This window comes from Streptosporangium sp. NPDC048047 (assembly GCF_040653115.1).
GTDB lineage: Bacteria > Actinomycetota > Actinomycetes > Streptosporangiales > Streptosporangiaceae > Streptosporangium.
The window spans coordinates 57,672-100,926 of record NZ_JBEZNH010000013.1 but is presented as its reverse complement, the minus strand read 5'-3'; the positions used below and the strand labels follow the sequence as shown (position 1 = coordinate 100,926).

General features: G+C 73.5%; 35 protein-coding genes, 5 tRNA genes and 1 pseudogene (1 of these 41 running past the window's edge). 24 read left to right on the top strand and 17 right to left on the bottom strand.

The annotated features are described in order from the left end of the window. Positions 1 to 75: 75 nt before the first annotated feature. The 3 genes from AB0D67_RS14435 to AB0D67_RS14425 are packed head-to-tail and all read right to left on the bottom strand — an operon-like array spanning position 76 to position 2,865. Positions 76 to 906, bottom strand: coding sequence for an aminotransferase class IV (locus AB0D67_RS14435; protein WP_362934122.1), 831 nt, complete (start codon positions 904 to 906; stop codon positions 76 to 78). Next, a complete protein-coding gene (locus tag AB0D67_RS14430) occupies positions 906 to 1,925 on the bottom strand; it encodes a chorismate-binding protein (protein WP_362934119.1) in 1,020 nt (339 codons plus the stop codon). Before AB0D67_RS14430 ends, AB0D67_RS14435 begins: the two co-directional genes overlap by 1 nt. A gap of 4 nt (positions 1,926 to 1,929) precedes the next feature. Continuing rightward, entirely contained in the window at positions 1,930 to 2,865 is a 936-nt protein-coding gene (locus AB0D67_RS14425) for a LysR family transcriptional regulator (RefSeq protein ID WP_362934116.1), read from the bottom strand. 58 nt (positions 2,866 to 2,923) lie between these two features. On the opposite strand from AB0D67_RS14425, the gene AB0D67_RS14420 reads away from it, so the two are divergent. Then, positions 2,924 to 4,207 carry an NAD(P)-binding domain-containing protein gene (locus tag AB0D67_RS14420; RefSeq protein ID WP_362934113.1) on the top strand — a complete coding sequence of 428 codons (1,284 nt, stop codon included), beginning with the start codon at positions 2,924 to 2,926 and terminating at the stop codon, positions 4,205 to 4,207. 138 nt (positions 4,208 to 4,345) lie between these two features. On the opposite strand, the gene hutH is transcribed toward AB0D67_RS14420, so the two are convergent. Continuing rightward, positions 4,346 to 5,893: a histidine ammonia-lyase gene (gene hutH, locus AB0D67_RS14415; protein ID WP_362934110.1), complete on the bottom strand. Its 1,548-nt coding sequence runs from the start codon at positions 5,891 to 5,893 to the stop codon at positions 4,346 to 4,348. A 238-nt stretch (positions 5,894 to 6,131) separates the two neighbouring features. Here hutH and AB0D67_RS14410 point away from each other — a divergent pair. The 7 genes from AB0D67_RS14410 to AB0D67_RS14380 all read left to right on the top strand — a co-directional run bounded on the left by AB0D67_RS14410 (position 6,132) and on the right by AB0D67_RS14380 (position 9,975). Continuing rightward, a tRNA-Gly gene (locus AB0D67_RS14410) sits at positions 6,132 to 6,203 on the top strand. 26 nt (positions 6,204 to 6,229) lie between these two features. Continuing rightward, positions 6,230 to 6,300, top strand: a tRNA-Cys gene (locus tag AB0D67_RS14405). A 13-nt stretch (positions 6,301 to 6,313) separates the two neighbouring features. Continuing rightward, a tRNA-Val gene (locus tag AB0D67_RS14400) sits at positions 6,314 to 6,385 on the top strand. 235 nt (positions 6,386 to 6,620) lie between these two features. Next, positions 6,621 to 7,337, top strand: a complete 717-nt coding sequence (locus tag AB0D67_RS14395) for an ABC transporter ATP-binding protein (protein WP_362934107.1) — start codon at positions 6,621 to 6,623, stop codon at positions 7,335 to 7,337. Further along, positions 7,334 to 8,056 (top strand): ABC transporter permease, encoded by a 723-nt coding sequence (locus AB0D67_RS14390; protein WP_362934104.1) that lies wholly within the window; start codon positions 7,334 to 7,336, stop codon positions 8,054 to 8,056. Before AB0D67_RS14395 ends, AB0D67_RS14390 begins: the two co-directional genes overlap by 4 nt. Next, positions 8,050 to 9,303 carry a sensor histidine kinase gene (locus tag AB0D67_RS14385; RefSeq protein ID WP_362934101.1) on the top strand — a complete coding sequence of 418 codons (1,254 nt, stop codon included), beginning with the start codon at positions 8,050 to 8,052 and terminating at the stop codon, positions 9,301 to 9,303. Before AB0D67_RS14390 ends, AB0D67_RS14385 begins: the two co-directional genes overlap by 7 nt. A gap of 3 nt (positions 9,304 to 9,306) precedes the next feature. Further along, the gene (locus AB0D67_RS14380; RefSeq protein WP_362934098.1) at positions 9,307 to 9,975 is read left to right on the top strand and encodes a response regulator transcription factor; all 669 of its coding nucleotides are present in this window, start codon (positions 9,307 to 9,309) and stop codon (positions 9,973 to 9,975) included. Between the two features lie 34 nt (positions 9,976 to 10,009). On the opposite strand, the gene AB0D67_RS14375 is transcribed toward AB0D67_RS14380, so the two are convergent. Then, complete coding sequence (locus AB0D67_RS14375; protein WP_362934095.1) at positions 10,010 to 11,407, bottom strand: GAF domain-containing sensor histidine kinase; 1,398 nt, start codon at positions 11,405 to 11,407, stop codon at positions 10,010 to 10,012. A 155-nt stretch (positions 11,408 to 11,562) separates the two neighbouring features. Here AB0D67_RS14375 and AB0D67_RS14370 point away from each other — a divergent pair, with 155 nt between their 5' ends. Beyond that, positions 11,563 to 12,222: a response regulator transcription factor gene (locus tag AB0D67_RS14370; RefSeq protein WP_362934092.1), complete on the top strand. Its 660-nt coding sequence runs from the start codon at positions 11,563 to 11,565 to the stop codon at positions 12,220 to 12,222. On the opposite strand, the gene AB0D67_RS14365 is transcribed toward AB0D67_RS14370, so the two are convergent. Further along, on the bottom strand, positions 12,219 to 12,695 hold the full coding sequence (locus AB0D67_RS14365) for a response regulator (protein WP_362934089.1): 477 nt from the start codon (positions 12,693 to 12,695) through the stop codon (positions 12,219 to 12,221). The genes AB0D67_RS14370 and AB0D67_RS14365 overlap by 4 nt on opposite strands. A 236-nt stretch (positions 12,696 to 12,931) precedes the next feature. On the opposite strand from AB0D67_RS14365, the gene AB0D67_RS14360 reads away from it, so the two are divergent. Then, positions 12,932 to 13,594 (top strand): HAMP domain-containing sensor histidine kinase, encoded by a 663-nt coding sequence (locus AB0D67_RS14360; protein WP_362934086.1) that lies wholly within the window; start codon positions 12,932 to 12,934, stop codon positions 13,592 to 13,594. 110 nt (positions 13,595 to 13,704) lie between these two features. Here AB0D67_RS14360 and AB0D67_RS14355 read toward each other — a convergent pair whose 3' ends face one another. Beyond that, the gene (locus AB0D67_RS14355) at positions 13,705 to 14,298 is read right to left on the bottom strand and encodes a TetR family transcriptional regulator (RefSeq protein WP_362934083.1); all 594 of its coding nucleotides are present in this window, start codon (positions 14,296 to 14,298) and stop codon (positions 13,705 to 13,707) included. A gap of 64 nt (positions 14,299 to 14,362) precedes the next feature. Between AB0D67_RS14355 and ureA the strand changes: the two genes are divergently transcribed. From ureA to AB0D67_RS14335, 4 genes are all read left to right on the top strand, one after another. Next, a complete protein-coding gene (ureA, locus tag AB0D67_RS14350; protein ID WP_362934080.1) occupies positions 14,363 to 15,121 on the top strand; it encodes an urease subunit gamma in 759 nt (252 codons plus the stop codon). Further along, positions 15,118 to 16,767 (top strand): urease subunit alpha, encoded by a 1,650-nt coding sequence (locus tag AB0D67_RS14345; protein ID WP_362934077.1) that lies wholly within the window; start codon positions 15,118 to 15,120, stop codon positions 16,765 to 16,767. The genes ureA and AB0D67_RS14345 overlap by 4 nt, the downstream gene beginning before the upstream one ends. 128 nt (positions 16,768 to 16,895) lie before the next feature. Beyond that, positions 16,896 to 17,885 (top strand): agmatine deiminase family protein, encoded by a 990-nt coding sequence (locus tag AB0D67_RS14340; RefSeq protein ID WP_362934321.1) that lies wholly within the window; start codon positions 16,896 to 16,898, stop codon positions 17,883 to 17,885. 334 nt (positions 17,886 to 18,219) lie between these two features. Then, complete coding sequence (locus AB0D67_RS14335; RefSeq protein WP_362934074.1) at positions 18,220 to 20,049, top strand: tetratricopeptide repeat protein; 1,830 nt, start codon at positions 18,220 to 18,222, stop codon at positions 20,047 to 20,049. Positions 20,050 to 20,123: 74 nt separating this feature from the next. Here the strand turns inward: AB0D67_RS14335 and AB0D67_RS14330 are convergent, their stop codons facing one another. Further along, entirely contained in the window at positions 20,124 to 21,161 is a 1,038-nt protein-coding gene (locus AB0D67_RS14330) for a phosphotransferase (RefSeq protein WP_362934071.1), read from the bottom strand. A gap of 214 nt (positions 21,162 to 21,375) precedes the next feature. Here AB0D67_RS14330 and AB0D67_RS14325 point away from each other — a divergent pair, with 214 nt between their 5' ends. Together AB0D67_RS14325 and AB0D67_RS14320 are read left to right on the top strand one after the other, a co-directional pair. Then, a complete protein-coding gene (locus AB0D67_RS14325; RefSeq protein ID WP_362934068.1) occupies positions 21,376 to 21,801 on the top strand; it encodes a heme-binding protein in 426 nt (141 codons plus the stop codon). A 304-nt stretch (positions 21,802 to 22,105) separates the two neighbouring features. Then, a complete protein-coding gene (locus AB0D67_RS14320) occupies positions 22,106 to 23,170 on the top strand; it encodes a glycohydrolase toxin TNT-related protein (protein WP_362934065.1) in 1,065 nt (354 codons plus the stop codon). Positions 23,171 to 23,172: 2 nt separating this feature from the next. Here the strand turns inward: AB0D67_RS14320 and AB0D67_RS14315 are convergent, their stop codons facing one another. Both AB0D67_RS14315 and AB0D67_RS14310 read right to left on the bottom strand, forming a co-directional pair. Beyond that, entirely contained in the window at positions 23,173 to 23,820 is a 648-nt protein-coding gene (locus AB0D67_RS14315) for a response regulator transcription factor (RefSeq protein ID WP_362934062.1), read from the bottom strand. Then, the gene (locus AB0D67_RS14310; RefSeq protein WP_362934058.1) at positions 23,811 to 25,058 is read right to left on the bottom strand and encodes a sensor domain-containing protein; all 1,248 of its coding nucleotides are present in this window, start codon (positions 25,056 to 25,058) and stop codon (positions 23,811 to 23,813) included. The genes AB0D67_RS14315 and AB0D67_RS14310 overlap by 10 nt, the downstream gene beginning before the upstream one ends. 195 nt (positions 25,059 to 25,253) lie before the next feature. Between AB0D67_RS14310 and AB0D67_RS14305 the strand changes: the two genes are divergently transcribed. The 3 genes from AB0D67_RS14305 to AB0D67_RS14295 all read left to right on the top strand — a co-directional run bounded on the left by AB0D67_RS14305 (position 25,254) and on the right by AB0D67_RS14295 (position 29,869). Next, positions 25,254 to 26,657 carry an acyltransferase family protein gene (locus tag AB0D67_RS14305; RefSeq protein WP_362934055.1) on the top strand — a complete coding sequence of 468 codons (1,404 nt, stop codon included), beginning with the start codon at positions 25,254 to 25,256 and terminating at the stop codon, positions 26,655 to 26,657. 96 nt (positions 26,658 to 26,753) lie between these two features. Further along, positions 26,754 to 29,249, top strand: a complete 2,496-nt coding sequence (locus AB0D67_RS14300) for a DUF3516 domain-containing protein (protein ID WP_362934052.1) — start codon at positions 26,754 to 26,756, stop codon at positions 29,247 to 29,249. Positions 29,250 to 29,353: 104 nt separating this feature from the next. After that, a complete protein-coding gene (locus AB0D67_RS14295) occupies positions 29,354 to 29,869 on the top strand; it encodes a DUF2087 domain-containing protein (RefSeq protein WP_362934049.1) in 516 nt (171 codons plus the stop codon). Positions 29,870 to 30,033: 164 nt separating this feature from the next. Here the strand turns inward: AB0D67_RS14295 and AB0D67_RS14290 are convergent. Next, positions 30,034 to 30,969: pseudogene (locus AB0D67_RS14290) on the bottom strand (YafY family protein); the annotation flags it as partial. Positions 30,970 to 31,031: 62 nt separating this feature from the next. On the opposite strand from AB0D67_RS14290, the gene AB0D67_RS14285 reads away from it, so the two are divergent. Continuing rightward, entirely contained in the window at positions 31,032 to 33,287 is a 2,256-nt protein-coding gene (locus tag AB0D67_RS14285) for an excinuclease ABC subunit UvrA (protein ID WP_362934046.1), read from the top strand. An 87-nt stretch (positions 33,288 to 33,374) separates the two neighbouring features. On the opposite strand, the gene AB0D67_RS14280 is transcribed toward AB0D67_RS14285, so the two are convergent. From AB0D67_RS14280 to dusB, 3 genes are all read right to left on the bottom strand, one after another. Beyond that, positions 33,375 to 34,352 carry a TAXI family TRAP transporter solute-binding subunit gene (locus AB0D67_RS14280; RefSeq protein ID WP_362934043.1) on the bottom strand — a complete coding sequence of 326 codons (978 nt, stop codon included), beginning with the start codon at positions 34,350 to 34,352 and terminating at the stop codon, positions 33,375 to 33,377. Beyond that, entirely contained in the window at positions 34,349 to 36,295 is a 1,947-nt protein-coding gene (locus AB0D67_RS14275) for a TRAP transporter fused permease subunit (RefSeq protein ID WP_362934040.1), read from the bottom strand. The genes AB0D67_RS14280 and AB0D67_RS14275 overlap by 4 nt, the downstream gene beginning before the upstream one ends. A gap of 277 nt (positions 36,296 to 36,572) precedes the next feature. Continuing rightward, a complete protein-coding gene (gene dusB / locus AB0D67_RS14270) occupies positions 36,573 to 37,694 on the bottom strand; it encodes a tRNA dihydrouridine synthase DusB (RefSeq protein ID WP_362934037.1) in 1,122 nt (373 codons plus the stop codon). Between the two features lie 180 nt (positions 37,695 to 37,874). Between dusB and AB0D67_RS14265 the strand changes: the two genes are divergently transcribed. Together AB0D67_RS14265 and AB0D67_RS14260 are read left to right on the top strand one after the other, a co-directional pair. Further along, positions 37,875 to 37,946: transfer RNA gene (locus AB0D67_RS14265), tRNA-Gly, on the top strand. A gap of 68 nt (positions 37,947 to 38,014) precedes the next feature. Continuing rightward, positions 38,015 to 38,086 (top strand) — tRNA-Val (locus AB0D67_RS14260). A gap of 165 nt (positions 38,087 to 38,251) precedes the next feature. Here AB0D67_RS14260 and AB0D67_RS14255 read toward each other — a convergent pair. After that, complete coding sequence (locus AB0D67_RS14255; RefSeq protein WP_362934034.1) at positions 38,252 to 38,713, bottom strand: SRPBCC domain-containing protein; 462 nt, start codon at positions 38,711 to 38,713, stop codon at positions 38,252 to 38,254. After that, complete coding sequence (locus AB0D67_RS14250) at positions 38,710 to 39,228, bottom strand: metalloregulator ArsR/SmtB family transcription factor (RefSeq protein ID WP_362934031.1); 519 nt, start codon at positions 39,226 to 39,228, stop codon at positions 38,710 to 38,712. The genes AB0D67_RS14255 and AB0D67_RS14250 overlap by 4 nt, the downstream gene beginning before the upstream one ends. 86 nt (positions 39,229 to 39,314) lie before the next feature. Between AB0D67_RS14250 and AB0D67_RS14245 the strand changes: the two genes are divergently transcribed. Continuing rightward, entirely contained in the window at positions 39,315 to 39,656 is a 342-nt protein-coding gene (locus AB0D67_RS14245; RefSeq protein ID WP_362934028.1) for a VOC family protein, read from the top strand. A gap of 1,185 nt (positions 39,657 to 40,841) precedes the next feature. Continuing rightward, positions 40,842 to 41,642, top strand: a complete 801-nt coding sequence (locus AB0D67_RS14240) for a serine/threonine-protein kinase (protein WP_362934025.1) — start codon at positions 40,842 to 40,844, stop codon at positions 41,640 to 41,642. A gap of 483 nt (positions 41,643 to 42,125) precedes the next feature. On the opposite strand, the gene AB0D67_RS14235 is transcribed toward AB0D67_RS14240, so the two are convergent. After that, positions 42,126 to 43,255 carry the 3' portion of a tripartite tricarboxylate transporter permease gene (locus AB0D67_RS14235; RefSeq protein ID WP_362934022.1) on the bottom strand. It continues 358 nt past the right edge of the window, so the window shows 1,130 of its 1,488 coding nt (coding positions 359-1,488); its start codon lies off the right edge, out of view; it ends in the stop codon at positions 42,126 to 42,128.

Below are 43,255 nucleotides of genomic sequence, written 5' to 3'. Positions count from 1 at the left end.
GGCGCCGCCGTACGGCGGCGCCCCCGGGAACCGGACGCGTCGCGGCCGGGCCGCCGGAAGCGGCCCGGCGGCGGATCACGGGTCGAGGTCGGCGGCGCCCCGCTCGGCGAAGACCCGCATCGCCTTGGAGGTGATCGGGCCCGGCGCGGCCGGCAGAACGGTCTGGTCGACCGCGCGGATGGGCTGGATGTCGCGGGTGGTGGAGGTCAGGAACGCCTCCTCGGCCTCGTGGAGGGCCGACAGCGGGACGTCCTCCTCGGTGCCGCCGCACCACTCCAGGGTGAGCGCCCGGGTGACCCCGGCCAGGCAGCCGGAGGCCAGGGTGGGGGTGATCAGCCGTCCGTCGCGGACGATGAAGACGTTGCTCCCGGTGCCCTCGCAGAGGTTCCCGGCGAGGTTGGCGAAGATCGCCTCGCCGCCGCCCCGCGCCTTGGCGTAGGAGAGGGCCTTGGCGTTGTCGCCGTAGGAGGTGCTCTTCACCCCGGCGAGCGCGCCGCGCTCGTTGCGCGGCCAGGGCACGACGGTGACGTCGGCGGCGGCCGGGAAGGGCTTCTGCTCGCCGACGATCACCACGGCGGTGCAGCCCTGGTCGCCGCGGTCGGAGCCGAGCGGCCCGGGGCCGCTGGTGTAGGTGACGCGGATCCGGCCGAGCGGCCAGGCGGGGGCCTCGGCGAGGCAGGCCCGCACGCCCTCGGCGATCGCCTCGGTGTCGGGCTCGGGCAGGTCCATGCGCTGCGCGGAGAGCCGGAGCCGGTCGAGATGGCGGGTGAGCGCGAAGGAGACGCCGTTCACGCATTTGATCGTCTCGAACACGCCGTCGCCGACCATCAGCCCGTGGTCGAAGACCGACACCGTGGCGCTGTCCGCCGGAACGAGTTTCCCGTTGACCCATACGGGGGTGTTCATCAGTTTCCTCCTGAACCTGCCGAACCGGATGTGGAGGCGAGCGCGACCAGCCGCGCGGCCTTCAACTCGGTCTCGTGCCATTCGCGTCGTGGATCGCTGCCCCAGGTGATGCCCGCGCCGGTGCCGAAGCGGATCTCGCCGGAGGAGATCCAGAAGGTGCGGATGCCCACGGCCAGCGACGCCCGGTCCCGGTCGGCGTCGACCCAGCCCACAGCACCACAGTAGGGCCCCCGCGGTTCGGGTTCGAGTTCATCGATGACACCGAGCGCGGTGGATTTGGGCGCGCCGGTCACCGAACCGGGCGGGAACGTCGCCGTCAGCAGCTCCGGCCAGCCGTATCCGGGGGCGAGCCGGGCCCGGACCGTGGAGACCAGGTGCACCAGGCCGGGGTGCTCCTCGACCTCGCACAGGGCCGGCACGGTGACCGAGCCGACCTCGGCGACCCGGCCCAGGTCGTTGCGGACCAGGTCGACGATCATCACGTTCTCGGCGCGGTCCTTCTCCAGCAGGTCGTCCGCGGTGGCGCCGGTCCCCTTGATCGGCCTGGACTCGACCACGTCTCCGTCCCGCGACAGGTAGAGCTCCGGGGAGGCCGACACCACGCTGCGGCCGGGCAGGCACACCGTGGCGGCGTGCGGGGCGGGGTTGCCCTCGGCCAGCCGTACGGCCAGCGCCAGCGGGTCCGCGTCCCCGGGCAGCGGCGCGGTCAGCACCCGGCACAGGTTGGCCTGGTAGACGTCGCCGCGCTCGATGCGGGCGCGGATGCGGCGCACCCCCTCCTCGTAGGCGGCCCGGTCGAGGGAGCTGCGCCACGCCGAGGGGGCGGGGCCGTGCCAGGGGCGGCGGGGCGCGGGCAGCGGCGCACGGCGGACGTCGTCGAACCGCGCGCAGGTGACCTTGCCCTCGTAGTCGAGCACGACGGCCCACCAGCCCTCGCCGTCGAGCGCGGAGACGTCGGTGGTGACGTCGCGGAGCCGGGTGGCCAGGAACCCCCCGGCGTGGGCGAACGAGTCGTGCATGCGGCTATTGTCCCGCTGATGCGTGCGGCTGCCGTCCCACCGTCTCCACCGTCTCCGTGAGCAGCCGCACCAGCGCGCGGGCCGCGGGCAGGGGCGTGCGGGGCAGGGCGGTGGAGACCGTCCGGCGCGGGGCGGACCCGCCGAGGGAGCGCAGCACCAGGCCGGCCGGTACGGCGGGCGCGGCCAGGGCCGGCACCAGGGTGACGCCGAGCCCCGCCGCGACGTACCCGAACTTGCCGGTCCACTCGGCGATCCTGACGGTGGCACGGGGGGCGAAGCCGGCGCGGGCGCACGCCTGGGCGAGCAGGGTCGTCCCGCCGGGCGGCGGCGCCTCGATCCAGGTCTCCTCGCGCAGCTCGCGCAGGTCGACGACCTCCAGCCCGGCCAGCCGGTGCCCGCGGGGCAGCGCGACCAGCAGTTCCTCCTCCACCAGCCCGGTGAGTTCCACGTCCTCGTCGTAGGGCAGGCCGGCCGGGTAGTCGCTGACCACCGCGACGTCCAGCTCCCCCTCGCGCATCCGGCGCAGCAGGCCGCCGCTGGGGCCCTCGACGGGCATGAGGGCCACGTCGGGGAAGCGGTCGGCGAAGGCGCGCAGCGCGCCGGGGACCAGTGCGACGTTGGCGGTGGCGAACGCGCCGACGCGCAGCGTGCCCCGGTGCCCGCCGTGGATGCCGGCCAGTTCCTCCTCGGCGCGGGCCAGCCGGTTCAGCACCACCCGGGCGTGGTGGTGCAGCGCCTGCCCGGCCGGGGTGAGCCGGACGCCCCGGGCGAGGCGGTCGAACAGCGGGCCGCCCGCCTGCGTCTCCAGGGCGGCGATCCGCCGGGAGACGGCCGACTGGGTGTAGTTGAGCCGGGCCGCGGCCGCGGTGAACGAGCCGGTGGCGGCCACGGCGTCCAGCAGGCGCAGCGCGTCGGTGTCGAACACATTCCTCCTACGCATGGATGACATGAAATGTAGTCGCTGGTGGAATGGCACGCGCGTCCGTACGGTGACACCCATGATTGCTTTCCTCGGTCTGGGGCGCATGGGCGCCCCCATGGCCGGCCGCCTCGTCGCGGCCGGGCACAAGGTCACGGTGTGGAACCGCACCCCCCGCACGCTGGAGGGGGCGGCCGTCGCCGGCTCCCCCGCCGCGGCGGTGGCGGAGGCGGAGCTGGTGGTCACCATGCTCAGTGATCCCGAGGCGGTCCGCGGGGTGCTCACCGAGGCGCTCCCCGGTCTGCGTCCGGGGACCCTGGTGGCGGAGATGTCCACGATCGGGCCGGAGGCGGTGGCCGGGCTCCGCGCGCTGCTCCCGGCGGGGGTGGGCCTGGTGGACGCTCCGGTGCTGGGCAGCGTGGGGCCCGCGCGGGACGGCACGCTGACCGTGCTCGCCGGCGGCGCGCCGGAGGACCTGGCGCGATGCCGTGAGGTGCTGGAGGTGTTCGGCCGGGTCCGGGAGGCCGGTGGGCCGGGCGCGGGGGCCGCGCTCAAGGTGGCGGTGATGAGCGCGCTGGTCCCCGCCCAGGTGCTCCTGGCCGAGACCCTGGCCCGCGCGGAGGCCGGCGGTGTGGACCCCGGCGTGCTGCTGGACGTGCTGGGCGGCACCCCGCTGGGCGGGCTCGTCGAGCGGGTGCGGCCCGCGGCCGAGAGCGACGGCCCCTTCGAGACCCGCTACACCCTCGGGCTGGCCGCCAAGGACCTGACGCTGGCGTCCCCCGCGACGGGGACGATCACGGCGGCGGCCAGGGACAGGCTGCTGGAGGCGGCCGCGGCGGGGCTGGGCGGCGCCGACCTGACGGCGGTCTTCGGTCACCTACGGGCGGCCGGCCGTACGGAGGACCGTACGGCGGGCGGCGCGGACGTCCTCGATCATGCCGCCACCGCCGGAGGGGTGAGGCCGAGCAGGGGCGTGGCGAAGGTGAACCCGGCGTCGGTACCGGCCACCAACGGCCGCTACTCGCACGCGACGAAGGCGGCGGGCCTGCTGTTCGTCTCCGGGCAGGTGGCGCTGGACGGAGAGGGACGGGTCGTCGGCGAGGACGACATGACCCGCCAGTCGGAGCACGTGATGGAACTGCTGGCGCGGATCCTCGCCGACCAGGGCTGCACGTTCGACGACGTCACCCACATCCGGACCCATCTGACCGACATGTCGAGGCTGCTGGAGTACGCGGTGGTCCGTGCCCGGTACATCACCGGCGAGCCTCCGGCCAGCACCACCGTGGAGGTGTCGCGGCTGTTCCGGCCGGGGCTGATGATCGAGGTGGAGGTGATCGCCGCCCTGCCCGCGGAGCGGTGACCGGCCCGCGGGGCCACACCGGGTACGGCAGGCCGGGCGGACGCCTCCGGCCGCGCGCGGGGGCGGCGGACCGGGGCGCCCCGGCCGTCTGACGGCTCCGGTGAGCCGGCCGCCACCCGTCCCGGGTGACGGCGGGGCTCAGGCCAGGGGGCCGGTGACCGTCTCGGCCGCCGCGACGACCGAGTCGTCGGCCACGAGCCGGACCGTCGACTCGATCTCCGGCGCGAGGAAGCGGTCGGGTCCGGGGCCGGAGACCGCCTGGCGCAGGCAGGCCACCACGGCGGCCGTGGCGGGGGCGGGCCGCAGGGGCGCCCGCATGTCCAGAGCGCGGGCCGCGGTGAGGATCTCCACCGCCAGCACCCGGGTGAGCCCGTCCACCGACCGGCGCAGCTTGCGGGCGGCCGACCAGCCCATGGAGACGTGGTCCTCCTGCATGGCGGAGCTGGGGATGGAGTCCACGCTCGCGGGCACGGCGAGGCGCTTGAGCTCGGAGACGATCGCCGCCTGGGTGTACTGGGCGATCATGTGGCCGGAGTCCACACCGGGGTCGTCGGCCAGGAAGGCCGGCAGGCCGTGGCTGCGGGCGACGTCCAGCATGCGGTCGGTGCGGCGCTCGGAGATGCTCGCCATGTCCGCGGCGGCGATGGCCAGGAAGTCCAGCACGTATCCGACGGGGGCTCCGTGGAAGTTGCCGTTGGACTCCACCCGGCCGTCGGCCAGGACCGCCGGGTTGTCGATCGCCGAGGCCAGTTCCCGGGCGGCGACCGACGCGGCGTGCGCCAGGGTGTCGCGGGCGGCCCCGGCGACCTGAGGGGCGCAGCGCAGGGAGTAGGCGTCCTGGACGCGGGTGCAGGTGCCGTCCCGGTGGGAGTCCATGATCTGCGATCCGGCCAGCAGCGCGCGGAGGTTGGCGGCGCTGGCGGCCTGGCCGGGGTGCGGGCGCAGGGCCTGCAGGTCGGCGGCGAAGACGCGGTCGGTGCCCAGCAGCGCCTCGATGCTCATGGCCGCGCCGACGTCGGCGACGCGGAACAGCCGGGTGAGGTCGTCCATGGCCAGGATCAGCATGCCGAGCATGCCGTCGGTGCCGTTGACCAGGGCGAGGCCCTCCTTGGCGGCCAGTTCCACCGGCTCGACGCCCGCCTGCTTCAGCGCCTCGGCGGCGTCCGTCAGCCGCCCGGAGGCGTCACGGACGACGCCCTCACCCATGATCGTGAGCGCCACGTGGGAGAGCGGGGCCAGGTCTCCGGAGCAGCCGAGGCTGCCGTACTCGTGCACCACGGGGGTGATGCCGGCGTTGAGGAGGCCCTGGAGCGCCTTGGCGGTCTTCGGGCGCACGCCGGTGTGGCCGGTGGCCAGGGTGCGCAGGCGCAGCAGCATCAGCGCCCGGGTGACCTCGGTCTCCACCTCGGGCCCCGACCCGGCGGCGTGCGAGCGGATCAGGGAGCGCTGGAGCCTGGCGCGCAGCGAGGGCTCGATGTGCCGGGTGGCGAGGGCTCCGAACCCGGTGGAGACCCCGTAGGCCGGGACGGGGCTCTCGGCCAGTTCGTCCACCCGGGTACGGGCCGCGGCCACGGCCGCCACGGCGTCGTCGGTCAGGCGCACCGTCGCCCCGTGCCGGGCCACTTTGACGACGTCGTCGAAGCTCAGCGGCTCGGTCCCGACGTTCACGACCTCGTTGTCGCGCATGGTGTCACTCTCTCGCGGTGGATGGTAACTGGTGTATGTGATGTTAGACCCTTACAAGCGGAGGTGGCCGCCCCGCCATCGTCACCCGGTCCGCCGTCTTCCACCACTCGCCGGAGTGCCTCATTCAGGGAGCCGGAAGGCCCTCTTTCCTGGGCCCCGGCGCGCTCCGGTTTGGGGAGTCGGCCGCCATTCGCTAGAGTTCTACCCGTGAGACCGGGCCTCGGCCCGGGAGTCGCACGCGGAAGTGGCTCAGTGGTAGAGCATCACCTTGCCAAGGTGAGGGTCGCGGGTTCGAATCCCGTCTTCCGCTCGGAAGGGGCCTGCGGGCCCCCACTCGGTGGAGTGGCCGAGAGGCGAGGCAACGGCCTGCAAAGCCGTCTACACGGGTTCAAATCCCGTCTCCACCTCTGGCTTCGACGAGGACGATTAGCTCAGCGGGAGAGCGCTTCCCTGACACGGAAGAGGTCACTGGTTCAATCCCAGTATCGTCCACCCAGGAGAGACCCCAGGCCGGCGGCCTGGGGTCTTCTGTTTTCCGGAGCCGCGACGCACCGCGGCCGGGCACACCCCGGCGACCGCACCTCCGCGGAGCACCCACGGCAGGCGCACCGCCTCCGGGCACACGGTCCCGCCTGCGGCGAGTGCTCCGCCGGCCCGGGTCCGGAGGTCTCCCCCATCAACCGTTCGGTGGATTCCGGGGACGCCGCCCCTCGGTGACCCTCGGAGCATGACAGTCATCGAGATCGAGGGCCTGAGGAAGAGCTACCGGGCCGTCAGGGCGGTGGAGGACGTCTCACTGACGGTGGAGCGCGGCGAGATCTTCGGCATCGCGGGCCCCAATGGGGCGGGGAAGACCACGGTCGTGGAGTGCGCGTCGGGACTGCGGGACCGGGACGGCGGCACCCTGCGGGTGCTGGGACTGGATCCGCGGACCGATCGGCGTGCGCTGCTGCAGCGCGTCGGCGCCCAGCTGCAGGAGGCGGCCCTGCCCGACGCGATCAAGGTCGATGAGGCGCTACGGATGTACGCCTCCTTCTATGACGAGCCCGCCGACTGGCGGACGCTCATGGACGAGTGGGGGCTGACGGCGAAGAGACGCCACGGCTTCGCGAGCCTGTCCGGCGGCTGGAAGCAGCGGCTGTTCATCGCGCTGGCCCTGGTCGGTGACCCCGAGGTCGTCTTCCTCGACGAGCTCACCACGGGTCTGGACCCCGCCGCCCGCCGTACGACCTGGGGCCTGATCCGCGCCATGCGCGAACGCGGCGTCACCGTCGTGCTGGTCACCCACTTCATGGACGAGGCCGAGGCGCTGTGCGACCGTCTCGCGGTCATCGACCGCGGGCGGGTCATCGCCGCGGGCACCCCGTGCGAGCTGATCGCACAGGGGCGATCCGGCTCGCTGGACGAGGCGTACTTCGCGCTGACCCGAGGGGACGGCGCGTGAAGGGCGCCGCGCACGTCATCGCGGTCGAACTCAGGCTGATCGCGCGTGACCCGATGTCGGCGTTCTTCGCCCTGGCCTTCCCCGCGATCATGTTGTGGGTCAAGCTGCGCACCGGCCGGCCGCTGCCGGGCGGCCTGCCGGCCGTCGACGCCACGGTGCCGATGCTGAGCGTCTTCGTCATCGGCCTGGCCGCGCTGGTCATCCTCCCCGCCACCCTCGCCGGGTACCGGGAACGCCGGGTGCTGAAGAGGCTGCGTGCCACCCCCGCCTCGCCCACCATGCTGTTCGCCGCCCAGTGGGCCGCCCACATGCTGCTGGCCGCGCTCGGAACGGCGCTGCTGGTCGTCGCCGGCCTGGCCTTCTACGGACTGGCGGCGCCCGCGAACGCGGCGGGCGTCCTGCTGGCGTGGACGCTCGGCGCGCTGAGCCTCGGCTCCATCGGCCTCCTCGTCGGCGCGCTCGCCCCCGGCGGCCGCACCGCGACGGTGATCGGACTGAGCCTCTTCTTCCCGATGGGCTTCGTCTCCGGCGCGGTCATCCCCCGCGAGACCATGTCCGGTTCGATGCGTGCCATCGGTGACCTGACCCCCATGGCCCCCGCCGTGCGGGCGATCCGTGACGGCTGGGCCGGTGGCGCGACCTCCCCGGTTACCCTGGGCGTCATGGTCGCGATATCGATCGTCGCCGGCGGTGTCGCCCTCCGGGCGTTCCGGTGGTAGCGGCCGACGATCCCACCGTCGCACGGGGGGATCGCGTCTGGATCGCCCTGCCGTACCTGTTCATCCTGCTTCCGGCGGTCTTCTCCCTGCCGCGGGGCTGGAGGCCGGAGGTGCCGTTCCTGGTGCTGCTCGCCGCGGCCTGGCACTGGTTCATGGTCACGTCACGCCCCGGCCGGACCGGACGGCCGGCGGCGGTGATCGTCTATTTCGTCGTGATGCTCGCCGTCATCGGGATGCTGATCAGGATCGACACGCTGTTCACGGTGACGGCCCTGGTGATGTTCGTCCAGTCCTTCACCCTGATCCCGGGGTGGTGGGCGTACGCGGGGGTGGCCGCGACGGCCGGTGTGCTGGTCGTCGCCCGTCCGGGGCATGAACGGACCCCGGGCGAGATGCTCTTCGCCTTCCTCGCCGCGCTGCTGGTCGCCTCCGCGATCGGCCTGGTCGGCCAGGCCGTCCGCGAGCAGAACGAGAACCGCAAGGTGATGATCGCGAGGTTGCGGGAGGCCGGGGCCGAACTGACCGCCCTCGCGGAGGAGAACGCGAGCCTGCAGGCCCGGTTGCTGACCAGCGCCCGTGAGGCCGGCGTACTCGCGGAGCGGCAGCGGATGGCCAGGGAGATCCACGACACCGTCGCCCAGGGGCTGGCCGCCGTCATCACCCAGCTCGAAGCCGCCGACGCCGTGATCGGTGACGCATCCGCCGTCCGCGCGCGCCTGGACACGGTGCGGGCCCTGGCCAGGGAGAGCCTGAACGACGCCCGGCGCTCGGTTCAGGCGTTGCGCCCCGCGCCGCTGGACGAGGCCCAGCTCGTCGCCGCCCTGCACGACGTCGCCGGGAAATGGTCACGGGCCGCCGGCGTCCCCGTGTCCGTGTCGGTCACCGGCGACCCCCGGCCGCTGCATCCGGAAGTTGAGATCACCTTGCTGCGGGTGGCGCAGGAGGCGTTGACCAACGTCGGCAAGCACGCCTCGGCCACCCGGGTCGGCCTCACCCTGTCCTACATGGAGGATGTGGCGGTGCTGGACGTGCGCGACGACGGCTCCGGCTTCGTTCCCGGGGCGACGGACCCCTCGCAGATGAGCGGCTTCGGCCTCATCGCGATGCGCCAGCGGATCATCCGTCTGGCCGGCGCCTTCGAGGTCGAGACGGCCCCCGGCCAGGGGACGGGGATCTCCGCCACCGTTCCGGCCATCCCCGCGGGCGCGGATCCGGAATCGTCCGGCCGCTCCGGAAAGGCGCGGTGAGACATGCCGATCCGTCTGGTCATCGTCGACGACCACCCGGTCGTCCGTGACGGACTGCGCGGGATCTTCGCCGGGGACGACGCCTTCGAGGTCGTCGGTGAGGCGGCCGACGGGCCGGAGGCGCTCGTCGTGGCCCTGCGGACCGCCCCCGACGTCGTGCTCCTGGACCTGCGCATGCCGAAGATGAGCGGCGCGGAGGTCATCCGGCGGCTCCGCGAACAGGCGCCCGGCGTCCGCGTGCTGGTCCTGACCACCTTCGACGACGACACCGACGTCCTGCCCGCCATAGAGCAGGGCGCCACCGGCTACCTGCTCAAGGACACCCCGCGCGCCGAACTGTGCCGCGCCGTACGGGCGGCGGCCCGGGGCGAGACGGTGCTGTCGGCCACCGTGGCGGGTGTGCTGGCGGACCGGGCGCGCGCGTGCGGCCCGCACGCGACCGGGCCACGGGCGTCCGGACCTCGGGCGCTGAGCCGCCGGGAGCTGGAGGTGCTCGGGCTCGTCGCCCGTGGCGCGACGAACCGCGAGGTCGCCTCGAGACTGTTCGTCACCGAGGCCACGGTGAAGACGCATCTGCTGCACGTCTTCGCCAAACTCGAGGTGAACGATCGGGCGGCGGCGGTGGCGGCGGCGTACGAGAACGGCCTGCTCGGGCCGGGCGCCGCTGGCTGATCGTCGCGGGAGCGGCGCGCCGGTCCCGCGACGATCAGCTCTCGGGCGGCGCCCCGACGGGGCGAAGAGGGATCTCGGCCACCAACGTGGTCCCTCCCCCTTCCGGGCTCCTGAGGCTCATGCCGCCCCCCAGCGCCTCGACTCTGTCGCGAAGCCCGGTGAGTCCCGAGCCCAGGCCGGGGTCCGCCCCGCCGACCCCGTCGTCGACGACGGACACCCGCACCGTCGCCCCCACCTGGTGCAGACCCACGCGGACCCGCGACGCGTGCGCGTGCTTCGTCACGTTCGTCAGCGCCTCCGACACGACGTAGTAGGCCGCCGCCTCGACGCTGTCGTTCAGCCGCCCCTCCACGCCGACGTCCAGTTCGACCGGGGGATCGGAGCGGCGCGCGAGCGTCCTGAGGGCCGGTCCGAGCCCGGCCTCGGACAGAACGGCCGGGTGCAGGCCGCGCGAGATCTCCCGCAGGTCCTCCAGCGCGTCCGCCAGACCGTCGATCACGCGGAACAGCCGCGCCTTCATCTCCTCACGGCCGTGCGGCACGACGGCCACGGCGGCCTGCAGTTCGAGGGCGAGCCGTACGAGCAGCTGCTGTATCCCATCGTGAAGGTCCCGCTCTATGCGACGGCGCGTCTCGTCGGCTGCCGCGACGATCCGCGCCCGGGAGGCGGAGATCTCGGCGAGGTTCTCGGCGTTGGCGATGGCGATGGCCATGAGCTCGGTGAAGTCCATCATGCGGGCTTCGGTCTCCGGGGGCTGCGGTTCCGCGGCGGTCGACACCGAGAGCATGACCCCCCACAGACGGCCCTGGACCGTTATCGGCGCCCCGACCGTCGAGCCGATCATCCGGCCCCGTATCCACCGGTACCTGTCGTCGACGCGGCGGAAGTCGGTGACCCGGCCGGGCCGCCTGGTACGCAGCACCAGTTCGGACGTCGTCCCCTTCCTGATCGGCAGGCGCGTGCCCCTGTGGATCGGGTCATGGTCCGCAGACAGGTCATCGGGCGCCCGGCGCCCGGCGTCCGCGGAGCCGTCCCCTTCGGCCCCGCCGTTCCACAGCCCGACGACGGTCAGCATGCCGTTCGGCTCGTACCGGTTCACCATGACGTGCTCGGCCCCCACGATGCGGCCCATCTCACCCGCGACAGCACTGAAGAGCTCACGCGAGGAGATCCCGTGCGCGACGAGGGTGGCGACCCGGCGCAGGGCGGCCTGCTCCACCGCGATGTGGCGGAGCTCTTCGCAGCTCGCCCGCCTGCAGTCGGCGGCTCCGCCTTCGTTCGCATCCGCCGACTTGGCCGCCGCCCGGCGGTGGACGCGACCGGCGGCGAAACCCGCCGTCGCGGCGGCGACGCAGGAGAGACCGACCACGAGCCCCGATGCCCAGGACGGAGACTTCGTGCGGGACGGCGGCGACCTCACACCCGCGAGCACATGGCCACCCTACCTCCCCGACCGGCGCTTCCTGGAGTATGCGCAGGTGGCAGGCGGTCTGGCGAGGGTCGGCCGCATGACGGCCCCCGTCCCGGGCACCGTACGCTTGGCGGTGACCGCGACGAACCGCAAGGCGTTGTGAGGACGACGGTGCGATGAGCGGACGGAAGACGCGAATAGCGCTGGCCGAGGACGACGTGCTGCTCCGGGAGGGCATCGCGAGCCTGCTGCGGCACGAGGGATTCGAGATCGTCGCCCAGGCAGGGGACGCGGAGGAGCTCATGACCGCCGTCGTCGCGTCCCGGCCCGACGTCGCTCTCGTCGACATCCGGATGCCTCCGACCCACACCACCGAGGGCCTACAGGTGGCCCGGACGATCCGGGAGACCTTTCCCGAGACCGGGGTCCTCCTGCTGTCGGCCTATGCGGAGGTCGAGCACGCGATGGAGCTGCTGTCCGCCGGGAGCCGCGTCGGCTACCTGCTCAAGAGCCGTGTGGCCAGCGTCGCCGACTTCATCGAGGCGATCGATCGGATCTCCGGTGGAGGCTCGGTGATCGATCCCGCCCTGGTGCGGGAACTCTTCGCGACCCGCCACCGGGAGGACCCGTTGGAGCGACTGACCGCGCGCGAGCACGAGGTTCTGGCCCTGATGGCCGAGGGCCGCTCGAACGCCGGCATCGCCCACCGATTGTGGATCACCGAGGGGACCGTCGAGAAACACGTGCGCGCCATCCTCACCAAGATGCGGCTGCCCGATACGGGAGACGATCACCGGCGGGTCCTGGCGGTGGTCGCCTTCCTCGGATCCCGTTAGGGCTCCCCCCGGCCTCGGAGCCCTTCCCGGAAGGCCCGGATACCCGGAGGCGCCCCGGCCCCGCCCCCCAGAGGGGCGGCAGCGCCTCCCCCATCCCGCCTGGCCGCGACGACGGCGCGGACCGCCTGCGCGGAGAGGTCGGCCTTCGGGAGGAACGCCGTGACCGGTCCGGCCGACGCCAGGCCGGCGAGATCCTCCTCCCCGTACACCGAGACGAGGATGACCACCGCCCGGTTCCCCGGCCCGGCTCCGCCACCGGCATCGGCGAGCAGGCGCGCCACATCGATCCCGCGCTCCGGGCCCAGGTGGACGTCGACCAGCACGACATCCGGTGCGAGGTCGGCGAACAGGCGAAGAGCCTCCGCGCCGGCGCGGGCCGTACCGGCGACCGTGATCCCTCCGCCCTCCAGGATCTCCCTGGCGAGGGTGAGGAAGCGGTCGTCGTCATCGACGACCAGACATCGCAATACCACTCTTCCAGAATCCCGGCGGATGGCTCCGAAGGCATTGCAGCCAGCAGGTATATCGGGGCCCCGGTGGCATGAGGGCAGGTTGGGGGCTGGCCGCGATGACGGTGGCCGTACGGCGGGTGACAGTGAGTGGTGGAGGCTTCGAACGCAGGGAGATGATCGCCATGTCACGGAAAGCCCGTCCACACACCGGGACTCCCGACCCACTGTCGGCCCGAGGCGAAGGTCTCTGCGACGGTGTGCCGCTCCGGCAGCCGTACCCGTCTGAACTGCGGCGGCTCTTCACCGATGCCTCGCACGATCTGCGTACTCCCCTCGCGGGGCTGCGGGCCGAGCTGGAGGAGGCGAGGCTGCATCCGGAGCAGACCGGCCTCGCCGAGCTGGTGGAGCGCGCGCTGTGCAACGTGGACCGGTTGCAGGCCGTCCTCTCCGATCTCCTGCTGCAGACCCGGCCGGTGGAGGGATCGGCCGGCCGCGAACTCGTGAACCTGGCGGATCTGGTCCGTGTCGAGCTCTTCCGGCGGACGGGCCGATGGCCGGTGCACGCGTGGCTGCCCCGAGGGATCTTCGTGAACGCCGTGCCCTGCCGGCTCTCCCTGGCGATCGGATGTCTGCTCGACAACGCCCAGCGGCATGCCGCAAGCGGCGTGCTGATCGAGATCGTCCGTGACGGGGCCGATGCCGAACTGTCCATCGCCCACGACGGGCCGGGCGGCGCCGAGGCGGGCCGGGGACGGGTCCTCGCACCGTTCACCCACCCGGATCCCGGCCATGACCACGTTCTCGGTCTGGCGGTCATCCGTGAGATCGCGCATGCCCATGAGGGAACCCTGCGGACGGAGGACTTCGCCGCCGGCGGGGTGCGCTTCGTGCTCCGGCTTCCCCTGGCCGTCCGTACGTGACCGCCTGGCGGACGGCCCAAGCTGCCGTACGGCCGGCTCCCCCTCCGCCCCCATCCGGGTCCGCCGCGCGTTCCGGTGCCGCGGCGGACCCGCACACGTTCGAGGCCCGCTCAGGGCAGCAGCTCCCGGGAGATCGCCCGCATGGCCTGCTCGTGGGCCCATCCGGCGTCGCGGCCGGGCAGCCCGAGCAACACGTCGCCCGCGAGGCTGTCCATGATCCGGCAGATCCGCCCGGCGAAGTCCTCCGGATCGTCCAGCGGCCGGAACACCCCCTCCCCCGCCCCCCGGACCGCGAGGGCGGCCAGCTCGCGGACCCAGGTGCCGGTGAAGGAGGCGATCCGGGTCAGCGTCTCCTCGTCCCGGGGCGGCTGGGCGACGATCTGGGCCCACAGCCGCCAGCGGACGTCACCCGCGCCGCCGGGGAGGTACAGCTCCACCAGCCGCCGGACCGCCTCGAGCGGGTCGGCGACGGCCGCGAGCTCGGCCGTGCGGCGCTCGGCCAGCTCGTCCTCGCTGAGCAGGAGGGTCGAGACGAGCAGCCGGTCGCGCCTGCCGAAGTAGTACATGACGTGGCCGCTGCTCATGCCGGCCCGCTCGGCGATGTCGCGGACCCGCAGCCGCTCCGGCCCCACCTCGTCGATCGCCTGCAGCGCCGCCCGCAGCACGTGGGCTCGCACGTCGGGGCGCGCCGGCTTCGCAGTCATGGCTCATCACCGTACCTGTTTAGAATGCCGTTCTAAGTTTGAAATCCGTTCTAAGGGAGATCGCGTGCGGCTGACACCGACGGAACGCGACCGGCTCCTGCTGTTCACCGCGGCGGAGCTGGCGCGGGCGAGGAAGGCCAGGGGCCTGCGGCTCAACGTGCCCGAGGCCACCGCGCTGGTCGCCGACGCGGTCTGCGAGGCCGCCCGCGACGGTGCCCGGCTGGCCGAGGCCGTCGCGGCGGGCCGCGCCGTGCTGGGCCCGGACGACGTGCTGCCGGGGGTGGCCGACGTCGTCACCGAGGTGATGGTCGAGGCGGTCTTCGACGACGGCACCCGGCTGGCCGTGGTGACGGACCCGTTCGGCGGCGGCTCCCTCGGGGACGAGGCCCCCGGCGCGGTCATCGAGGCGCCCCGGGAGGCGCCGGTGGAGGAGGACGCCGTCGAGGTCGAGGTGGTGAACACCGCGACCGTGCCGATCAGCGTCACCTCGCACTTCCACTTCTTCGAGGTCAACCCGCGGCTGCGGTTCGACCGGGCGGCGGCCTACGGGCGGCGCCTGGCCGTGCCCGCGGGCTCGACCGTGCGCTTCGATCCGGGCGAGGGCCGTACGGTCCGGCTGACGCCCATCGGCGGCGCGCGGGTGGCGATCGGGTTCGCCGGGCTGGTGGACGGGCCGCTGGACGCGCCCGGCGCCTTCGAGCGGGCCATGGACAAGGCGCGGGCCTGCGGATATCTCGGCGGCGAGGAGGCGGGCGGGGCCGGCGGCTCCGTACGTCCCCGGCCGGCCGGACCGGCGGGAACGGGCGAGGGGAGCGGCAGGTGAGCGTGTACGGCCCGCGCAGGGGCGACCGGGTCAGGCTGGGCGACTCCGGCCTGGTGGTGGAGGTCGAGCACGACGCCCACCGGCCGGGGGACGAGTTCATCGCCGGATTCGCCAAGACCGCGCGCGACGGGCTGCATCTGAAGGCCGCCTCGGTCCGCGACACCTGCGACCTGGTGATCAGCAACGTCCTGATCCTGGACCCGTTCCTGGGCGTGCGGACCGCCTCGATCGGCGTCCGGGAGGGGCGGATCCACGCGATCGGCCGGGCCGGCAACCCCGACACCCTCGACGGCGTGGACGTGGTGGTCGGCACCGGCACCGCGATCGTGTCCGGCGAGGGGCTGATCGCCACGGCCGGGGCGATCGACACCCACGTGCACCTGCTCAGCCCGCGCATCATGGAGGCGTCCCTGGCCTCCGGCGTCACCACGATCATCGGCCAGGAGTTCGGGCCGGTCTGGGGCGTCGGGGTGAACTCGCCGTGGGCGCTGCGCCACGCGTTCAACGCCTTCGACGCCTGGCCGGTGAACATCGGGTTCCTGGCGCGCGGCTCGTCCTCCGGCGCGGCCCCGCTGGTGGAGGCCCTCGCCGAGGGCGGCGCGAGCGGATTCAAGGTGCACGAGGACATGGGGGCGCACACCCGGGCGCTGGACACCGCGCTGCGGGTCGCCGAGGAGCACGACGTGCAGGTGGCCCTGCACACCGACGGCCTGAACGAGTGCCTGTCGGTGGAGGACACCCTGGCCGTGCTGGAGGGGCGCACGATCCACGCCTTCCACATCGAGGGCTGCGGCGGCGGCCACGTGCCGAACGTGCTGCGGCTGGCCGGCGTCCCCAACGTCATCGGCTCCTCCACCAACCCGACGCTGCCCTTCGGCCGCGACGCGGTCGCCGAGCACCACGGGATGATCGTCTCGGTGCACGGCCTGCGGCCCGAGCTGCCCGGGGACGCCGCGCTGGCCAGGGACCGGATCCGGGCCGGCACGATGGGGGCCGAGGACGTGCTGCACGACCTCGGGGTCATCGGCATCACCTCCTCCGACGCCCAGGGCATGGGCCGGGCGGGCGAGACGGTGCACCGGACGTTCGCCATGGCGGGGAAGATGAAGGCCGAGCTGGGCGCCCCGGAGCGGCACGACAACGAGCGGGTGCTGCGCTACCTCGCCAAGCTGACGATCAACCCGGCCATCGCGCACGGCCTGGCGCACGAGGTCGGCTCGCTGGAGCCGGGCAAGCTGGCCGACATCGTGCTGTGGCGGCCGGACCACTTCGGCGCCAAGCCGCAGCTCGTGCTGAAGGCCGGCTTCCCCGCCTACGGCGTCACCGGCGACCCGAACGCCTCCACCGACATCTGTGAGCCGCTGGTGCTGGGCCCGCAGTTCGGCGCGCACGGCGCGACCGCCGCCGACCTGTCGGTGGCGTTCGTCAGCCGGGCCGCCGCCGAGGCCGGCGACGACCGCATGACCACCCGCCGCCGCCGGGTCGCCGTGCGCGGCACCCGCGGCATCGGCCCCGCCGACCTGGTGCGCAACGCGCGCCTGGGCGAGGTGCGGGTGGACGCGGCCGGCCTGGTCACCCTCGACGGCGACCCGGTGCGCTCGGAGCCCGCCGAGTCGGTCTCGCTGAGCCGCCTGTACTTCCTCTGACCGCCCCCGGGCCTCCTGCCCTGTCCCGTCCTGTCCCGTCCTGTCCCGTCCGGGAGGGTCCGGGAGGGTCCGGACACGCGATCCCACGACCCCGTCCCCGCCCTGGAAGGAGCCCCACGTTGTTCTTCATGCCGCCGGAGTGGCACCCGCACGAGCGCACCTGGATGTCCTGGCCGGTCCCCGGCTACACCCTCGACGCCGGGCCTGAGGCCGCGCACCGCGCCTGGTCCGCCGTGGCCAACACGATCGTCCGCTACGAGCCCGTCACGATGGTCGTCGATCCCGGCGAGCGGGACTCCGCCGCCCGGTGGCTGGCGCCGGAGGTCGAGGTGATGGAACAGCCGCTGGACGACTGCTGGATGCGCGACAACGGCCCGACCTTCCTGGTGGACGGGGCCGGCGGCCTGGCCGGGGTCGACTGGACGTTCAACGGCTGGGGATGGCACGCCCACGCCAAGGACGACCTGGTGGCGGCGGCCGTACTGGAGCGCGTGGGCGCGCGGCGGTTCCGCTCGGAGATGGTCAACGAGGGCGGCGGCATCCACGTCGACGGGGAGGGCACGGTCATCGTCACCGAGACCGTCCAGCTCGACGAGAGACGCAACCCCGGCTGGACCAGGGAGCGGGTGGAGGCCGAGCTGCGCGACCGGATCGGCGCGCGGAAGGTGATCTGGCTGCCGCGCGGCCTGACCGCCGACTACGGCCGGTACGGCACCGGCGGGCACGTGGACCTGCTGGCCTGCTTCGCCCGGCCCGGCCTGGTGCTCTGCCACGTCCAGCCCGACCCGGACCACCCCGACCACGAGGTGACCCGGGAGAACCTGCGGGTCCTGCGGTCGGCGACCGACGCCCGGGGCCGGGCGCTGGAGGTCGTCGAGCTGCCCGCCCCGGAGACCCGCGAGGTGGACGGCGAGCCGGTCGACTACTCCTACATCAACCACTACCTGGCCAACGGCCTGGCGCTGCTGTGCTCGTTCGGCGATCCGCGTGACGCCGCGGCGGCGGAGGTGTTCGCCCGGCTCTTCCCCGGGCGCGCCATCGAGACCGTGGACGCCCGGCCCATCTTCGCCCTCGGCGGCGGGATCCACTGCATCACCCAGCAGCAGCCGCGCCCGTGAGCCGTGGAACCTTCCAGGGGCCTTTTGTCCAGCGGGTGTCCTGATCCGGCCACCATAAGAAAAAGATCTTGTCAGCCTTGGTGATCAGTGCGAATACTTGCGGTTTGTTCTTGGTATCGAGGAAGGCCCCGCGCAATGAAACTCATCATTGTTCACAAGCCCGGCACAGTGGCACTGACGGGGGCCGCGAGCCCCAAGCACGTAGGCTGACGCCGGGAAAATCCGAAAAAACGTGGAACCGGCGCCCAGAGACGGGTGCCGGTTCCCGAAGAACGCGCAGAGGAGAACGGTGAGCCGGGGACAGTCACCGCCGGAGAACACGCCCCTTCCGCCATTGCTCCTGCCCCCCGTCGACGCCGACCGGCGCCTGCGCGGGCCGTACACCGCCGGGGGCGCGATCGTCGCCGCGCTGGTGCCCGCCGCCCGGCCGGAGCTGGTCGCCCGCTACGACATCGAGCTGCGGGCCATGGCGCCCGACATGGGCGAGCTGATCCCGGAGAGGCGCCGGTCGCTCGCCGCCCACCTGCCGCGGGCCGAGCGGATCCTGGTCCACGCCCCCCGGCGCACGCTGCGGCTGGCCAACGGGTTCGCCGAGTTCGTCCGCGAGCACCTGGCGGAGACCGGGCCGCGCACGCTCGTGGTGGAGAACGTCCACCTGGCCGACCCCACCGACCGGGAGCTGCTGGCGGTGCTGCGGCGGCGGATCGACCCGGGATCGCTGACCGTCATGACCGGCGAGCCCGCCGGACCCGTGGAGCCGACCGGGCTCGGGGATCCCGGGGATCCCTGGAAGGCCCTCACCCCCGCCGAGCACGACGCCCTCGCCGACGAGTTGGAGCGGGAGGGCACCGTCGGCGCCCGCCTCGGCGCGATCCCCTACCACCGCGAGCGCGGCGCCGACCCGCGCCGGGCGGTGGAGGCGCTGCGGTTCGCGGTCCGATGGTGCCTGGACGCCGGCTGCCACGACGCGGTGGCCGAACTGGGAACCCGCGCGCTGGCGCTGACCGACCCGGCCGCCGAGCCGGAGGTCTGGTGGCGCTTCCTGCACAGCACCGCGACCGCGCTCGGCGCGCTGAACCGCGAGGAGGAGGCCGAGGCCCTGTTCGACCGGGCCAGGCGTGAGAGCGTCTCCCCCGCCGTCCACGCCGCCGCCGCCTACTCCACCGCGATGCTGAAGGTCCGCCACCACGACCCGGCACGCCGCGACCCGGAGGCCGCGCTCGCCTGGGTCAACCAGGCGATCGCCATCTCCACGCTGCTGCCCGACCCGCGCGAGCGGGCTTTCAAGCTGGGCTTCGACCTCAACGGCAGGGCCCTGGTGGAGGTACGGCTCGGCCGCCCGGCCAGGGCCCTGGAGCTGGTCCAGGAGGCCGTCGAACTGGCCGGGCGCGACCTGGGGCCGGACGAGCACCCGATCCACCGGCTGGTGCTGCTGGCCAACCGGGCGCAGCTCGCCGTGATGCTGGGCCGCCCGGAGGAGGCGCTCAGGGACCTCGACGCGGTGATCGCGGCCGACCCCGGCTACCCCGACTACTACATCGACCGGGGCAACCTGCTGCACCGGCTGGGCCGGGAGGAGGAGGCGGTCGCCGACTACGAGACGGCGATGCGGGTCGGCCCGCCGTTCCCCGAGCCCTACTACAACCGGGCCGAGATCCGCTTCGCCGCCGGCGACCACCGTGGCGCCCTCGACGATCTGGACCACGCGCTGGAGCTGGACCCGGGGTTCGTGGACGCGCTGGCCAACCGGGCCGGGCTGCTGGCCGCGCTCGGCGAGTACGGCGGGGCCCGCGCCGACGTCGAGGCCGGGCTCGCGATCGATCCGGGCAACCCGTACCTGCTGTGCGCGCTGGGGCAGGTCGAGGCGGCCGGGGGGCGGCCGGACCGGGCGCGGGCCGCGTTCGACGGCGCCCTGGAGCGGGCGCCGTCGCTGGCGGCTGCGTGGGCCGGGCGGGGGGCTCTGGCGTTCGAGACCGGCGACCCCGCGGGCGCGGTCGCCGACTTCACCCGCGCGCTGGAGTCGGGGGACGATCCCGCGCTGCTGTACAACCGGGCGATGGCGCTGCGCGCCGCGGGCCGCGCCGGGGAGGCGTCCGCCGACCTGCGGCGCGCCCTCGAACTGGCGCCGGACGACGAGGACGTCCGCCGGGAGCTGGAGGACTGACGACCCGGCAGGGGCCGCAGCCCGTCACGGACCGGCCCGTCGCGGTGGGGCCGGTCCGTGACGGCCCGCGGCGGTCAGGCGAGCGTGCCGCCGAGGTAGCGTTCGGCCAGCTCGCAGGTCCCCCGGGTGTAGCCCGCACCCAGCTCGGCGGCGATGTCCACGCCGGAGTGGGTGCCGATCCAGGCGACCAGCAGCAGGCGGCGGAACATGACGAAGGTCCAGGCCTCCGCCTCGTCCTCGGCCGGCAGGCGCAGCACGTCCCGGTAGCCGCGCAGCCAGGAGGCGATCATCTCGGGGACCAGCGGGTCGTGCTCGATGAAGCTCAGCGCGGCGGCCAGGTCGTACAGGTACCAGCCGAAGCCGCAGTCGTCGAAGTCGATGACGCTGGGCGGCCCGTCGCCGGTCACCAGCAGGTTGGCCAGGCGCAGGTCGGCGTGGATCAGGCCGTAGCGGTCCGGGCCCCGGCCGAACCGGCGCAGCCTGCGGCGCAGCTCCGCGTCGAGCCGCCCCAGCACGGCGCGCGCCTCGGCGTCCACGCCGGGTCCGTCCTGCCAGCGGCCCCAGCGCGACCCGGCGCCCAGCGCGGCGGCGTGGTCCCAGTGGAAGCGGGTGAAGCCCGCCGGGCGCCGCCAGGCGCGCGCGTGCCGGTGCATCCGCGCGGTGACCGCGCCGAGCCGCCCGAACCCGGCCACCAGGCGGTCCCGCGGCGGCTCGGCGCCGGGCAGGAACTCGAACCGCACGCAGGCGCGGGGCGGCGCGCCGGGGACGGTCAGCACCCGGGAGCCGTCGGGGGCGGGCAGCACCCGGGGGGTGCGGACCCCCGCCTCCTCGCGGAGCGCCTCCAGCCAGGCCAGCTCGGAGCGGATCGCCGCGACGGAGTGGTAGCCGGAGCGGTGCACCCGCAGGATCGACCGCTCCCCGGTGTCCGGGTCGTCCAGCCGGAAGGTGGCGTTCTCCGACACGTTGATCAGCGTGACCCCGGCGCGGGGCATCCCGTGGAGCCGCGCCGCCTCGCGGGCGGCCCGGTGCGCGGCGGCCAGCGCACCGTCGCCGGCCGACAGGTCGTGGACCCGCTCCGGCCGGTCCGGGTACGGCGGGCGGCCGTCGTGCATGGATCCTCCGTAGGTCCTGTTCTGTGGATCTTTCGCCTACCGCGGTCGCCCAGGCGGCCCCTCGCCACGGCGAAGATCCACGAAACAGGACCTGGCGGTGCGCGGGAGCCGCGCGGCGAAGGCTTCGGATCCCGTATGGGATCTTGCACCGCCGGGCGGTGGCGGATACAAACCGAATTGTCCCGCAAAAGGGTGCCACGGCCGAAGGAGCCCGGTGAACATCGAACTCGCGCTGCGGATGTGTGAGGCGTCGGTTCGGCAGGCGGGGCGTGAGGGCGCCCTCGTCTCGGTGGCCGTGGTGGACGCGGGCGGCCACCTGGTGGCCTTCCAGCGCATGGACGGGGCGGAGATCGCCGGGGTGACGCTGGCCCCGGGCAAGGCGTACACCGCGGTGGCCCACCGGATGACCACCGCCGACCTGGCACGCCTGGTCCGGCCCGGCGGGGAGCTGTACGGCCTCCCCGGGGACAGGTACGTCTGCTTCGGCGGCGGCGTGCCGCTGCGCCACCCCGGCGAGGAGCGGCGGGTGGCCGGGGCGGTCGGCGTCAGCGGAGGCACCGTCGCCCAGGACGTGGCGTGCGCCGAGGCCGCCGCCGCGCTCTGGGAGGGAACCCCCCTGTTCCGAAAAAGGGATGTATAGCCATTAATAGCTTCCAGGGCTTTTTAGGAAACTGATTAGCGATACAAGCGGAAGCCCTTTATGTCGTCTCACTTTTGTCATTAGATTAACTCTCACGCACTGCCCCTGACGAATAGCCGGGTAAGCCCCGGATCGGCCGTCCGTCCGGAACGGACGGCGGCGGGCGCAGAGGCCGCCGCCTCCGGACGGTCCGGCCCGGGAAAAGTCACGGGAGAACGGCCGTATTCCGCGCGCCTTCCCCGCTCATCCGCTGATGCGGCGCGAAGCCGCCATTCAGCCATGCGCTAATTCCTCGGGAGGAATCGTGCGGTACTCACCACGACGCGCGCTGCTGGCAGCCGCCCTGAGCACCATGGGCGCCTTCGCCACGGTGTCCGGCGCCGCCGCGGCGGCACAGGACGACACCCATTCGGGCGCGGCTCCCGCGCCCGGCGGGGCGTACTGTCTGCCCGCGGCCGGCCGGCCGGCGGGCGGGACGGCCGCTTCGGCCCCCGGCGTCCCGTGCGCGGACCCGGTCGCGGCTCCGCGCTCCGGACCGGCCACGGACACCATGTCCCCGGCCTCGGTCCCGGCCGTCCCGCCCGGCGCCCCGGCCGAGGCGGCCGCGCCGCGGGCGGACCGGGCGCCGGTGACCGTGCCGGCGCCGCGGACGGATGCCGTCCAGGCCCCACCGGCCGTCGCCGGCGCGAACGCCGCCGGCACCGGGACCTGGCCCGTACCGCCGCCCGGCGCCAAACCCGGCGTCAGGCCCGGCCCGCCGCCCGGCCCGCCGCCGGGCCCGCAGCCGCGGCAGCTCTGCGGCCCGCCGTACATCGCCGACAAGCCGGAGCTGGGGCCGGTGTACCTGCCCAGGAGGGGGCTGCTCGGCAGCATCTTGCGCGGCTACACCCCGCTGGGCGGACTGCCGCCGTGGAAGTTCCTCTACCGCTACCAGGACGAGACGACCGGGTTCTACCGCTACCCGCCGTACTTCGGCTTCGCCACCTCCGGCGGCTGGCCCAACGGCAGGCCGCTGGTCACGACCGTGACGCTGCCCGTGGGCCGGAAGCTCGACCGCTTCGGCGGCGAGGGCGGCTCGTTCCTCGCGCCCTTCGGCGGCTCCTACGTCGGGCGCGCCCTGCCCCCGAGCAACCTCAACACCTTCCCGGCGGCGCCGGAGTTCCCGTGCAGCTACCACGCCTACACCGTGCTGAAGTCGTTCCGGGTCGACGCGGGCCCGGCGGCCCCGGCGTTCCAGCTGCGGGGCGGAGGCGTCCAGTACCACCTGCTCAGCAAGTACATCCCCGAGGCGCCGCAGGTCCCGGCGGAGCTGCCGGTGAGCTGGCTGGTCGCCAACGGCTACCTGGAGCCGTTCTACGTGCCGGCCTGACGTCAGGAACGCAGATAGGCCAGCACCGCCAGGACGCGGCGGTGCTGGTCGCCGTCCTCGGCGTACAGGCCGAGCTTGGCGAAGATGTTGCGGATGTGCTTCTCCACCGCCCCCTCGCTGATCACGAGGTGCCGTCCGATGGCGGGGTTGGATCTCCCCTCCGCCATCAGGGACAGCACCTCGCGCTCGCGGGGGGTGAGGGAGCCGAGCGGGTCGTCGCGGCGGCGCCGTACCATCAGCTGGGACACCACCTGCGGGTCGAAGACCGTCCCGCCGGACGCCACCGCGCGCAGGCCGCCCATGAAGTCGTCCACGTCCACGACGCGGTCCTTGAGCAGGTATCCCACCGCTCCCCTGGCGTCGGCGAGCAGGTCGTCGGCGTAGGACACCTCGACGTACTGCGACAGGATCAGCACCGGCGCGCCGGGCACCCGGCGGCGGGCCTCGACCGCCGCCCGCAGCCCCTCATCGGTGAAGCCGGGCGGCATCCGCACGTCCACCACCGAGACGTCCGGCCGGTGCTCGACGACGGCCCGCACGAGGGCGTCGCCGTCCCCCACCGCGGCGACGACCTCGCAGCCGAACTCCTCCAGCAGCCGGATCAGGCCCTCCCTGATGAGCACGGCGTCATCGGCCACCACTACCCGCACGGAACCTCCGCCACGATCACCGTCGGCCCGCCCACCGGTGAGTCCACCGTCAGTTCCCCGTCCACCGCCCTCAGGCGGTCGGCGAGGCCGGACAGGCCGTGTCCCTTGGCGACGTGCGCGCCGCCGACCCCATCATCCCCGATCGTGAGCATCAGGACGCCGCCGGTCCGCGCCAGCGTGACCGAGCACACCGTGGCGTGGCTGTGCTTGGCGGCGTTGGCCAGGGACTCGGCGACCACGAAGTAGACGGTGTTCTCGATGGCGGCGGCGAAGCGCCCGGTCACCTGGACGTCCAGCTCGACGGGGATCGTGCAACGGCCGGCCAGCGCCGCCAGCGCCGGGGCCAGGCCCCGGTCGGTGAGGATCGGCGGCGCGATGCCGCGCGACAGGGCGCGCAGCTCGTCGAGGGTCTCGCGGGTGGAGGTGATGGCCTGGCCGAGCATCTGCTCGACCGCCTGGGGGTCGCGCTTGATCTGGCGCTGCGCCCGGGACAGGTCCATGGCCAGGGAGACCAGGCGCTGCTGCGGCCCGTCGTGGATGTCGCGCTCCAGCCGCCGCAGGGCGTTGGCCTCCGCCGACACCGCCGCGGCCCGCCCCTCGGCCAGGTCGTCGATGCGCTCGTGCAGTTCGGCGACGCTGACCAGCATCGCCCGGCCCAGCCCGGCCCGGACCAGTGCGCAGCCGCGCAGGACGAGCGGCAGGGTGAGGGCGAACAGCACGCCGATGCCGGTGTTGAACGCCACCTCCACCCAGACGGCGTCGCCCAGCCCGAGCAGCTCGGGCAGCCCATGATTGCCCGGGATGACGGCGAGGATCCACCCGTAGATCGGGTAGGTGAGCCCGGTGATCGTGCCGGCCCACCAGGTCACGGTGAAGACGAAGGTCACGATCGCGACGGGGAAGGACACGATGCCGTAGAGCAGATCCAGCCATGACTGCCCGCTGGTCAGCGGGTTGACGATCCGGCGCAGCCGCCCGGCGCCCTCCGGGGCGGGCCGGTAGCGGGGCCGGGCCAGCGGGCGGCCGAGCACCTCCGGCAGCATCCTCCGCTCGGTGTCGGCCAGCCCGCGCGCCGCCAGCAGCGTCGTGGCGAGGATCGGCACGCCGATCCACACCACCGCGGTGCCCACCCCCGCGGCGAAGCCCGCGACCATGAGGGAGAAGAAGACGATCGAAATGGGGAAGCCGGCGAGCAGGTAGCGGGTGTCGGCGCCGGCCCGGCGCAGGAGCGGTCTCATAGGGCCAACGGTAGGTGCGGGGACATCGCCGATCGAGCCGGTGTGCAGGTGTGCGGGGGTGGGGCCTGCCCTACCCCGGGTGCGGAGGCGGCCCGCACCCGAAGACTGCTGCGGGCGTCACTGCGCCGGGCGGGGGCCGCGCGGGAGGGTCGGGACATCCCCTTTTCGAGGAATCGAGGCCCTCCCTTGACCGCCGTGATCCCCCTCCCCGCGGGCCGTACGGCGCCGCGGACCGCCCCGGTGACGGCGCCGGCGACCGCGCCGGCCGGTCGTCCCGCGCCCGGTTCCGTGCCGCCCCAGCGCACGGCGTCCGGCCGGCCCGCGCCCGGCGCGGAGCCCGGCCGCGACCTGTTCGTCGACGTGCTGCGCCTGCTCGGCATGGCGCTGGTGGTGCTGCAGCACTGGAGCATGCCGGTGCTGTCCTTCGGCGACGGCAGGATCGCCACCGGCAACGCGCTCGCGGCCGGGAACATGTGGCTGGTCACGTGGGTCAGCCAGGTGATGCCGCTGATCTTCTTCGCCGGGGGCGCGGCCGGTGCGATCTCCTTCGGCCGCGCGGCGCGGCGCGGTCTTCCGGCCCCCGCCTGGGTCGCCGCCCGGCTGCGCCGCCTGGTCCTGCCGGTGGTGCCGCTGGCCGCGGTCTGGCTGCCGCTGCCGCACCTGCTGCTCGCGATGGGCCTGCCGGAGCAGCCGGTGCTGACGGCCGCGCGGCTGGCCGGGCAGCTGCTGTGGTTCCTGGCGGTGTACGTGGCCGTGGTGGCGCTGACCCCGCTGCTGGTCAGGCTGGACGCGGCGTACGGGCTCCGGGTGCCCGCGGCGATGGCGGCGGGGGCCGTCGTGGTGGACCTCGTGCGCTTCGCCGGCGGCCTGGAGGCGGCCGGGTACCTCAACATCGCGTTCGTCTGGCCGGCGATCCACCAGCTCGGCCTGCGGTACGCCACGGGCCGCCCGCGCCGCCCCTGGCTGATCGCCCTGGCCGGGTACGGCGCGGCCGCGGCACTGGTGGCCGCCGGCCCCTACCCCGGCAGCATGATCGGGATGCCGGGCGCGGCGGTCTCCAACATGGCGCCGCCCACCCTCGCGCTGCTGGCGGTGGGCGCCGGGCAGATCGGGCTGGCCCTGGCCCTGCGTCCCTGCGCGATGGCGTTCGCCCGCCTCCCCGCGGTGTCCAGGGTGCTCGCCTGGACCGGCCCGCGGATGATGACGGTCTACCTGTGGCACATGAGCGCCCTGTGCGTCGTCACGGCGATGGTCGTGGTGGGCCTGGGGATCTCCACCCCGGAGCCGGGCGGCCCGGCCTGGCTGGCGGGCTGGCCCCACTGGCTGCTGCTGCTCGTCCTGGCGCTGTGGCCGCTGCTGCGCGCCTTCTCCCGGTTCGAGATGCCCCGGCCGGCCGCGCCGTACACCGGGGGGACGGTCCGGATCGCGGTGGCGGCGGGGCTGGCCGCCGCGGGCCTGCTCCTGTTCACCGCGTTCGGCTTCGTGCCGGGACCGGCGCCGCTGGCCGGCGCGGGGCTGCTGCTCTCGGCGCTGCTGCTCGGCCGTACGGCCGGGCCCGCCCGGCGGAACGCGGTGCCCGCCCCCGGGACCCGGCGGTGATCCGCGGGGCCCGTACGGCCGGCGTTCCCGCCGAAACGTGACCCGATCCGCCCCCCGCTGGTCCGACCACCGCCGGTTCTTCGGCAGTATTGAACCGTGAGCCTTGTAGATCGCCTGCCAGAAGAGATCGACGCCGACCCCGACACCATCTTCGACGCGTTCGTCGCGTGGAACTCCGAGCGGGGGCTCACCCTCTATCCCGCCCAGGAGGAGGCGCTGATCGAGGTCGTCTCCGGGAACAACCTGATCCTGGCCACGCCCACCGGGTCGGGCAAGAGCCTGGTGGCGGCCGGCGCCCACTTCACCGCCCTCACCCGGGACGTGCGCACCTTCTACACCGCGCCGATCAAGGCGCTGGTGTCGGAGAAGTTCTTCGACCTGTGCGCGGTGTTCGGCACCGAGAACGTCGGCATGATGACCGGCGACGCGAGCGTCAACCCGGGCGCGCCGATCATCTGCTGCACCGCGGAGATCCTCGCCAACGTCGCGCTGCGCGACGGCGCGGCGGCCGACATCGGCCAGGTCGTGATGGACGAGTTCCACTTCTACGCCGAGCCCGACCGGGGCTGGGCCTGGCAGGTGCCGCTGCTGGAGCTGCCGCACGTGCAGTTCATCCTGATGTCGGCGACGCTGGGCGACGTCAGCATGTTCGAGGAGGACCTCACCCGGCGCACCGGCAGGCCCACCGCGGTCGTCAAGAACGCCGAGCGGCCGGTCCCGCTGGTGTACTCCTACCGCCTCACCCCCCTGCACGAGACGCTGGAGGAGATGCTCGCGACCGGCCAGGCCCCGGTCTACGTCGTCCACTTCACCCAGGCCTCGGCCATGGAGCGGGCGCAGGCGCTGATGAGCATCAACATGTGCTCCAAGGCCGAGAAGGAGGCCATCGCCGCGCTGATCGGCAACTTCCGCTTCACCACCCGCTTCGGCCGCGCCCTGTCCCGCCTGGTACGGCACGGCATCGGCGTCCACCACGCCGGGATGCTGCCGAAGTACCGCCGGCTGGTGGAGCGGCTCGCCCAGGCGGGCATGCTGAAGGTCATCTGCGGCACCGACACCCTCGGCGTCGGCGTCAACGTGCCGATCAGGACCGTGCTGTTCACCGCGCTGAGCAAGTACGACGGCACGAAGGTGCGCCGGCTGCGCGCCCGGGAGTTCCACCAGATCGCCGGACGAGCCGGCAGGGCGGGCTTCGACACGATCGGCTACGTCGTCTGCCAGGCCCCCGAGCACGTCATCGAGAACGAGAAGGCGCTGGCCAAGATCGGCGACGACCCGAAGAGGCGGCGCGGCTACGCCCGCAAGAAGCCGCCGGAGGGCTTCGTCGGCTGGAGCGAGGAGACGTTCGAGAAGCTCCAGCAGGCCGAGCCGGAGCCGCTCGGCTCCCGTTTCAAGGTCACCAACGCGATGCTGCTCGCGGTGATCAACCGCCCCGGCGACTGCTTCGCGGCGATGAAGCACCTGCTCACCGACAACCACGAGGACCGCAGGTGGCAGCGGCGGCACATCAGCCAGGCCATCGCGATCTACCGGTCGCTGCTGGCCGGCGGCGTGGTCGAGCAGTTCGCCGAGCCCGACGAGCAGGGCCGCCGGGCGCGTCTGACCGTCGACCTGCAGGAGGACTTCGCGCTGAACCAGGCGCTGTCCACCTTCGCGCTGGCCGCCCTCGACCTGCTGGATTTCGAGTCGCCGACCTACGCGCTGGAGGCGGTCTCGGTCATCGAGTCCATCCTCGACGACCCCCGCCAGATCCTGTCGGCGCAGCTCAACAAGGCCCGCGGCGAGGCCGTGGCGCAGATGAAGGCCGACGGCATCGAGTACGAGGAGCGGATGGAGCTGCTCGCCGAGATCACCCACCCGATGCCGCTGGCCGACGAGCTGCTGGGCGCCTACGAGACCTACCGCCGGGGCCACCCCTGGGTCGGCGACTACACGGTCAGCCCGAAGAGCGTCGTGCGCGACATGTACGAGCGGGCGATGACCTTCTCCGACTACGTGCAGTTCTACGACCTGTCCCGCTCCGAGGGCACGATCCTGCGCTACCTCGCCGACGCCTACCGCACGCTGTCACGGACCATCCCCGAGCACCTCAAGACCGAGGACCTCGTCGACCTCATCGAGTGGCTGGGCGAGCTGGTCCGCCAGGTCGACTCCAGCCTGATCGACGAGTGGGAGAAGCTGGCCAACCCCACCACCGAGGAGGGCGCGGAGCAGGAGATCGAGACGAAGCCGCGGCCGGTCACCGCCAACCCGCGCGCGTTCCGGGTGCTGGTCCGCAACGCGATGTTCCGCCTGGTCGAGCTGGTCGCCCTGGAGAAGGAGGAGGAGCTGGCCGAGCTCGCCCCCGACGTCGACTGGCCGGCCGCCCTCGACGCCTACTACGACGACCACGAGGAGGTCGGCACCGGCCCCGACGCCCGCGGCCCGGCGCTGCTGCGCATCGAGGAGGAGAAGGAGCTGTGGCGGGTCCGCCAGGTCATCGCCGACCCGGCGGGCGACGGCGACTGGGGCATCGACGCCCAGGTGGACCTCGCCGCCTCCGACGAGGAGGGCCGCGCCGTCGTCCACGTCACCGGCCTCAACCGGCTCTGACCCGGCCCTGATCGTCTCCGGTGGCCGGTCCCGGTCCTCCGCGTGGGTCCTCCGGCCGTTCCCGGGCGGCCGGAAACACCCGGCGGGGCCGAGAGAATAGGGGCATGAGTGACGACGCGATCAGGCAGGTGCTCGGCCTGCTCTACCAGGAGGACACGCTGCGGACGCTGGCGGCGCTGACGCTGAACGGCGAACCCGAGGATTCGGGACTCGGCAAGGAGGCGTTACGCCGGGCGCTGGACCGGCTGGAACGCGGGGGCCTGGCCGTACGGGACGACGACGGCCGGTGGACGGTGCGCAGGGAGCGGTTCCGCGAGCTGCTGCACACCACGGCCAGGCCCGCCGAGCCGTCCTCCCCCGAGGAGAAGGTGCTGCGGTCGTTCCTGGTGGACGGGCGGCTGCGGGCGATCCCCACCAAGCGCGACAAGCAGATCATCGTGCTCGACTACATCGCCCAGGTCTTCGAGCCGGGGGTCCGCTACCCGGAGAAGGAGGTGGACGTCGCGCTGCGCGCCTTCCACGACGACTTCGCGGCGCTGCGCCGCTACCTGGTCGACGAGGGGATGCTGGGCAGGGAGAACAACGTCTACTGGCGCACCGGCGGCTCGGTCGAGCCCTGAGCGGCGTCCGGCGGCTCCGCCGTACGGCCGGCCGGTCACGCCTCCTCCGCGGAGGCTCGCACCCCGGCCGGGCCCTGCGGGGGCGTCCCCGCCTCCGCAGGACCCGGCCCGCCGGACCCGTCCCCGCCGGACCCGCCCCCGACGGACCCGGCGGGGGCGCGCAGCCGGTCGGCCAGCCGCCGCATCCGGCCGATGAGCTCGGGCGGCTCGTGGACGGTGAAGTCCAGGTCCAGCAGGCCGATGACCAGGGCCAGCCACTCCAGTGAGTCGCCCCCGGTGCGCAGCAGGCAGCTGTGCTCGTCGATCGCCTCCAGCCGCACGTGCTCGGAGGGCCATATCCGCTCGGCGGCGACGGCCAGGGGCGCGTACAGGGTGACCACCGCCCGGTGGCGGCTGATCGGCGCGACGACGGAACGCTCGACGTAACCTTCGGGCGGCTCCCGCGGGGCGAAGCGGACGCCGACCGCCCGCGCGCCGCTCATCCGGTCCACCCGGAAGGTCCGCCAGTCCTCCCGCCCGGCGTCCCAGGCGACGAGGTACCAGCGCCGTCCGGTGGACACCAGCCGGTACGGCTCGGCCAGCCGGGCGCTCTCGGCGCCGTCGCGGCCCCGGTAGCCGAAGCGCAGGCGCTCGCGGTCCCGGGCGGCCTGCGCCAGGACGGCGAGGGTCTCGGCGTCGACGGTCGGCCAGGGACGGGGCAGCGCGCCGGGCAGCGCCACGGTCTGGGTGTGCAGGGTGCTGACCCGGCGGCGCAGCCGGGAGGGCAGCACCTGCTCCAGCTTGGCCAGGGCGCGGGCCGAGGTCTCCTCGATCCCGGCCACCGTACCGGCCGCCGCGGTCCGCAGACCCACCGCGATGGCCACCGCCTCCTCGTCGTCGAGCAGCAGCGGCGGCATCGCGGTCCCGGCCTCCAGCCGGTATCCCCCGGCGGGACCGCTGACGGAGCGGACCGGATACCCCAGCTCCCGCAGCCGGTCCACGTCGCGGCGCAGTGTGCGCGGGCTGATCCCGAGCCGCCCGGCGAGCTCGGCCCCGGGCCACTCCCGGTGCGCCTGGAGCAGTGACAGCAGCCGGAGCGTCCGTCCCGTGGTGTCGCTCATGCCTCCACGATCCCACCGATCGCGGCCGGAATCTGACCGCGACCCCTCGTAGCGTCGTCCACATGAGTCACATCGAGATAACCGGCGCCCGGCAGAACAACCTGCGAAACGTCTCCCTGAAGATCCCGAAGCAGCGGATCACGGTCTTCACCGGCGTCTCGGGGTCGGGCAAGTCGTCTCTCGTGTTCGGCACGATCGCCGCGGAGTCGCAGCGGCAGCTCAACGAGACCTTCCCCGCGTTCGTCCGCAACCGCCTGCCGAAGTACGGCAGGCCGGACGCCGACCACATCGAGGGCCTGTCGGCCGCCGTCGTCATCGGCCAGCAGCGCATCGGCGGCAACTCCCGCTCCACCGTCGGAACGGTCACCGACATCCACCCCCTGCTGCGCCTGCTGTACTCCCGGATCGGCACGCCGCCCGCGGGCCACTCCAACGCGTTCTCCTTCAACGACCCGGCCGGGATGTGCCCGGAGTGCGAGGGCGTCGGCCGGAAGGTGGCGCTGGACCTCGACCGGGCGCTGGACCGGACGAGGTCCCTCAACGAGGGCGCGATCCTGCTGCCGGGTTTCGGGGTCGGCACCTGGTACTGGAAGACCTACACCGCCTCCGGCCTGTTCGACAACGACAGGCCGCTGACCGGCTACACCCCCGAGGAGTGGGACCGGTTCCTGTACGGCGGCGGGACGACGGTCTCCATGGAGATGCGGAGCGGCACGGCCTCGCAGAAGTTCGAGGGACTGGTCGTCAAGTTCGACCGCCTCTACGTCAACCGGGACGGGGAGCAGACCTCCAGGCGGGAGGAGGTGATGACGTTCACCTCCTCCCAGCCATGCCCGGCGTGCCGGGGCGCCCGGCTCAACCCGGCGGCGCTGGCCTGCCGGATCGACGGCCGCAACATCGCCGAGCTGTCCGCGATGGAGGTCCGCCACCTCGCCGAGGTCATCGAGAGGATCGACGGCCCCGTCGCCGCGGCGGTGGTCCCGCCCCTCCTGGACCGGCTGCGGCACATGGCCGGCATCGGCCTGGGCTACCTCACCCTGGACCGGCCCACCGCGACCCTCTCCGGCGGGGAATCGCAGCGGATCAAGATGGTCAAGCACCTCGGCAGCAGCCTCACCGACATGACGTACGTCTTCGACGAGCCCACCATCGGGCTGCACCCGCGCGACGTGGCGAACATGAGCGCGCTGCTGCGCGCGCTGCGGGACAAGGGCAACACCGTCCTCGTCGTGGAGCACGACCGCGACGTCATCGAGATCGCCGACCACGTGGTGGACGTCGGCCCGCGCGCGGGGACGCACGGCGGCGAGATCGTCTACGAGGGCGGCGTCACGGGCCTGCGCGAGGCGGACACCATCACCGGACGGCACCTGCGCCGCGTCCGGCCGCTCAAGGAGAGGTTCCGCGCGCCGACCGGCGAGCTGACCGTCACCGGCGCGAACGTGAACAACCTGAGGGACGTCACCGTCTCCTTCCCCACCGGGGTGCTCACCGTCGTCACCGGCGTCGCCGGGTCCGGCAAGAGCAGCCTGGTCAACGAGGCGTTCCTGACCGCGTACCCGAAGGCGGTGGTCGTCGACCAGTCCGCGGTCGGCACGTCGGTCCGCTCCACCCCGGCCACCTACACCGGCCTGATGACCGAGATCCGCAGGCTGTTCGCCGCCGCGAACGGGGTGAACCCGGCGCTGTTCAGCTTCAACTCCGAAGGCGCCTGCCCGGCGTGCCGGGGCCTCGGCGTCGTCCACGTCGACCTGGCGTTCATGGACGGCATCACGTCGGTGTGCGAGACCTGCCACGGGCGGCGCTTCCAGGAGGAGGTGCTGCGGCACACCCTGCGCGGCAGGTCGATCTCGGACGTGCTGGAGATGACGGTGAGCGAGGCCGCGGGGTTTCTCACCGAGCCGAAGCCGCGGCGGGTGCTGCGCTCGGTCGAGGAGGTCGGGCTGGGCCACCTCACGCTCGGCCGGCCGCTCAGCACCCTGTCCGGCGGCGAGTGCCAGCGGATCAAGCTCGCCGGGGAGCTCAGCAGGAGCGGCGGCGTCTACGTGATGGACGAGCCCACCACCGGCCTGCACATGGCGGACGTGGACCGGCTGATCGGAATCGTCGACGGGCTGGTGGACGCGGGCAACACCGTCATCGTCATCGAGCACGACCTCGACGTGGTCAAGAGTGCCGACTGGGTCGTCGACCTCGGGCCCGGCGGCGGCGACCAGGGCGGCGCCGTCGTGTTCGAGGGCACGCCCCGGGCGCTGCTGGAGGCGACCGGCTCCGTCACCGCGGAGGAGCTGCGCCGCGACCTGGCCCGATCGCGCTGACGCGCCGCCGTCCGGGGTACGGCCCGCCGCCGCGCGGGGGCGCGGGCCGCGCTGCCGGGCCGGGCGGGCCGCCGTACCGTGGACCGGTCAGCCGTAGTACTTCTTCGCGCCGTCGTGCAGCGGCACGGGGTCGGTCTTCGGGGCGTTCTCCCGGGTGATGGCCTTGGCGGCCGGGTGGACCCTCTCCAGGTCGGCCTTGTGGTCGAACAGCAGCCTGGCCAGGTCTCCCGCCAGCTTGGCGTCCATCTTCTCGTTCACCACGAGGAGGTTCGGCACGACGATCGTGGACACGTCGGACGGGGTGGCGTAGACGTCCTTGGCGATGGTGCCCGCGGCGTAGACCGGGCCGTGCTCGGCCCGCATCGGCTCCAGCACGGAGTCCAGCGGAACGAAGGCGACCTCGCCCTTCATGCTGGTCAGCAGGTCGGTGATGCCGGGGGTGGGCAGCCCGCCGGACCAGACCAGGGCGTCGAGGGTGCCGTCCTTGATGCCCTGCACGCTCTCGGGCAGGCCCAGCGACTGGCGGGTGACGTCCGCCTCGGGATCGAGGCCCGCCGCCTTGAGCATGCGCAACGCGATGACCTCGGTGCCGGAGTTGGGCGATCCGGTGGAGACCCGCTTGCCCTTGAGGTCGGCGACGGACTTCACCCCGGAGTCGGTGGTGGCCACGACCTGCGTGTAGTTGTCGTACAGGCGGGCGAGCGCGCGGATCGGCTGGGGGGAGGTGAACGCCCCCTTGCCCGCCACCGCGTCGGCGGCCGAGTCGGCGAGGCTGAAGGCGATGTCGGAGTCACCCTTGACCACCCGCTGGATGTTCTCCACCGAGGCGCCGGTCGCCTCGGCCGTCGCCTGGTAGCCGGGGAGGTTCTTGCCGATCTGGTCGGCCAGTCCGCCGCCCAGGACGTAGTAGACGCCGGTGGTGTTGCCGGTGGCGATCGACAGCCGCCCGCCCTGGGCGGCGGTCCCGCCCGTCCCCCGCTCGGCCGACCGGTCGCCGCCGCAGCCGCCGAGCGTCAGCGCCAGCGTCCCGGCGGCCAGCACGGCCGCCACCCGTTTGAATGTCATGATCGTCTCTCCCGTGCTCGTGTGACGAGATGCAGTGCGATGGCGAGAGCGAGGACGCCCGCCCCGGCCAGGGCCGGGAGAGGCGACAGGAACAGCAGCAGGACCGCGGCCACCCCGCACAGCGCCCGTTCGACCGGCCCGGCGGGACCGGCCAGCCAGCCGCCGGTGGCGGCGGCCAGCGCGGCCACGGCGAGCGCCGAGACCGCCGCGGCGGCCAGGATCTCCCCTGCTCCGCCCTGGGCGAGCAGCGCCGAGCCCGCCGGGGTCAGCACGAACGCGAACGGCACCAGGAACGCCGGAAGCGTGTACTTCCAGGTGGCCAGCATGGTCCGGTGCGCGTTGCCGCCGGTGATCGCCGAGGCCGCGAAGGCCGACAGCGCCGTGGGCGGGCTGACCTCCGACAGCACCGCGTAGTAGAAGATGAACATGTACGCCTCGGCCGGGGTGACCCCGAGGCCGGTCAGCGCGGGCCCGATGATCACCGCCGCGATGACGAACGACGCGGTCACCGGCACGGCCAGACCCAGGATCAGCACCGCCAGCGCGCACAGCAGCGCGGTGAGGAGGAGCTGCCCGCCGGAGGCGCCGACGATCAGCGAGCCGGCCTTGAGGCCCAGTCCGGTCAGGGTGACGACGGCGACGATCAGCCCGGCCGCGGCGCAGGTGGCCGCGACCGGCAGCACCCCCGTGGTGCCCGCGGCCAGCGCGTCGGCCGCCCGGCGCGGGGTCAGCCGGTGCTCGCGGTCCAGGAACGACAGCGCGAACGCCAGCAGGGTGGCGTAGACGACGGCGCGGAACGGCGACTGGCCCAGCGCCATCAGCACGACGATCACGAACAGCGAGCTGAAGTGGTAGCCGAAGCGGCGCAGCAGCGGCCACAGCCGGGGCGCGTCCACCTCGACCGTCCGCGTGCCGTACCTGCGGGCGTCGATCTCGATGGCCAGGAAGATGCCGAGGTAGTACAGGAGCGTGGGGATCGTCGCGTAGACCAGCACGGTCAGGTAGCTCACCCGCAGGTACTCGGCGATGATGAACGCCGCCGCGCCCAGCGTGGGCGGCGACAGGATCGCGCCGATGCCCGCCGCGGCGAGCACTCCCCCGCCCTGCTCCGGCGGGTAGCCCGCCCGGCGCAGGATCGGCCAGGCGACGCTGCCCACGCTCACCGTCGTCGCGACGCCCGAGCCGCTGACCGTGCCGAGCAGGAACCCGGCGAGGGTGACCGTACGGCCCGGCGCCGAGCGGGAGCGGCGGAAGGCCGCCAGGGAGACGTCCACGAAGAACCTTCCCGCGCCGGAGTGGTCGAGGACGGCCCCGTAGATCGTGAACAGGATGATGTAGGTGGCCGCCACGTCCAGCGGCACGCCGTACACGCCGTCGGTGCCCATCACGGAGGCGACGATGATCCGGTCGATGTCGTAGCCGCGGTGCCCGACGACCCAGTCGATGGGCAGGTAGCCGCCGTAGTAGGCGTAGGCCAGGAAGAGCAGGCAGACGACCGGCAGGATCCAGCCGACGGTGCGCCGGCACGCCTCCAGCACCAGCAGCACGACGACCGCGCCCACCGCCACGTCGAGGCTCGTGGGGTCGGCGGCCCGCCGGATGAACCCGTCGAACACGACCAGCGGGTAGAGGCAGGCGGCGAGCGACAGCGCGGCGAGCGTCCAGTCGGCGATCCCCGGGCGGGCCCCGCCGCGCCGCCCCGGCCGGTAGCAGACGAAGGTCAGCGGCAGCGCGACCGCGAGGAGGAGCATCCGGTACGGCAGGACCTGCCCGGGACGGAACACCTGGTACAGCGCGTAGAGCGACAGGCAGAGCGCGACGACCGTGACGGCCGCGGCCAATCGGCCGGTCAGGCGCCGGGCGGGCCGCTCGGCGTCGAGCTCCGCGAACTCGGCGATCAGGTCGTCGGTCGTGCCGGTGTCCGTGGGCGTGGTCTCCGTCAAACGCCGTCTCCAGCCGTGAGCCGCCGGGTCACTGACAGTGGATACCCGGGGAGCCGACGGCGGCCAGTCAAGGGAAGATCACATTATGATCACTTCCTCCGTCCGCCGCACGCGGTGACGGCCTTCGGCCGGCGGCTTCGTGCGGCGGCTTCGTGCGGCGAGCCGGACGGTCGCGCGGGCGCGAGCGGGGAGGCGGAAACGGAGCCGGGCGAACCCGGAACCACGGACCGGGAGGCCGGGACGGAGCCGGGCGGACCCGGGGAAGGCGGGCGGGCGGTCAGCCGCCCGAGGTGTCGGTCTCCGCGTCGGCGCAGGGGACCGCCATCTCGTAGGGGTCGTCCAGCCAGCCCGCGGGCAGGTGGACCCGGTCGCGCGGGTTGGTCTTGCCGCGCGGGGTGTCGGCCCCGTCGGGCCAGGGCTGGGCGACGTCGAGCCCGGCCAGCCCCTCGCGCAGACCGGCGAGGGTGGAGGAGGTGGCCAGGCCGCGGCGCAGGTCGGCGCCGACGACGAACCCCTTGAGGTACCAGCCGACGTGCTTGCGGAAGTCCGCCACGGCGTGCTGCTCGTTGCCGAACGCCTCGGCCAGCAGGGTGGCGTGCCGGTCCATGGTCGCGGCCACCTCGCCCAGCGCGGGCCGGACGCGGTCGTCGCGGCCCTCGCAGGCCGCCGCCAGGTCCGCGAACAGCCACGGACGGCCCAGGCAGCCCCGGCCGACGACGACGCCGTCGCACCCGGTCTCGGCCATCATCCGCATCGCGTCGCCGGCGCTCCAGATGTCACCGTTGCCGAGCACCGGGATCTCCGGAACCGCCTCCTTCAGGCGGGCGATGGCCGACCAGTCGGCCGTCCCGCCGTAGTGCTGGACCGCGGTGCGGCCGTGCAGCGCGATCGCCGCGACGCCCTCCTCAACGGCGATCCGCCCGGCGTCGAGGTAGGTCAGGTGATCGTCGTCGATGCCCTTGCGCATCTTCATGGTCACCGGGAGCGTCCCGGCGTTGCGCACCGCCTCGCGCAGGATGGCCCGCAGCAGGTTGCGCTTGTACGGCAGCGCCGAGCCACCGCCCCGCCGGGTCACCTTGGGCACCGGGCAGCCGAAGTTGAGGTCGACGTGGTCGGCCAGGTCCTCGTCGGCGATCATGCGGACGGCCCGCCCGACGGTCACCGGGTCGACCCCGTACAGCTGGATGCTGCGGGGCTTCTCCCGCGGGCCGAACCGGATCATCTTGAGCGTCTTGGCGTTGCGCTCCACCAGCGCCCGCGTCGTGATCATCTCGCAGACGAACAGCCCGCCGCCCTGCTCGCGGCAGAGCGTGCGGAACGGCGCGTTCGTGATCCCCGCCATGGGCGCGAGCACCACCGGCGGCCAGACCTCGAGCGCTCCCAGCTTCAACGACTCCACCTCGTGTTTCTACCGTACGGCGCGCGGCGGTACGAATCGGCTCCGTTCTCCGCCCGGCCGCGACGGCTCCCGGCCGGGCGGGGGCCGGCCGGGAGCCGTGGGATGACGGTTACGCAACCACTCGGAAAACCCGCTAGAGTTCTCTCGTCGCCGCGGGGCGGAGAGCCCCGGCGGAAACACGCGGAAGTGGCTCAGTGGTAGAGCATCACCTTGCCAAGGTGAGGGTCGCGGGTTCGAATCCCGTCTTCCGCTCGGAAGCCTCCCCCTCCGGGGACGAGGCGGCGGATCCGGGAGACCGCCCGATGTTCCGACCCCGGCGCGGACGATTAGCTCAGCGGGAGAGCGCTTCCCTGACACGGAAGAGGTCACTGGTTCAATCCCAGTATCGTCCACTCAAGAAATCCCAGGCCGATGGCCTGGGATTCTCTGTTTCCCCGGCCGATCCACCAGGTCTCCCGGCGGCCGATCCACCACTTTCCCGGCCGGTCCGCCACGGCGACCGGCCGGCTCGACGCTCCCCTCGTACCGGCGGGCGACCGGCCGCTTCGGCGGCCCGCTCACACCGGCGGGCGACCGGCCGGCTCGGTGGACCGTCCGGAGTCCCATCGCCCGGCGAACCACCCGAGCGCGATGTTCCAAGAGTAGCCGCGGCGGATCCGGTCGGCCACGTCGGCCGGCAGCGTGTCGAGGCCGTGGTGCAGCAGCCGCACCTCGGTGCCGTCCTCGACGGGGTGGAAGGTCACCTCGATCTCCATCCGCCCGCCGGGGTTGACCAGGTCCGCCCAGACGAGGCGATGCGGTGGCTCCCAGGCCACGAGCCTGCCGAGATCGACGTGCCCGCCGTCCGACCACAGCTCGCGCAGGAAACCGTCCTCGAAACGGATGCCGACCGCCCGGCCGGGATCGACCCAGCTGTGCGGTCCGCGGACGTACCAGCCGTCGATCTCCTCGGTGAAGATCCGGAACGCCGCGGCCCGGTCCACCGGCACGGTGACCCCGGCCTGGACGGAGCCGCTCACCGGCCGCCCCCCGCGCCGCCTTCCGCCCTGTCCTTCACGCCGTCCTCCGCGTCGCCTTCCACGCCGTCCTCCGTGTCGTCTCCGGCCGGGTCGAGCCGCCCGGCGGGCTCACCGGACGAGCGCCCACCCGACCCGCCGGACGAGCGCCCACCTGAGGAGTGCCCACCCGGGAGGTACTCGGTCGAGGAGTGCTCGGCCGAGGAGGCGACGCGCTCCACATGATCCCGGAACGAACCGAGTTGCTCGGCCCAGAATGCCTGCACCTGGTCCAGCCATGACTGCAGGTCAGTGAACGGCTCGCGGCGCAGCGTGTACAGCCGCACCCGGGCGTCCGCGTCACCGGACTCGGCGTGTACCAGGCCGCTCGCCCGCAGCACCCGCAGGTGCCTGCTGAGGGCGGGCGCGCTCATCCGGACGGCCTGCGCCAGTTCCCCGGCGGGCCGGGGCCTCTCACGCAGCAACTCGATCACCTTGCGCCTGGTCGGGTCGGCCAGCGCCGCCAGGGTGGCGTCCAATTGATTCACGGTACTGTTAATCATTGCCCACTTTCGTTAATCTGTTAACAGTTAACGACAACGACGATTATCACGGAGGCCGGCACATGGCCGTCGAACTGGGGTACTACACGCTGTCCGTCACGGACCTCGACCGGGGAGCGGCCTTCTACGGCCCGCTGTTCGGCTGGGAGTTCAGGCGGGAACACGAAACGTACCTGCACGTCACCAACACCGCGGTTCCGATGGGCCTCACCGCGAACGGACCCTCCTCGCAGCCCAATCTGTACTACGCCGTCGAGGACGTCGAGACGGTCGTGGAGATGGTCCGCAAGCTCGGCGGCACCGCTGAGGAGATCATGGAAAGCAAGTCGGGGCGGGGCTGCGCCATCACCGACGACCAGGGCACCGTGATCAGCCTCTGGCAGTCCGCCCCCGGCTTCGACTGAGCCGGGCCCCATGGTCCGGCGGACGCCCGCCGGCCACCCACCAGTCCCCGAGCCGCACCGGGCCGGACCGAGCCGGACGGCCAGCGCGCCGAAGGGATCGTGAGCAGGCCGCGCGAGGGCACGAGCCGTATCATTCACAGCGTGCCCCCAGCCAGCGGTCCCTCGGTCCCCCACCACGGCGACGCCGACGAACGTGTGCCCGGTGGACCCGTACCCGGCGGCCCCGGTGGACCGGGACCCGATGCTTCCGGTGGACCCGTACCCAGCGGTTCCGGCGCTCCCGGTGGACCCGTGCCCGGTGGACCCGGCGCTCCCGGTGGACCCGTGCCCGGTGGACCCGGCAGGCGGCACATGCCCGGCGGGCCCGCGCCGCGGATCCCCCCGCTGAGCTTCGCGTGGGCGTTCGCCCCGCTGTACACCTGCGGGCTCGCGACCCCCTTCGTCATCGGCCACGCCGCCGTCAGGCTCCGGAGCCGCGCGGCGGCCCTCGCCGCGGGCGCGTACGGCCTGCTGCTGTTCGTCTACGTCGTCGCCGCGGGCCTCCCCGGCAGCGGAGGCTCCCGATACGTCCTGGCCACGGCGATCTGGGTCCTCGTGGGCTGGCTGGGCGGCACGGCGCACGCGCTGGTCCTCCGGCCCGCCGTCTTCGCGCCCGGCCCGGCCCCCACGGCGATCCGGCGACCTCCGCCGGGTCCCCGCCCCCCGGGTCCGGCACGCTTCGAACCTCCGGGCCGTCCCGGACAGGCCGGCCGCCCCGGGCAGCCCGGACAGCCCGATCTCTCCCGGCCCCTCGACGACTCCGGGCATCTCAGCCGACCCGGGTCCGCGGCGCGTCGCCCCGCGCATCCCGGCCAGGCGTATCCTCCGCCACCGCGCCGGCCTCGTCCCCCGTCGCCGCAGCCCCAGGCGCCGCAGGCCCAGACACCGCAGCCTCCGCGGGCACAGTCCCAAGCACCCCAACCGCCGTCGGCGCGGCCCCAGGCACCCCAACCGCCGTCGCCGGCACCCCGGGCGTCCGCCGTCCCGCCTCCGATGGCTCCCCCGGCTCAGGCTGCTCCGGCGCCTCCGCCGGCTTCCTCACCTTCGCCGGCTCCTCCGCCTTCGATGGCTCCCCCCGCTCAGGCTGCTCCCGCGCCTCCGCCGGCCTCCCCGCCTCCGCAGAGCGCACCCCCGCCGCCACAAAGCGTGCCCGGCGGTCCGGCGCACGCCCCGTTCCCGCCGATCGGGCCGTACCTCCCGACGCGGCTTCTCGGCTCGGGCGGCCAGGGCTCCGTCTACCTGGCGAAGGGCCCGAACGGCGGGCCTGTGGCGGTCAAGGTCCTGCACGGCAGGCTGGTCGGCGGCCCGGACCAGCGCGAGCGCTTCCTCCGGGAGGCGGAGATGGCCAGGCGGGTGCGTCCCTTCGCGACCGCGCGGATCCTCGATGCCGGGGTCGTGGACGATCTGGTCTACATCGTCACCGAGTACGTGCCCGGCCCCTCCCTCGCCAAGCTGGTCTACGAGCAGGGCCCCCGGAACGGCGACAGCCTGACCCGGCTGGCGATCGGGACGATCGCGGCGCTCAAGGGGATCCACGCCGCGGGCATCGTGCACCGGGACTTCAAGCCGGCCAACGTCCTGCTCGGTCCGGACGGACCCCGGGTGATCGACTTCGGCTTCGCCGGGGCGCTGGACCGGATGGCGATGGCCTCGGCGGACAACCTCAGGGGCACTCTGCCGTACATGTCGCCGGAGCAGATCTCCGGCGAGCGGGTCGGTCCGGCCTCCGACATCTTCAGCTGGGCCTCGACCATGCTCTACGGCGCCACCGGGCGGGACGCCTTCGAAGGCGGGTCGCTGCCGCAGGTCCACCGGATGCTCGTCAGCCACCACCCGGACCTGTCGGTGCTGCCCCTGGCCCTGCGCGGCGCGGTGGAGCGGTGCCTGGCGAAGGACCCACGGCAACGGCCGACGGCGGCCGAGGTGATGATGGCGATCACCAGCTGACCCGGAGCGTCCTCGGGCCGCGTCTCACACCGCCGCGGCGGCTACTCGGCGTCGGCCTCCTCGGCCCAGTAGGTGGTGGTCCATGCGGCGCCGCACCGGCAGCGCGACAGCCGGACCAGTTCTCCCTCCTCGCTCATGGACAGTCCATGACTGAGGCGGACGTGAACGTGTGTGCTCATGACGGATCGACTTCCGGTTGGTCATTGGATGCCCCGGCCGGGCGCGGGTTCCTCCGCGCCTCCGGCGGATGCCGGACTACGGATACGGGTTCTTCCACGCCTGTCGGCGGACGCTGGGCGGTGGCCGTGGGCCGGACGGGGAAGCTGCCTCTCCTGTCTACCTCATTCATGGGTCGAAAGTCACATTTACCTGGGCATTTAGCCTCTAGCCGGGGGCTACGGAGGCGTCGGGGAGGGTTCCGCATTACGGTGCGCCCGGTTCCGGTTCACCTTCCCATGGGGAGAAGCCCCCGCGCCGGAACCGTCACGACGCCTTCCGCGGGACGAGCCGCCTGATCAGCGGCCAGGCCAGGAGGACCACGAGAACGGCGTAGATCGCGATGGACAACGGGCCTCCGACCAGACCCGACAGGTCGCCGCCGGACAGCTGCAGCGACCGGCGGCCCTGGAGCTCCGCACGCGGACCGAGGATCACGCCGACGATCAACGGCAGCACCGGCAGCCCGAAGCGCCGCATCGCGAAGCCGAGCAGACCCAGGAGGAGCAGCAGGACGAGGTCCAGCGGCTGGGAGTTGACCGCGTAGGCCCCCATGGACGCGAAGAACAGGATGCCCGCGTACAGGTAGGGCCGGGGGACGCGCAGCAGCTTCGCCCAGGCCGGCGCGAGCGGCAGGTTCAGGACGAGCAGCAGCAGGTTGCCGACGAACAGGCTCGCGATCAACGTCCAGACCAGAGCCGGCTGCCGCTCCAGCAGCAGCGGCCCGGGCTGGATGCCGTACGACTCGAAGGCCGCGAGCATGACCGCGGCCGTCGCCGTGGTCGGCAGGCCGATGGCCAGCATCGGCACCAGCGTTCCCGCGGCGGAGGCGTTGTTGGCCGCCTCGGGCCCGGCGACGCCTTCGATGGCGCCGTGACCGAACTCCTCGGGCCGCCTGGCGAGCCTCTTCTCCGTCACGTACGAGAGGAAGGTCGGGATCTCCGCCCCGGCGCCGGGCAGCGCCCCGAAGGGGAATCCCAGCGCGGTGCCGCGCAGCCAGGGCTTCCACGATCTGCGCCAGTCCTCGGCGCCCAGCCAGGGCCGGCCGACGGGGATGACCGGCGTGTCCGTGCGGCGCATGTGCGCGGCCACCCACAGCGCCTCTCCCACGGCGAAGATCCCGACCGCGACGACGACCACGTCGATGCCGTCCGCGAGCTGCGGGATGCCCAGCGTGAGCCGCTGCCGGCCGGTGACCCCGTCGATGCCGATCAGGCCGATCACGAGGCCCAGCAGCAGCGAGGCGAAGCCGCGCACGCGCGAGGAGCCGAGCGTCACCGACACCGCGACGAAGGCCAGCAGCATGATCGCGAAGTAGTCGGGCGCACCGAGGCCGATGGCGAACGCGACCACCAGCGGCGTCACGAACACGAGCAGCAGCGTGGCGATGGTGCCGG

What these genes read in the sequence shown, in the direction of transcription:
- AB0D67_RS14435 (WP_362934122.1), bottom strand. Translation starts at nt 906, where the DNA reads ATGAACACCCCCGTATGGGTCAACGGGAAACTCGTTCCGGCGGACAGC.
- AB0D67_RS14430 (WP_362934119.1), bottom strand. Translation starts at nt 1,925, where the DNA reads ATGCACGACTCGTTCGCCCACGCCGGGGGGTTCCTGGCCACCCGGCTC.
- AB0D67_RS14425 (WP_362934116.1), bottom strand. Translation starts at nt 2,865, where the DNA reads ATGCGTAGGAGGAATGTGTTCGACACCGACGCGCTGCGCCTGCTGGAC.
- AB0D67_RS14420 (WP_362934113.1), top strand. Translation starts at nt 2,924, where the DNA reads ATGATTGCTTTCCTCGGTCTGGGGCGCATGGGCGCCCCCATGGCCGGC.
- hutH (WP_362934110.1), bottom strand. Translation starts at nt 5,893, where the DNA reads ATGCGCGACAACGAGGTCGTGAACGTCGGGACCGAGCCGCTGAGCTTC.
- AB0D67_RS14395 (WP_362934107.1), top strand. Translation starts at nt 6,621, where the DNA reads ATGACAGTCATCGAGATCGAGGGCCTGAGGAAGAGCTACCGGGCCGTC.
- AB0D67_RS14380 (WP_362934098.1), top strand. Translation starts at nt 9,307, where the DNA reads ATGCCGATCCGTCTGGTCATCGTCGACGACCACCCGGTCGTCCGTGAC.
- AB0D67_RS14370 (WP_362934092.1), top strand. Translation starts at nt 11,563, where the DNA reads ATGAGCGGACGGAAGACGCGAATAGCGCTGGCCGAGGACGACGTGCTG.
- AB0D67_RS14355 (WP_362934083.1), bottom strand. Translation starts at nt 14,298, where the DNA reads ATGACTGCGAAGCCGGCGCGCCCCGACGTGCGAGCCCACGTGCTGCGG.
- AB0D67_RS14340 (WP_362934321.1), top strand. Translation starts at nt 16,896, where the DNA reads ATGCCGCCGGAGTGGCACCCGCACGAGCGCACCTGGATGTCCTGGCCG.
- AB0D67_RS14330 (WP_362934071.1), bottom strand. Translation starts at nt 21,161, where the DNA reads ATGCACGACGGCCGCCCGCCGTACCCGGACCGGCCGGAGCGGGTCCAC.
- AB0D67_RS14310 (WP_362934058.1), bottom strand. Translation starts at nt 25,058, where the DNA reads ATGAGACCGCTCCTGCGCCGGGCCGGCGCCGACACCCGCTACCTGCTC.
- AB0D67_RS14295 (WP_362934049.1), top strand. Translation starts at nt 29,354, where the DNA reads ATGAGTGACGACGCGATCAGGCAGGTGCTCGGCCTGCTCTACCAGGAG.
- AB0D67_RS14285 (WP_362934046.1), top strand. Translation starts at nt 31,032, where the DNA reads ATGAGTCACATCGAGATAACCGGCGCCCGGCAGAACAACCTGCGAAAC.
- AB0D67_RS14280 (WP_362934043.1), bottom strand. Translation starts at nt 34,352, where the DNA reads ATGACATTCAAACGGGTGGCGGCCGTGCTGGCCGCCGGGACGCTGGCG.
- AB0D67_RS14245 (WP_362934028.1), top strand. Translation starts at nt 39,315, where the DNA reads ATGGCCGTCGAACTGGGGTACTACACGCTGTCCGTCACGGACCTCGAC.